The following is a 57671-nucleotide window of genomic DNA, read 5'->3' on the forward strand; positions in this document are numbered from 1 at the left end:
AATACCTAACAGATTGTTAAATTTGGCAATCATTCACACGCCAATACATTCTTACTGAGCCAACTGCATAGGCATGTATTTTTATGTTAATCGAGAATGGTTTTTACCTAATTGAGCTTGAGTAATAAACTCGTTATCGACTTGCAAGCCATAGACTTAACAATATGATATTATTACATAATTTAAGTGTTACTGAAAAATTAACTGCCGACTTTTACTCCAATGTTTAACGTTGCCATAGCAGTCAAACTTACTCAGATTTTTAACGTTAATGTTATCTTTTGACTTTTGAGGATCTATCTTTTTGGCGTTAATTCAGTTACAGATTGCAGATGATATATATATAATTAAGTACTTATTTCATGTTTTTAATGTCAACTCTACTTTCTAGATCTATTGAATAAACCTGAGCATATATTCTTTTAATAAGATTAATAAAATCCCCACTACTTTGATCATCACGTTTTTTATTAACCCATACATTAGATAAAGTAAGAATTAGCCTTTCCGCTTGGTTTAAATTATTCCTTTGAGATACTTTTATAAATAAAATTTGGCAGTTTATGACTAGGCATTTAAAAACTAATTCATCTTTTAGAGGACTTTCAGTATCTTGATTCTCTTTTGTTAACCATATTGGTTCACCCTCACAGTACACTAACGCGGCGATTAAGTTAGTTACCGTCTTGATATCAGTAGCACCATTAAATAATTGCATTATTTCTTCTGAACGCCGAAAGTTTAACAACAAGCTATAACCTAAATCAGCTTTGTGCCATTGTTGTACTAATGATTGAAGAAATGCCATTGATATTAACCTACCGATAAATTGCAATTTTTTTGGGTGTAAGTTCAAATGTTTGTTCAAGATACAACAGATAATCTCTCGCTAAAATGGAGAATCCTCTATAATAGTCTGTTTCAGCATGGGTATAGGCGAGCTCCAGACATCGGTAAGCCCAAGGCAGCAAATGTTGCTCTAGTAATTCATCTATCGCTTGTTGAATATTTGGATTTTGTGGTGCTTCAATCGCTTTGTTCAATAAGAATGACAGTACCGCAAATATTAACCCAATATGATCGACAGGTTCATTCATTTTCATGTCGATATTGATATTGTTAGCGGCATAAAACCGTTTTAAAGTAATGGTACTGTGGTCATTAAGCAACTGTGAAGAACTTGTATAGGCTGAGCCCCAAGGCGCGGCTAAAGGCGTACCAGGGCCATAGAATAGTACTCCATATTCGAGTTTCAGCTTAAGTAGCTCTTCTTCATTATCGGTCCATTGATCAATATAAGCTTTTAGGTGCGTTAATCCTTTATTGTCGGGATCTGTGACTAACAACTTAGGCCAGTTTTCAACAATATCTTGCTGTTTAAAGGTATTGATTAAGTCCGACTCGGGATAAACGGTCAGTACAGAATGCAATACATTGGCAATTGCCTGTAAATCTTGAAGCTTTTCAATGTTCATATCATTCACATTTGGTTATAAATTTAACTAGGAAAGAAGGGTGCAATAACATTATTACACCCTGTATTTACTAATTTATACTTCTCGAACGTTTAAGATCCGACCCATGCTCGAACCAACGGGTTGTGCTTTCCTAGAACCCTTAACAATTAAGTTCGGCGATGTAATCGATTCTGATGGTAATGGAGCAAAGTGGCCATCGCCGTTGCCATATTTAGCGCGAAGGTTTTCCATCGTATCAAAGTCCAGCGCTCGTAAAGGGCATGACTCAACACAAATCGGTTTTTTACCTTCTGCTAGCCTATCAGAACAACCGTCACATTTGGTCATGACTTTGCGTTCAATATCAATCTGAGGCGCATCGTACGGGCAAGCTCTTGAACAGCTTTCGCAGCCAATACATAACGACTCTTGAACCAGTACCAAACCATCTTCTTTTCTTTTATGCATGGCTCCTGTGGGACATGCTTTTACACACACAGGTTCATTACAATGGTTACAACCGATAGAGGCATAATAGGCAAATATATTTTGCTCATAACTCTCATCGCTATTTTGCTCCCACGTACCACCGCCATATTCATAGACTCTTCGCCATAGCATGCCGGGTAATGCGGATACACCTTGAGTGCTGACATCATCTTTATTACGCGTTATACCAACCATTCGATCTTTACAGGCTATGTGGCAAGTTTTACAGCCAGTACATTTACTGCTATCGAAATAGAATCCTAATTGAGTTTCTTGTGTCATTTTAATTTACCCCTCAAGCCTTGACTACCTGAACACGATTGGTGTGCTGTGGATTTCCCTTTGATACTGGGGACGGATGATATTTTGTCAGAGTGTTAATACAGCCTCCAATATCCACAACATGGCCAGATGGACCGACTTTCCCACTCGCATCTGGTTTATACCAAGCACCTTGCCCTAAAGCACATACTCCAGGAGTGACTCTGGGCGTGAGTTTTATCGGCATTTCAATTGTTCCTCTACCGTTATAAACATGAACCATATCACCATCAGATAATCCTCGAGCAGAGGCATCTTTGGGGTTCATCCATACCGCATCTTCGACCGCTTCGCGAAGCCACGGCACGTTATGATAGCTTGAGTGCGTTCTGCCTTTAGTGTGGTAGCCACATAATTGCAATGGGTATCCTGCATCAATAGCTTGTTGATCTTGATAGCCATCCCAAGTCACAACATATTGCGGTAATGGGGTAATTTCATCTCCAGTAGGCAGAGACCACGTTGCCGCTTTTCGTGCCAGTGATAATGAGAAAATCTCAAATTTTCCTGATATTGTTGGTCTTGGATTCGCAATGGGATCTTGAATATAGGATTGGAATGCGATAACTGGTGAAGACATATATTTACGGAAAACCCCCACTTTCTGGGCTTCTTGATATGTATCAGGCATATCGACATCGGCATTCATCGACTTAGTTTCTTGATAAAGCTTTTCACACCATTGTTCACCGGTAAGCCCTTCAGTGTATGCAGCACCATTACCCATAGCGTTAGCAATACCAGCACAGATTTCATACATAGATTGCGATTCGCCTAACGGCTTCAGTGAGGTACTCATAAAGGTTGCATAGGCCATTTGACCAGATGCATATGAATCGTTTGCATAATCTACTGATTCTAGCCAAGTGCTATCTGGCAGTAAGTAATCGGCAAATTTAGCTGACGATGTCATCCAGCAATCACTGACAATAATCAGTTCACACTTACTGTCATCTTGTAAGATTTGAGCGGTGCCATTACTGTCTGAGTGTTGATTCAGTAAAGCGTTACCCGCGCAGTTGATAATAGCCTTAATATTGGTACCCAGTTTAGCTGGATTGTTATCAACCCGCTCTTGGCTACCGCTAGATTTAAAGCGAACGCCATCTGACGTTCCGCTAAAGTCTTCACCGCGCACAACGGCATCAGACCATGTGAAAACAGGGATGGTAACATCTACTGGATTGCTACCTGCTTGCATACCTGCAACACCAAAGCTATAGCTTGAAGGCATTGCACCACTATTGACACCAGCACGACCTATTTTTCCGGTCATAATGGCTAACGTGTAAACGGCTCTAGTGGCTTGGTCGCCATTGGCATGTCGACTAATACCTGCACCTGCAGAAATATAGGGGGCTTCAGCGGCCATCATAGCGGTAGCTAACTGTTCAATTTTATACGCTGGGACTCCGCATACCACTGCAGCCCAATCTGGCGTTTTAGCGCCATCTTGCTCAAATATGCCTTGGCCCATAATGTAATCATGGTAATTTTGGTCTGGGTCGATAAATTCAGCATGTGAAGCAATGAACGGATCGGCGTTTAGCGTAACAGACGCCTTAGTATTGACTAGCGATGCTTTGTCATAACCCACAGCATATTTATCTAAAAATGGTTTCGCGTTTTGGTCAACCCAGCCACTATTAATCATTTGATAAATAACCGCTTCAATTAACGCGGCATCAGTACCAGGGCGGATCGCAAGCCACTCATCTTCATTGCCACGCATTGAATCTGTGTATCTTGGTTCTACCATCCAGACTTTAATATTGTTTTTATTATTTTCTAGAGACTTAACAAAATCATAGCCTTCACCGCTACCACTCATGCGTGTTTCGTTTGGATTAAAACCAAAGCCAACAAATAAATCAGAGTTAACGATTTCGCTTAATGAGCTGCCGCCAATGCTATCCCATTGATCGCCATAAGTCGCCATACACGCTGGATACACACCGGCCCATGAATAATCCCAATGATGGTCTAGAAAACCGCCATTTAAATTCAGTAATCGACCCCAGGTGGCGGTATTCGATGAGAAACCATAATAAGCGCCTGTACCGTAATGCATATAAATGGATTCAGGGCCGTAGTTATCTTTAATGGCTTGTAATTTTGAGCCTATTTCTGAATAAGCTTGTTCCCAACTGATAGGGACAAATTTTGCCTCGCCTCGTTTACCCACACGTTTCATTGGTGAACGTAGTCGGTCAGTTGCATAGGTTCTTTGACGAAGTGAACGACCACGTGGACATGCTCGAGCCTGATGGTTTACACCATATTCATCGGTTGTTTCATGGTCAGTTTCTATTCGAGTGATAACCCCGTCTTTACTGAATACTTTAATAGGGCAATTTGAACCACAGTTTACCAAGCATGCAGACCAGTTAAGTTGTTCAAGCGAACTTTCTGGTACTCCAGGCGGTATTACATTGATTTCTTTCGCACTATCTTCACACCCAGTGATAGTTGCTGCAGCGCCAATTGCTGCACTCATTTTTAAGAAATTTCTACGTTCCATTTCTATATCCTCGCGTAGTATTTACGATACGTTTAATGCAATTTGTAGCTAAATGACAACATCACTTGGTGTGCGTTATAGTCATGGTTTATATCTTGAAGTGTTATTAGTCCGGGTATACTGGCGATCTCAACAGATGCAGCATCGGTGTCGTAATAACGCTCGTATCGATAACTTAGTTTAAGTGCCATTTGTGGATTTAATGCATAATCAGCATATACACTGGCACTGTGGTTATAACTGTAATAATCACCATATGGGAGACTATTATCTACATTCACATTGGTATTACTCGTTGAATTAGCAAATAGATAATCCATACCTATTGTTAATTTATCTTGCATTAACCCTCTATAATTAAATCCAGCACCAACGTTAATAAATTCATCTTCTACATCTGTATACCAATATGAATTACTGACTTGACTGCCTGCTTGAGACGAATTAATCCATTGCTGACCGATAAAACCATAAGTATCAACATTTTTACTAATCTGAATACTTATATTGGCGTCATAGCCATAATCTTCTGAATCTAATAATCCAACTTCGGTATGTTTATATTCATCTTTGGCATATCGAGATGTCACATCAACACTCATCCAATCATTAGGTGTATGGGATAATTTTAATTCATAAGCATTACGAGTTCGGTCAGCTAAATAATATTTTCTGAGTAATGCATTTTCTTCGGATGCGGTTAAAATATCTGATTCAAATTTTGAACCATCTCTATTAGCATACTCAGATTTTAAATTGATATTGAACATTTCAAACTTACGTATGTTTAATTTCACCCATAATGTGTCATCTTGAGTTTGTTCACGTTCACTATAATTACGAGTAATTTCTTTACTGTCATAACCTGCCTGTAAACGATAACCGCTGGCGATTCTGTAACTCGCATTCACACCATAATTGTTACGTTCATAATCTAAAGGCGTATTTTGTCTAAACGCACCGGTTAAACTATTGAAGTTGTATTGGGCAAATTCTGCAGTCGAACTCTTATTATCACGCTTGTTATAATCGATTTTCCCACCCAAGCGAAGTCGATTACTTAGCATGGATGTCACCGCAAACCGGCCATCGATAGTATCGACTTGACCGTCCCAGCTTTGCAGTGGATTACCACTCATTTGAATTAAATTTTCATCTTGGATCATTCGTCCAGTCGCAACACGTCCACTCATCACGGTCTGATCAATGCGATAATTGCCAGAAAGTGATATTTGATGAGCTTGACTATCTGGAGCTGCAGCATAGACATCATTTAAATAAGGTAGGCTTAAGTCACTTATTTTATTATTGTAAATGCTTCCAGAATAACTCAGATCAGTGGTCCAGTTATCGCCATTAAGACCTATCCCCGCATCCCATTGCGAAGTAGTCGCGTTAACGGGTAAGCCGATATTGATAGGGCTAGGCGTCACGATACTGCTTGAACGGTGGCCGGTTTTATCTTCTTGGTTGTAACTGACAAAACTATTGTATTCGTCATTTTTATAGACAACCCCTACCCCCAGCTTCTCTCTTTCTAGTGCTAAGTTAAACGTATTGACATCAGCACTTGGGGTTAGCATGCCGTCGTTATGCCAAAGCTGACTATTCACATCGCCTGCTTTAATGGTTTTTATTGAAGCGTAATCTAAGACCAACTCATATAAACCTGAATCGCCGATTTGTAAACTGGCAAAGCTATTATCGAAACCCAACTGATGTGCGATTAATTGAGCTTGATATCCAGATTTATTTTGAAACAGAATATCACTGCTCACTGAACCAATAGCGCCATCCTCTGAAGTACCGAGTGCGTTACCTGCATGTATATCATCAATGTCGTTATAGCCAAGAGCAACATCTAGCTTGCCGCTATAAGCTGAATTTTCAACACAACGGTTACATTCATAGTTGCTACTATTTACATTATTGGTGTTGGCATTGTTCACCCCAAAATTAGCTGCGAAACTGGGCCCAGATATCGCCACTAATATCGATACAGTAATAAGATTGATTTTGAATGACATAATCTTGCTCTCCATTAGCGTTGCAGCAAGCTGCCTGAGGGATGATTTGAACCATGAATTTGACTATGGCAATTCAGGCAACTTTTACCGCCACCAAAAGCATCAATACCTGACTCAGCGACGACTCGACTAGCATGTCCATCATTAGCATGACATTGCTGACATAATTGCGGTGCACGATGCTTGACTAAGGATTCATTAACACTGCCGTGAGGGTTATGACAGGTAACGCAATTTTCAGTTACTGGCGCATGTTCCCATAAGAAAGGACCGCGTTTTTCAGCATGACAGCTATAACAAGTATCATTTACTGTGGGTTTAACTAACGCATTCTCACTCATTGAGCCATGAGGTGAATGGCAATCAACACATGTCATGCTGTTCCACTTCAAGGGATGTGAAGAGCGCTTATTCATATCGCCTTTTTGGCTGGTATGACAGCTGACACAGGTGTCATTGATAGTCAGTTTATCCATAACAGGATCTTTTGCCGCATGGATCTTATGGCAATCTACACAGGCAACTTCTTCAAGATTATGAGTACTATTATGCCAACTCATCTGCTGTGCATCGTTATGGCAACCTTCACATACGCTGTTTTGAGAACTTGCCGGCAGCTTACTTTGAGGACCAAAAGCAATCATGGGCTCCTTACCACCTCGGTTATGCTGGCCTTGAGGGCCATGACATGCTTCGCATTGCAAACCTGCCATTGGGGAATCCTCGGAAATAACTTTTCCATGGGTGCCCTTAAATAAGTCCATCACCTGTTCATTTTTTTTATGACACATAAGGCAGGAATCTGCCCCTTTAGAAGAATATTTCCCCTCATCAAACTTTTGTTGTAGCTGTATTTCTAATTGTTCTGTGGTTAAATCGTCCCAAGGTAACGCATGAGAACTTTGCATTACGAATAATCCGCAACCTATGAGTATGGCTAGTTGATAGATAGATCTCATTTTTAAATACCTCCCAAAATCTGAAATTTTTACTTTCATTTTATTACCTGTAAAATAATTACTTCTTTAAAATAAGTTTTTATATTTATTTTAGAAAATAAAATCATAAACTTATTTTATTGCATCACTATCGAAGCCAAACAATGTTAACCAGTCGGGGGCTCTACTTAATATTTTGTTAGCACCTTCAAATTCCTTGAGCTAATTTAACCAAATCATCCACCCAAAAACCTTTATACAGGTATAGATAATGGTAAATAACATGTGATTAACTTAACAAAAAATAAAACTAATGGTATTTGTTAATTATTAGCTGTGCTAATCACAACTTAGAAAAACATGTGACTAGCACCACACAATATCAATATGTATAGAATTTAAACTTGTTCTATGCGGTTTGGGTTTATACTGGTACATATGCGATTGGTAATTTATGTAATGATAATTAAACATTAAGGTGTATTTATATGGCTCGCGTTATGTCCTTAAGCCCTGAAATGAAAGGTAAATCTACTATATTCTTTCCTGATATAGTTAAACCCGACATAATGCGTTTCATTAAAGAAAAGGGTGAACTAATAACCTTAAGCAAAGGTGAGTTAATCCCAAAAAGCATCCTACTTAACAATTTTATCTATTTAAATACAGGCTTGATATTTTATATAAAACGAACAAACAACTATACCAAACCTAAATTTGTAAATGTCATTATCCCACATAGATTGACTGATTATCATTTACTATTAGAGAATAATTGTACTTGCTGTAAAAGCATTAAGGTCGCAAGAGACAGTCAGATAACGATTGTTGAAAAATCGTTGATAAAAAACCTAATAAAAGAAGATATTGAGCTTTTTACTCGTTTTATGTTTGATGCAAACTATTTTACTGAAAGACAAACTGCACTGGCTATTTTCTTATTAACCTCTTCACCAGAAGATAAACTCATTAAGTTTCTTTTTGATATTCTCGTTGCTTTTAAAACAGAATTTATATCAATGTGGCTTACCATTGATATAAAACTAACCCGAGAAGAGATTGCAGATATATTACATATTAGCATCATAAAGTTGGACTTAATGTTAGGAAGCTTAAAGAAGCAAGGCATGTTAAAAAAAGAAAAAGGACTATTTAGTATTAATACAGCATTATTTAGTGAACTTTCGCCATGCCCTTTAGGAAGAGAAGACGCGCAAGGATGTAAGTCTAATAACATGCTAAAGTTCAAAATGAAAAACATGATTGAAATCAATAATGTCTAGTGAAACTTTTACACGAGAACATCTATTAGAAATACGATAATAAATTCAATGGAATAACAATGAAACAATCAATAGTTCACATTGCTTTAGTCGTGAGAGATTATGATGAAGCTATCGATTTTTATGTCAATAAATTGAAATTTGAGTTAATCGAAGATACCTATCAAGCAGAACAGGACAAACGTTGGGTAGTTGTTTCCCCTCCAGGTTCAAGCGGAGTGTCGTTACTGTTAGCACGGGCATCGAAGCCGGAGCAGAATGATGTTATCGGTAACCAAACTGGCGGACGTGTTTTTCTTTTTTTGAACACCGATGATTTTTGGCGAGACTATCACCGCATGGTAGCAGACGGGATAAAGTTCGTTAGGCCGCCACAAGAACAAGATTATGGCACGGTGGCAGTATTTGAAGATCTCTATGGCAATCTTTGGGACTTACTGCAGTTAAATGATGATCATCCAATATCAATCAAAACCTCGTAAAAAGCATTAATTGGTGTATTACATTGGCTATTGTTTAGCCAGCTTTTAAGGCCGCACAATGGCATTAACAAGCTTTTGTGTAGCACTAAGACTAATGTTGAAATATGTATCGTTAACATATTACAAGACCTGCACTCAATCACCACTATTTATACATGTTAACTAAACTGCTGCACATTCAGCGCTAATGTCCTTTGAGTCGTCGACTCAATGCACTTTGACTGATCCCAAGCACCTGCGCAGCGGCAGTTTGATTGTTGGCTGTACGGCTCATCGCTTCATCCATTAAGGCTTGATTCATCTGCGCGAGTGTTGGCAACACCTTAGGGAAGATGATGAGATCTTGAGGGGCTTCAGTCAATAATTTGTGTTCATTAATCGCTTCCATAAAAGCAGAAGTGTTAAGCGCGATACCATCACTTCTACTTACCGCATCGAATACCATCCCTTTTAGCTCATGTAGATTACCGGGAAAGTCATAACCGGCTAAGCTAGGCGCTAAGTCTGCGGGTTGGATCGGTGCGGGTAAATTCATGTCAGCGGCTGCTAGGGCGATGAAATGATTAATCAACATAGCGATATCTAACTGGCGAGCCGCTAATGACGGTAATTTAATTTTATGGGCGCGTAAACGGTAGAGTAGATCGCTCCTAAACTCACCCGCTTGGTGAAGTTTACGTAAATCATCTTGAGTTGAGACCACAAACTTACATTTTACTGGGTAGGCGGTGTCGCTTCCTAAGGGGTAATATTGTTTGGTTTCTAAAAACTCTAATAGTCTAACTTGTGCGTTTAGCGGCAGGGCTCCTATCTCGTTAAGATAGATCACCCCGCTACCAACTTGATGCAGTAAGCCTGCAACCGCGTCTAATTCACCATTACTGTGATGATACAGTTGACCACACATTTTCTGCTCGAAGAACTCGCTACTAATGCCCGCGAGATTGAGACTGATGAACGGTTCGTTAGGGCTATAAAGTGTATGGCAAGATTTGGCAAATTCGCTTTTACCTGTGCCGCTAGCGCCAACAATTAATAAGGGCTCAGGACTGCATGAGACGGCTTCGAGATAGCGGAACTGATCCAATAGCTGTGGCTCGCAAGTTAAAATATTATTGAACGCTTGCGGGGTGTCTAAAGTACGACTTAGAAATTTCTCCTTAATATAGAGATAGTTTCTTTCCAGCCCGACGACTTCCAGTGCTCGGCGCACTGTATGCGCGAGGTCATCGACATTGTCGGTTTTAATAAAGTAGTCATAGGCGCCTTTTTTAATGCAACGTACTGCGGTGTCGACTTCGTTAACACCCGTCACAATAATGACTCGGGTGTTGGGGAAATCACTACGGATCATCGCTAATAACTCTTCGCCAGAGTGAAATGGCATGGTGAGATCGAGTAACACTAGCGCATAGTCGCCAACTTGTAATCTATTCTTCACTTGGCGACTATCAACGCAGCTGTCAATATCAGCTTCAGGAACCAGACGATTAAGGGTGACCGCTAACGTTCTTAACCAAGCGGCTTCATCGTCGACTAAAAGAATATTTCTGGCTAGTTTCATTTTCTAATCCTGTGATTCCAATGCAAAGGTTAGGCGAATTCGGGTGCCTTTACCTACACTCGACAGCATCTGCATTTCGCCTTGATGCTCTTTTATAATTTTGCTGCAGACCGATAATCCTAGCCCACTGCCCCCTTCGTTTCGCCTGGTGGTGAAAAAGGGCTCTGTTATACGCGTTAATGTGGCGCTATCCATCCCGCAGCCATTGTCGGTGATACTCAAAATAGCCTTATCACCTTCAACATGGGTCTCTATCACTATTGATCCCGATTGCTCAGAACAGGCATGACAAGCATTTTGAATGAGGTTAATTAATACTTGATGTAACTGCTGAGCATCACCCTCAATTTTGGGGCTTGGTTCACACAGCGTGGGAGTGATCTGATGGAATTTAGTTTGACTCGCGGTTAGGCGAAGTGCCACTTGCACCACATCATTTAGGCAAACTTGGGTATATTCATTGGCAATATGAGGCATGGCATAACGTTTAAGATCATTAACGATACGGCTGATACGTTTGGCGCCCTCTTCAATAGAGCCACAACTATACTGTAATTCTTCTATAGCAATGTCTGGGTTTAGCCCTGCAATAAGCCAGAAGGGGTTTTGTTTCTGATAATGCCTAGCTGCTGGTGTTAAGTCTTTCATTGCAGAAGTAAATAGTGCTACTGCATGTACGATAAGACCCGTTGGATTATTGATTTCGTGAGCAATACCGGCAGACAGTTCTCCTAGTGAGGCTAGGCGGCTGGCTTCTTCATTGGCTTGTCGCAGGTGATGCTGCTCGGTTGATTCTTCAAGCAGGATCACCACCTGATCTGCGGCAATAGGATGAATTTGTAATTGCCAACACTGCTGCTGATACCGCATATCGGCAGTAAACGACTTTTGGGTCGATAACACGTCTAATACTGCGCCTTTAAGCTTAAAAACATCGTTGTCGACATAGTAAAACTCATCTGAATCTAACAGGTGAATATTGTTATCGTTACTCCATAAATGCTGGAGGTCCTGGTTTACTATGGTCACGCCATTGGGGATCCCATCGAGAACAGACTGAAACTGTTTCGACAGTTCAAATATCTCAGCTTCAATGCGCCGGCGTTGAATTAATTCGGCATCGAGCGCCTTAGTGTGGCGGCGCAAACTGGCACTAATAAACCCGGTGTATACCATGCCTACTGCACAGACAAGCGCGACCAACATCGCGACTGAAAGCATTCGCTGTTCATTAGAGGTTAAATCCACTTTCTCTCGCCCAATACCAAACCATTTATTGACTAGTTTGTCGTATTCACCTGATAGTTTTAGTTGCCTAAGCGCCTCGTTGATTTTGTACATTAATAATGTTTTCTTAACATTACCAACAAAATTAAAGTCACCGTAGATCAGTGCATCACTTGAACTGCGAACCGATGGATACAAAGGAAGTAAACGCCGAGCAACAAAGCTTTCAGCAATAACCACGTCGACTTGGTTGCTAATCAGTTGTTGAAAGCCTGTCTCATAGAGATCGACATCCACGCGTTCGAAATTTTGCGGATAGCCTGACAGGTATACATCGACAAAAGCCCCCATTTTGATGGCAACACGCTTGCCAACGAGATCGGCCCAATTGTTTATTAACGCCTTGCCCTGCAAGGTATAGGCTCTAGCATGGGTGGCATAGATAGGATCGGATTGGCTTAACTTGCGGTCCAAATTGACGGGGCTAACCACAGCAATCACATCGATATCACTGTTAGGATTATGAACATCTTTTACTAATTGCTGAAAACTCTTACGCCGAACGATGATGCGCTTATTAGTGAGCTGACCGATTCGATTCATCAACTCGACATTAAAGCCTTGATCGACACCATTTTTACGCCATTCTAATGGCGCCGTTTTTGAGTGTACCCCAAAGACAATGCTTTCTTGAGCGAGCACAGGTAAGGAAAGGATGATAAGTAATAGCAATAAAAATCTCATGTTGCGATGATACACACCACCCGCAGCTTAAACTGTGCAGCATTACGCGAATTAGCAGATCGTTAAGTAGCTTTTTCGATGATATTTAGAGACTGTGATCTATCTCTACATAGGCTATGCAAAATCGCATATACCCCTTTATAACTATGCATCTTTGCATAGTTAATTTTTTTGCTTGTGATTGAGGAAACATTTCTGACCCCCCTGTTGATTATCTTATTGCTGGCCTTAGTGTCATAGGTGAAGATTAAATCGAGTAAAAGTAATCGCCGATAAAATCGAGATGAGTTTTGCCGATACTTTTGAAAGTGAACGCCACTTCAACCTTAATAAAATAATGAGAGTACTTCTATAGTTAATCGACTAAACGTCATTAAATGTAGAGGGGGGAGCAAAAATGAAAAAGATGAAACTTGCAGTCTGTCTAGCCACATTAATGGGCACAGCGGGTCTAATGGGCAATGCAGTTGCGGCTGATGACTTAGCCGAATTCCACGCTCAAAACCAAGAATGTGATAGCTGCCATACACCAGATGGTGAACTATCAAATGACAGCTTAACTTATGAAAATGCCCAATGTGTTTCTTGTCATGGAACACTAGCAGAAGTGGCTGAAACCACTAAGCATGAACATTACAATGCTCATGACTCGCATTTTCCTGGTGATGTATCATGTACCACATGTCACAGCGCTCACGAAAAATCGATGGTGTACTGCGACTCGTGCCACAGCTTCGATTTCAACATGCCATATGCTAAAAAATGGCAACGTGACGAACCGACTATTGCAGAATTGGCCAAAGATAAATCAGAACGTCAAGCAGCCCTTGCTAGCGCACCTCAAGATACCGTTGACGTCATTGTTGTCGGTTCTGGCGGCGCAGGCTTCTCTGCGGCAATCTCTGCATATGATAATGACGCTAAAGTCATTATTATTGAGAAAGAGCCTGTTATCGGTGGTAACGCTAAATTGGCCGCAGGTGGCATGAACGCTGCTTGGACTGATCAACAAAAAGCGAAAGACATTACTGATAGCCCTGAATTAATGTACAAAGACACCATGAAAGGTGGCCGTAACCTAAACGATCCTGCATTGGTTAAAATCTTAACTTCGCACTCTAAAGACTCTGTTAATTGGATGACCGCAATGGGCGCCGATTTAAATGATGTCGGTCGTATGGGCGGCGCATCTGCTAACCGTGCACACCGTCCAACTGGTGGTGCTGGTGTTGGTGCTCATATTGTTCAAGTGCTTTATGATAATGCCGTGAAACGCAATATCGACATACGCATGAACACTCGTGGTATCGAAATCCTTAAAGATGACAGTGGTAATGTCAAAGGTATCCTCGTTAAGGGTATGTACAAAGGCTACTACTGGGTGAAAGCGGATGCTGTAGTATTAGCAACCGGTGGTTTCGCTAAAAATAACGAACGTGTCGCTAAGCTTGATCCTAAGCTAAAAGGCTTTATCTCTACTAACCAACCTGGTGCGGTAGGTGATGGTCTTGATGTTGCCGAAAATGCGGGCGCAGCATTGAAAGACATGCAGTATATCCAAGCTCACCCAACCCTATCTGTTAAAGGTGGCGTAATGGTCACTGAAGCGGTTCGTGGTAATGGTGCTATTTTGGTTAACCGTGAAGGTAAGCGTTTCGTAAACGAAATCACTACACGTGATAAAGCGTCTGCGGCTATCTTGGGGCAAACCGGCAAATCAGCGTTTTTAATCTTCGAAGATTCTGTGCGTAAATCACTGTCTAAAATTGATAAGTATATTGGTTTAGGTGTTGCACCTTCTGCGGATACTTTAGTTAAGTTAGGCAAGATGGAAGGCATTGACGGTAAAGCGTTGACTGAAACCGTTGCGCGTTACAACAGCTTAGTCGCTAGCGGTAAAGACACTGATTTTGAGCGTCCAAACTTACCTCGTGCACTAAACGAAGGTAACTACTACGCGATCGAAGTAACACCTGGTGTTCACCACACCATGGGTGGTGTGATGATCGATACTAAAGCAGAAGTCATGGATGCTAAGAAGCAAGTTATTCCTGGCCTATATGGCGCTGGTGAAGTAACCGGTGGTGTTCATGGTGCAAACCGCTTAGGTGGTAACGCCATTTCAGACATCGTCACCTTTGGTCGTTTAGCGGGTGAAGAAGCAGCGAAATATTCTAAGAAGAACTAATCGATTTAGAATTAACTGACTCGCTAGTATCAGTAAGCCACAGTTCATTGCTGTGGCTTTTTTTATAGGCGAATTTCTATACACAAATTTTCACATAAATGCACTTATCTCCAGCGTACTCTCAGTGAGTTGATTGATTTAAGATGCGTATTTAACGATTGATGTCAGTTCCCCGCAAATCATTACTCATCCCGCTCATTAACCGAAGCGCGGTATAGGTCTATTATTTCATGGTGAGGAATGTGTATGTTTGTTATGTAGAGGGAAATGTATGAGTAATCAATCCTGTAAGTAGATTAAACATAAAGCTCACCGAACTTGAATGCCTCAAGGATTCTATTTGGGATATTTTTAACCGATGGAATACTGATGATATCGAATTGACTAAAATGAGCAAAACAACAACTAACACGTTCATGCCCGTGCGACGTGAAGTCGTATGAAGCGTTGTTCACCACGATAAGAGTGAACCATCTGTATCACCAGATGACCCTATGGCTCTGAATAAAGTAGCGAGCCAGACAATGTAACGAAGTCCATTGGACGGGAACAGAATCGTGAGAGGACGTTCTTCCTGATAACCACAATCGGGTGAGTGCTAGGGAGTCAGTATGATGAACATATGTGAATCCACGAAGTGCGACGTGAAGTCGTATTGATCGCTGTCCTCCGACCCAAAGAGAGGACCATCTGTATCACCAGATGACCCTATGGCTCTGAATAAAGAAGCGAGCCTGACAATGTAACGAAGTCTATTTTAAATAGACGGGAAAATAATCGTGAGAGGACGTTCCTCCTGATAACCACAAATTGGGTGAGTGCTAGGGAGTCAGTAAGATGAATGAAAGTGAATCCATATAATATGCGTAATTTCACAAGCAGCGGAAGTGGTTTACACGCTGTGGCCAAAAGGCAACGAGAGTAGGAAAGAAGTTTGCGTGTATTCTTTCGTGATCAACACGCTCTCCGCATTATAGTGGGCATCTAAACTGACATTACGCTTCATACGGAACACGGTAAGCCTGTATCGCTCCTAATGGGAAAGCTCTCTGCAAAGAGAGCCGATAGTGATGCAGGTAAAGGAGGCTGGAGAAAGCTAATGCTGCATTGTAATGATGCAGATACAGACTTATGTCTGGCACGAAAGTGAGCCCACTTCCAGCTGGTCTCCCGTTGCAAGAAAATTAAAAGAACTTTGTTAATGGAGAAACGCAAATGATGACTTCGATTGAAGTTAGTGCCTCTCCTTGCTTTGCTCAACGATAATCCAAAGATTGGAAAGTCATGGAGCAGAAAGTATCAAAGCTTCGAGTGAGTATTGCAAAGGTAACCCCTGTGGTTACCGGGTAACATAGTACGCCTTAGTGGAGGCTTGAGCCGTATGCAGTGAAAGTTGCACGTACGGTTCTTAGGAGAGCGGCACTTGGTAACAGGTGCCGCTTATCCGACCAAAGTGAGTGACGCGCTATTGCTAGTGACATCATTATATCTAATGATAAACACCGAATCAGTGACTGATTGATTTATAGCATATTGGCCAAAATAACTTGACCATTACAGACTGTTTAATTTGAATATTGACTAAGGGAAACAGAGGCAATGAACAGAGGGGGTAAAATACCTGTCCGAGGCTGGTCTATCTTATGGATAGCATGGTTAGCCTTTATGGTCGCTAATTTAACAAACTTTGCCTTTGGTGTGATCTTACCTGATATGAGATCTGATATTGGCTTTGATCTGCAGACCGCGGGGTATCTGAGTGCAATAGCCTGGATTGGTAAGGGACTTTTAACCATTCCAATTACTTGCCTGATCAGTAAAGGAAAACCGAAGATAGTTTTGCTTAGCATTTTTGTTCTTCTCGGCATTGGTATGTTTCTGCAAGGTTTTGCAACAAACACATTTATGCTGTTTGTTGGTCGACTGCTTGTGATGGGGGTAACGGCAGGAATTGTTTCTGTGTTGGTTGTGTTTAAGATCCAGTGGATCCCAACAGAAAAAATGGGTGCAGTGAACGGCATAGAAATGTTTACCGGTCCTGCAGGACAGCTTCTGGGAACTGCCGCATTTCCGATGTTTTTGGCTATGATGGCAGGCTGGCGTGAAGTCATGGTAGCTATGGGGGTCTTTGCTTTTTTGCTTGCGTTCGTTTGGATGTTTGTGGCGAAAGAGTGCAATCAACCTTGGCAATCAACCCATTATGAAAAAGTGCCTATACTCCAGCCTCTGAAAGAGGCATTGGCTTATAAAAATACCTGGCTTCTGGCTTTGGCCTGGCCTGCAACGTCGTTAACGTGGATTGCAATATACACATTCTGGGCCACCTACGCGGTTGAAAATATTGGATTATCAACCGCGGAAGCGGGCATGATCCTTGGTTTTATACCTATTGGCTCTGCTATTGCTTGCTTAGTTTCACCTGTAATTGCGCAAACATGGGGCTATGACAAGCCACTTATTGTTGCTTCCGGCGTAGTATTGCCTTTCTCGTACTATGGCTTGATGTTGTCCGACAATATTACAGTACTGTCCTTAGTCTCTTTTGTCACTGGGTATGCCGCATACAACTTTGTTCCTCTAGCGTTAACGACACTTTATAAGACAGGCATGTCTCCTCGCGCGGTATCAATGGGGACTGGGTTTATCTTTTCATTGAGTGGTTTAGGAGGTGCTGTTGGCGGCGCTCTGACAGGCTGGCTGGGCTCTCTCTATGGTCTCAAGACCGCCTTGTCGTTGACATGTTTCGCTCCAATTCTATTTGCTCTCTTTGCTTTATTCTTAACTGAAACAGGCTGGAAAGCAGGCGAAAAAAATAAATTACTGGAACAAAATCTCTGCCAATAAAAAATAAAAACCAACCATTTAGACATTAAAAGATATGGCGTTCTAATGCCCATTAATCCAAATTAAATGTTAACCATGATATCTATGGTTAACTCAATTTGACCACGATTTTAGGCAATAAGCGAAGCAGAATGCTTGCGTCGAGGACTTACTGCAATGCAAATCCTAAGTTACATTTCTGGTTAGCTTCTTTGTTTCGAGAGTGAACGTCGATCCATCCCTTTTTCAGTAAATACCATCCAGCAGGCTTAAGCTTTAGAGTTTTACCATACTTATCGTAGTGTGAATTATAGGATTTTGAGTATGAGATCTAATGCACTTTTGTCCATAAATGCCTTAGCATTAAAGTATATTCTATGCACAATACAATGTCAGAATGCGGACTCTATTTCATTTTATCTTTATGTTAAACCCCATTAATCAAACCTACAAAAAAGGAGCATTTTCATGCTCCCTTCCCGAGTAACAATCTACCGTTTAAATCATCTTGAGAATCGCTGACTAAATTCTTGAATGCGTTTCGCGTTGACACCCGCATCGCCAATACCAATCCGTGACACGCTGCGTAAATCAATACGACTGCCCTGCTCTAGTGCAGACACAACGATGACTACATCATCTGCAAAATTGAAAAAAGGCGTTGTAGCCGTACTTTCAAAGCGCAGTGCTTTTGGGTCTTGAGCGACAATGGTCCAGCCCATGGTTTTAGCGACAGTTAATGCCTTTTGATAAGCCGCTTCAACCGATAAATCTGACGTAATAGGTTGAATATTAGGGAAAGCTTGTCGTTGCTGCGCGGCGATATCTTCTCCACCATAAACCAAAGTATTTCTCGCTCCAATCCGGTTGTCAGTTAAAAACTCAAACTGCGGTGGTGATTGAGTATTGGTAGTAATATCGTGAATAGGCGGGTATTTAACAGGGTTGCCCAGCATTGCGATAATGCTTGGCGACAATATGCCCATACCAAGTAGTAACGCCACAACCGACTTAACTTTTCCCTTAGTACCACTGTTAGTACCAAGAGTGATGACTAATGCTACCAGTGCGACAACCACTACCACATATCCCAATAGGTTATTGTAATTACGACTGGCTATAAAGCCGACTATTGGCTCCCACAATCCCAATGACGGCGTATAAATAAAAAAACTAACCTTGATATATATTGTCCATTAACAGGAGTTATAGAATTCTGAATAAATTATTTTTCAACAAAGAATAAAAAGTCATAACATAATTGTGATGACTTTTAGTACATAATTAGCAAAAACTAAATGGCATATTTCATTGAAAACTGACCATAAAATGAATTTTTATCTTCATGTTCTAGCTCGTAATTTCCCACTTCAAAACCAACTGAAAGTTCTGGTGTTAAATTTTCAAACAAGTTAACAGCCCACTGACTAATTTCAGTATCGCTTTTATCACCTTTGATGTAACCATATATGAAAGTAGATCGCATGGTGTCAGTCCAGAAATGACGATATGCCACATTATAAGCAGTAGACTCTTCAACTTCTTCTCCTACCAGATCTTTTACTGCGGCAGTTCCTACATAACGACCCAGCTCACCGGTGTGGAATTGGAAACGGAGATCATCTTTACCAAATGTATTCACTTTACCCGCAAAACCACCACCAATAGTCGTTTCAGTATTTCCTTCTAATGTATTTAATTGACGGCCAAGAGCAGAAAATGAAACATTACCCCAGTCACCTTTAAAAGTATATTTAGCAATCACATCAGGCACATTATCATTTACAGTATCACCACCAAAACTTTCTGGATTTTCTAAGGAGAATTGGAATCCTCCATTGGTATATCGAATCTGTCCTTGGCGAACAAATGAAATACCCATTAATGTACTACCAAAATCAGCAGTTTCAGCAATAGCACTTGGATTCATGAATGTTGTCCAAGTTTGTCCTGCTAGAATATTTTTATAACTTATATATGCATGTCTAACTCTAGGATTATAAGAGTTTGAAACGATTTCATTTCCTGAACCACCAAAAAAGTCCATTTCAATAAAACCAGTGACATCACCGTGTTCATACTTTGTATTAAAACGTGTTTCGTTTGCGAAAACTTTAAACTGAGAAGCATTTTCATCTAACCCTACACCACCACCTTTCCAATTATCTTGATAGGCAACATCACCATCAACATAACGGGCATCAACTTTAATATAACCACCAAAAGTTATTTTATTATCATCGTTAATTTTAAATTCATATGCAGCAAAAGAAGATGAAGAGATACAGCTTAATGCTATTGCTAGAGCAATAGTATTTAATTTAGAGTTCATAATTTATTCCTATAGACGTAACTCTCCCTACGTAGGGGGAGTTACGTAATTTAATTAATACAATGAGTTAAATTATTAGATATTAAAATATTAATTTAATATTTTTAATAAAATAAATTACATAGCTTTTTTCATATGATCAGTTAATTGCTGATATCTTGCTTCAGCTTTATGTAAACGTTCTACTTGTGTGTCATCGAATTTACCAGGTTGTGGGAATTCAGATTTATGGCAACTAGAACAGGCATTTGGTAGCACATCAAAATCTGTACAGTAATGTACATTTTTTGGATGCTTCACACTGTCATAGCAAGAACCAAAGTCTTTGTTTATTTTTTCCCAAGATTTAGTCAATTTAGCTTCAGGATCTGCATCAGGAAGTGTAAATTGTTTGAGATAATTAAACTGTGCTAATGATTCTGTCGGAGTAATTGCTTTGAAAACATGCAGTCTGCCATCATAGCGGGTAGAGCGAAGAAAACTAATCATGCCATATGGCATATGACAATCAACACAGTTAACATCCGCTTGCATATGAGAATTCCCCTGATGTTTAGCTGTACCTTTGTCTTTATTATGACAACTTAGACATAAATCATTAGCAGGTAATCGGGTTTTCTGTGTATGTGGATCATGACAGGTTTTGCAATTCATACCGTTTTGAAAATGCTTGGTACTTTCTATTTGCATGGTATAAGACTTTCCTTGTTGGAAATAATCCGTACCAGCCCATTTTTTACGAACATTATCAACGTAAAACTCATCCAGTTTATCGCCAACATTATAGTGTTGACCTTGCCCTAGAGGATTTTTTTCATCGAATTTAATCGGAAGTTCGCTCCAAAAACCATTGTCATAATTAATCGGGTGCCCTGACTGATGACACTGATCGCACTCTTCACTTCCCGTCTTACTGTCTAAGTTTTCTGGATTTACAATATCTTTTTTATCACGACTTTTGGCATGTGCAGCCCCAGGGCCATGACATTTTTCACATCCAATAGCAAATTCAGTTGTTGTCCAAATATTAGTTTTATCTGCTGAACGCCCTAACTTACCTGCATCTGTCCATGTTTCAACATTAAACCCTGTTAAATGGCATTCTGCGCAACGATTCTCATAGTTGTGAAATTGTTCAAATGTAGCTAGCTTCTCATCTGATGAGATAGAACCATCATCATTAAACCAAAATAAGTCAAAAGCATTTCCCCAACGTTCCTGTTTTTCTTCATTATTCCAGTAGTTGAATGGTAAAATCATTAATGAATCTGATTCTTCTACATAGGTAAAAAACATCGTTTGAGAAGTATAACCAACCGCATCTATTTGATATGAAAGTTCACGATTAGGATCTTTTTTATCATGAATGGTGACCCAATATTTTTTCCCTTTCATAAACAAAGTAAATTTTCGGTCTTTATTACTGGTTGTAATAACTTTAGGCTCTTTTTCTGTACCCCACGGCGCACTGATGGAATTATTGTCTTTTGTATATAACTTTCTCATCACGTTTGCATGACGAGTTCCCTGCCATTCTTTATAAACATCTTGATGACATGTTTTACATTTTTGGGAGCCGACGAAATCGCCTCTTGGATTCACATCTTGATTCGCAAACGATGGGTTAAAGCTATTAAAGAATATTATTAGAAAAAACAACGGCATGTTTTTCCCAATGGATTTTAAAGCGTTCATATTTATCACCTCTCATAATTATTATTTTTTGAAAAGTTTAATTAACTATCATCACTTCATAAAAAAAAGACAAAGTCACCCTATAAGAAAGCATTATATTAATAATGAAAACTCACAATAATTAAACTTAAATAGTATATTTACCTAATGTAAAAAATTCAGTAAAACCTCCTTTTATGTAATATATGTTATCAACATAATGAATATAACCCATTCTTGACTGACTGGTCATTAATTAAGTGTTTTTATATACCCAATTAGTGATACACGTCGATTTTTTATTATTAATGGTGAAATATACCTATATGGGAGTGTGAGGTGACGTTAAATAATTATCATATAATTAAACCATACCTAATAAAGTGATTGATTTTATAATTGCGTTCTTATTTAGGCTGCACTAATTCTAATTATTTGACTTAGGGCACAACTAACTACCCCTAAAAATGATATATAATAGGAAGGTGTCTACATTGAAATAGAGCAATAATATACTATTGACGAGGTTATATGGCTGCTGGAAGAAAAAAGGAGTTTGACGAAGACAAAGTTCTTGTTTCTGCTATGAAGGTATTTTGGCAGAAAGGATACGTAGGGACTTCTATGAGTGATCTCACAGAGCAAATGGGTATCAAAAAACAAAGCCTTTACAGTGCTTTTGGTAATAAAGAGCAGCTTTTTATCAAAGCAACTGATTTATACCTTAGCAATAGAGAAGCACATAACTTCAGCCTCCTAAAGCAAGAAGACACCTCTTTGAGTGAAAGAGTGATGAACTGTATGATGTCTATTTTGGTACGCCAGTGCGATTCAAGTGAACACAAGGGCTGCTTTGTCACATTATGCCAGTCGGACTTGTATAGTGAAGACATGCCCGCAGAAGCTACTCAGAAGTTAGTAGATTCAGACAATGATATTATAAAAATGTGGCTAGACTTATTTTCAACCGATCCGGAATCTATAGCATTAGGCCTTGATAAACGCGCTGAAGAATGCGCTATATGCATTTTTACAACACTAAAAGGGACGGCTTGTATGTCTAGAATCAATATGACTTCAAATAACCTAACTTGTGTCATAACCAATTGTCTGAAAAATATAGGCTTACATTAGAATGCTTACACACAAGTATCCTTTTTAAAGTATTTTGACAGTATAATTTTTATTGTTCGCCTTTAACCTATCATCAAAAAACCTCTATTATTCAGTAAACCGCTGACTAAACTCTTGAATACGCTTTGCATTAACACCAGCATCGCCTTTACCAATCCGCGACACGCTGCGTAAATCAATGCGACTGCCCTGTTCAAATGTAGATACAACAACCACAACATCATCTGCAAAATTGAAAAAAGGCGTTGTTGCCGTACTTTCAAAGCGCAGTGCTTTTGGGTCTTGAGCGACAATGGTCCAGCCCATGGTTTTGGCGACACTTAGTGCCTTTTGATAAGCCGCTTCAACGGTTAAATCTGCCATAATAGGCTGAATATTTGGGAAGGCTTGCAACTGCTGTGCAGCGATGTCTGCGCCACCATAAACTAAAGTATTTCTAGCCCCCATTCGGCTATCGGTTAAAAAGACAAACTGCGGTGGTGTTTGAGTATTGGTGGTTATATCGTGGATCGGCGGGTATTTTACTGGCTCGATAACCAAAGCCATAATGCTCGGCGCCAGTATCCCTAAGCCGAGCAGTAACGCCACGGTCGACTTAACGACCCCTTTACCCTTAGTGCCACTGTCTTGCTTAGCACTACTTTTAGCACTAAAACCGGTGACTAATGCCACCAGCGCGATAACCACTACCACATAACCCAATAGGTTATGGTAATTACGGCTGGCCATAAAACCGACGATGGGTTCCCACAATCCCATTGACGATCCAAACACCATTAAAGCCGCTATCGCCACTGCGACCAATGCAACCACTAACGCGACCTTGCCTAAATTATCTTTTTGCATCACACCTATCCTTTAGAAGACTCTAGTTGAGCTAACTTAATCCAACTTATATTGACCTGAAATTATCGATATAAATTTCTAACAAAACATAAAAAATAATTTTGCCAAATAATCTGGCTGATTTTGTAGCTCTTTTACGATTAATACGCAGCGTTAGGATCAAGCCCTAAGCGCTGCATGGTACGAATTAAATTACTTCTATCCAGCTTTAAACACCTAGCAACGGCGGCTAAATTACCTCGTTCGGCCGCTAATACGGTCTGGATCACTTGCCGTTGGTACTCATCGGTTGAATCACGTAATCCTAGGGTTAACACCTGTGATAACTCGATAGTTGAATGATTGTCGCTGATGTTATCAACCTCGGCTATCGCTGGTGCGACAGAATGACTCGGGGAAAACTCGGAACCGAGATGAACACGACTGATACTAATAATGCTGGCATGACGACCTTGCTCGCTAGTGGCACGAAGCGCCGCACGGCTTAGTACGTGTTCTAACTCGCGCACATTGCCGGGCCAATGGTATTGGGTTAACTGATCAATCGCGGTTTGTTGCAGCCTGAGTTTAGTCACCCCAAGCTGATGTTGGTTTTTTTCAAGAAAATAGCCCGCCAGTAAAATAACGTCTTTACCGCGATCACGCAATGGCGGCACAGGTAATGGATACACGCTCAAACGATGATATAAGTCAGCTCTAAAACGGCCTTGTTTTACTTCGAGCTGCAAATTACGATTAGTCGCCGCCACGATCCTAACATCAACAACAATGGTATCGTCACTGCCGACGCGCTGGATCTCACCATTTTGTAAAGTACGCAGTAATTTAGCTTGTACCGCTAGTGGCAACTCACCCACTTCATCTAAAAATAACGTGCCACCATCTGCTAGTTCAAAACGGCCACGACGGTCACTTATGGCCCCAGAATAAGCCCCTTTTACATGGCCAAAGAGTTCACTTTCAACAATGCTTTCAGGCAATGCTGCACAGTTAATTTGCACTAAAGGTTGCTCACTGCGACGTGATTGTTGATGAATACTTTTAGCGACAAGCTCTTTTCCTACGCCAGTTTCACCAGTAATTAATACCGATAGATCACTGCTGGCAACGGTATTAATCTCTGATAATAAATCCCGGATCACGACACTGTTACCAATAATACTCGCCGGTCCCGTGGTCGCTAGCATGTATTGCGCCACTTGATGGTTGCGCTCAACTTGAACTTCTAACGCTTCAATATGTTCACTGGTCTTAATCGCAGCAGCCACTGCGGAAATATAAGCGCGAGTTTCTGTTGGGTTAAGCGCATCAAAGCTACCCGCTTTCATGGCGTCTAGCGTTAACACGCCCCAAGCTTTACCATCAATGTAAATGGTACTGCCCATGCAGTCATGGACATGCAATTGTTCACTGTCATCATCGACTAAACCGTCATAGGGATCAGGCAGTGTCGAGTCAGCATCAAAGCGGGTAATCTGTGGATTAGCTAAAATTTGCTGTAAACGCGGATGATGGTTAATCGAAAATTGTCTCGCTAACGCTTGTTGCTTTAATCCCACAACCGCCACAGGCACCAAATGATCGTGTTTAAGTTTTAACAAGGCCACCACATCACATGGAATAGCGCGTTGAATCGCCAAAATCAGTCGTAAGTAACGTTCAGATTTTACAAGATCACGATTTAAGTCTTCTACAATGTCTATAAAGGGAACAATATTCATAACAAGTCAAATTAACCTAGTTTAGGTTAATTTGACACATATATTGATCTAGGTCAAATTAACCTTTCTATAAATTACATCATATAAATCAGAGGGATAAAAGTTGGCATGTTCTGTGTATTGTTTTAGGTATAACAAGGTAATTGATTGAAGCTTATCGCTATTTTACTCCCTAAAAGGAATCATGAATGTTAGACACTGCAACTGTTCAAATCATTAAGGCCACCGTTCCTGCACTGCAAATGTACGCCAATGACATCACCAGCCATATGTATCCACTACTGTTTGCCCAGCATCCTGAAGTATTGCCTTTTTTCAATCAAACTAACCAAGGTAAAGGTACTCAACCTAAAGCGCTGGCGAATGCCGTGATTGCTTATGGTGCCAATATTGATGAGCTAGGAAATCTAAGCGAAGCGGTCAGTAAAATTGTCCAAAAACATGTGGCATTAGGCATTTTGCCTGATCAGTATGACGCTGTTGGCAGTTGTTTATTGCAGGCCATTAAAGCCGTACTCGGTGATGCAGCAACAGATGAAGTGATTGACGCTTGGGCCAAAGCTTACGGCCAATTAGCCAACATATTGATTGCCGCAGAGGAATCAATTTATAGCGCAAATGAGCAAAAATCCGGAGGTTGGCGCGGCGAACGAGAGTTTATTTTGGTCAAACGCGTGGATGAAAGCTCAGTAATCACCTCATTTTACTTTCAACCACAAGATGACAACGGTATTCCAAGTTTTGAGGCAGGACAATTCCTGACTCTGGTATTTGATGATATCGGCGGTATACCAATGCGTCGTAACTACAGCTTGTCTGACGCGGCCGGTAAAGATTACTTAAGAATTAGTGTCAAACGTGAACCTAATGGGGTGGTATCGAACCACTTACATAGCAATATTCAGTTAGGCGATAAGGTTAAGTTACGCGCGCCAAGTGGTGATTTCACTTTACGTAAAAACACTAAGCCGTTAATTTTACTCACTGGCGGTGTCGGCATTACCCCAGCCATTAGCATGCTCAATACTGAAGCAGGTTCAGGACGCGATATTCGTTTTATTCATGCCGCCATTAACAGTGATGCGCATGCCTTTAAACATCATGTTGATCAACTTGCTTCGACCCATGACAACATTAAGCCACTGTATGTTTACAACCAACCAGAACAAGATTGCCAACCTCATGCGACTGGGTTTATTGATGCCTCAATGATTTCAGAGCAACTGCCTGCAGACCGCGATGTAGAATTCTATCTGCTTGGCCCTACCGGTTTTATGAAAGCAGCATTAGCTATCGCAATGCAATTAGGGGTACCAGAAAGCCAAATCCATTATGAGTTTTTCGGTCCATCTGAAGCATTAACCGCTTAATCGCGCATAAAGCAAAAGAAAACATAAAAAAGCCCTGACCATTCAGTCAGGGCTTTTTAGTCATCTTTAAGACGGGTGCTACAACGGGAGTTTACATAAAAAACATATCATTCCAACCGTCATCAAAACCTAGATTGGAGTTCAGTGCAGCTTGTGCCACTGGATGCTGGGTTGAAGCACTTTGTGATTGGAAATGACCCTGTGGTGTAGTCGATGTAACCATATTGTCACTGCGACGGGTATCCTACTAGTAGAATTACCTGCCAATACTGTAGGTTATTTGATTGATATATTGAGTGTTAAAATAGATGAGTTCTATCCGTTTATTGTCCCCGCCCCTATCTCTTATCCCGAATCCTATCTCTTATCCCGAATCCTATCTCTTATCCCGAATCCTATCTCATATCCCGAATCGTATTTATTATTCAGCATCCCGTCTCTTAACCCGAGTTGAGATTAAATAAACTGGATAGCACACATGGTCAAATCATCCTGAAATTCTGAATAACCGCAAAACAGTTTCATTTGCTGCTCAAGATATTCCAGCATCGCCTCGGGTTGATCGGGTGCAGCACTAATGGCTTTTTCTAAGCGATCGAAACCGAATAACTCTTTTTGAGCATTTTGCGTTTCAATGACCACATCGGTATACACAAACAAAATATCACCTACATCAACGCTGACACTATAGGTATCCCAGTTTTGTTCACGCAGCACGCCAATGGGAATGCCGCCTTGATCTAGGGCTACGAGTCTATTGGCTTTTTTCAAATACGCGTGGGGATGACCGGCATTGGCATAAATAAGTTCTTTTTCTTTGAAATTATAACGTAACACTGTGGCGGTTAAAAAACTGCCGCGAGGCTTTTTAGTAAAAAAATGTTGATTGATATAATTGAGTACCTCAGAAGAACTACTGTTCAAATCTTTCGGTTCGAAGGTGCGTAGAATGGCATCTATCATGGCAGTTTCTACCGCGGCGGCAGGGCCGTGACCCGATACATCGGCCATAATCATTCCTACATCGCCTTGGATTTCTGGATGATTTTTACCCAGATCGACAATGTCTAAATAATCACCTCCCGCACCTTTCATTGCTTTATAGGTATAGGCCATTTTGACAGAACTGAGTTCGATACCTTTGTCTGGCAACATTAACTGTTGCAGGCGCGAAATCTCATCTATCTCATCACGGATCCACACTTGGGCGGCGTTAAGTTGTGAAGATGCTTCTGAAAATTGAAAACTTTTTAACTGGTACAGCAGCTTGAAATACAAGGCGCTAACATGATGCGACTCAACGCCGGCAGGTAAATCGAGCAAAATGATACAATCAAATAAGCTCGATTCTTTACCAAAGGGCAGCGCCCAACATGTCTTGCCATCATCATTTAATGGCAATATTTCAGCAAGGCTATGCTGCAACGACATGGCTGTAAACTGCGTATAGAGTCTGTTGTAGTGATCATCACACAGGGATGAAAAATTACAGCTAATTTGGCCATTTTTCTTAATTAAGTAATAATTAAACTCACCTAATGTGACGGCCAAATTGGTTTTAAACCATAATGTTTCATCAATGATATTGTTGGCTAACGCTCTATCAATATTCAAGGGTAACCTTACTTTTGGGCTAATTTAGCAGCAAGGGCTTCATTTAACCCACTGACACCACTTTGTTTCAACGTTCTTCGATAGTCATTGCTAAATGTACGGATCATCGACAAGCCCTCAGCAACAAAATCATAAATTTTCCATTCATTATTACGTTGATAAAGTCGATACGAAACTGGAATATCATTCTCTTTGGTATGAATTTCAGTATCAACCGTCGCATAGACTTTTTTCTTAATGGTTTCACTGGTGTAATCGACCGTTTGGTTATCATACTCTTCTAACAATATAATATAGGTATCGACTAAAACGCCTTTTAATAACAGCATAAATTGGCGCTTTTCGGTATCGTTTGCCTGTCTCCAATACTTACCTAACACGCGTTGGGCAGAGGCTTGGATGTCAACATGCTTTTCAATCACATCACTGAGTGATTGTTTTTTCTGTTCCGCTGACAATGCACTATCAGATGCAATACCTATGATATCTGCCACACCTAATTTAACGCGATCCGTTGGTTCTTGTGCCGCAAAAACTACAGATGGCATCACTAACAACATGACTAAAAAAATTATTGATTTCATTATTTATCCTGACTAAACATATACTTGCTAATTAACTCTTCGATGCTGATTGATGATTCAGTATCAATAAACTCTTCACCATCGCTCATATTGATCTCTGAGCCACCGCTGGCAATTTTAAGAAATCTGTCGCCAATAATACCGGATGTACGAATAGCGGCCACGGAATCATCGGGTACGGTAATCGTATTATCTAATGACACCTTAACGACAGATTCATACGCTTTAGGGTCGTAATTTATTGATTGAATTAATCCAACACGTACACCAGACATTTCAACAAAGGCACCTTCTTTCAAACCTGAAGAATTTTCAAATTTAGCGACTAAGGTATATTGACCACTATTAGAAATAGATGCCCCGCCAATGGTAATAGACATAAAGACCAAGGCCCCGCTCCCGATTAACACAAATAGGCCGACGAGAAAATTGACGTAATTGTTTTTCATTGTTACCTCTAGTTATAGCGCTAATGAGCTAACGATATAGTCACTAAACAACATAATAATTGCACTCATTACCACCGCCTGAGTGGTGCCATTGCTGACCCCCTCTGCGCCCATATTCTTTTGATCCCGGTGTAAATAATAGCCGTAATACAAGGGTATCCACATAATGAATAAACCAAATACCAACGACTTTATTTGGCCGACTAACACATCTTTAAAGCTAATCGTATCCATCACACCTTGAATATACGCACCAGGACTTTCTCCTTGAATGTGTATGCCGACAATATAACCACCGCCAATACCCACCAGGTCAAACACGGCCGTTAGGATAGGCACACAAATCAATGCAGCCAGCAGTCTTGGCAACATTACATAGCGGTAACTGTTAATCGCCATGCAATCAAGCGCATCAAATTGTTGCTCATTACGCATAATGCCAATTTCTGAACAGGTCGCAGACCCTACCCGTGCAATCACCATTAACGCGGTCATCACCGGGCCCAATTCTTTAATCAGGCTCAAGGCTACTGCCGACCCTAATAAATCTACCGAGCCGAATCGCACTAAGGTATCGTAAAACTGCAGTGCCACGACCATACCGGTAAATAATGCTGCCACAATAATGACGATTAACGATCGATTACCAATAAAATATATTTGCTTAATCACTTGCTTAAATGACACCCGCCCAGTGAATAGGCTGCTAACAATGCGCAGTAAAAATAACGTCGCTAAGCCTAAACTATCAATGTTTTTTCGGGTTGCCGCGCCCAATTTACTAACCGAATCAAATAAGGTCGACATCAATTTTTTTCCTTATCTAACAATCGATTAAGGTAAACCTCACCATCATCTCTGTGAGTATTAGGTTGACGGTTGATCATGTGTTGAATGCGTTCATCTGGCGAATTTTTAATCTCATCAACGGTGCCGTTAGCCACCACTTCTCCGGCAAATAATACCACCACGCGATCGGCAATTTTAAACACACTTTCAAGCTCATGAGTCACCACCACTATGGTCATGTTCATCGCATCTCTTAGGGTTAAAATAAGCTCATCCAATTCTACCGCGGTGGTGGGATCAAGCCCTGCAGAAGGTTCATCAAAAAACAGTAACTTAGGGTCCATAATCACGGCCCGAGCTAATCCGGCTCGCTTGAGCATGCCGCCAGACAGCTCAGAGGGCATAAGATGACCAGTGCCAGCCATATTCATTAATTCAAGCTTCATCCGCACCATAATATCAATGGTTTGAGTATCTAAAGCGGTATTTTGCTCTAAGGGTAGCCTGACATTATCGGCCACCGTCAATGAACTGAGCAGTGCGCCGCCTTGGAACGCCACGCCCATTTTTTGACGTAAGTTGCGTAATGGCTTATTTTTGGCCGTAAAAATATTCACACCATCAATCATGATAGTGCCTGAAGTCGGGGTTTTAAGCCCAAGCATATGGTTGAACAAGGTGCTTTTTCCTGAGCCAGATCCGCCCATCACCACCAGAATTTCTCCGGGTTTGACCTCTAAATTGACATCTTTGAGTACATGGGTGTCGCCATATTGGGCAAACAAATGTTCTACGGTAATGATTGGTTTAACCATTGTTACTCACAGCTGCTACTGAATCTACTAAGTTAAATACTGTGTTTAACCGAGTTAATTGCAGTACTTGAAGAGGGGAACCGTTGGCACCAGCTATATGAAACTCAGTGTCGTTTTCTCTGGCTTCATTGAACGCCTCAACCAGTGACGCCATACCTGAGCTGTCGATATATTGCAGATGGGTAAAGTCGACAATGATGTTATTTTTACTCTTAATTAATTTTATAATGTCGAGTTTGATACTGCGCGAATTGTTCAGATCCACTTCACCATAAAGCTTAATCACTTGGTAATTGTTCTGTGTTTCAATTTCAATATTCATTTTATATCACTTAAATTTAACCGTCAGTTCTAACCAATTGCCTTTACCTTTATGCGGGATAAGTCGTACTTTCTCTGCCACATAATGGATCAGGCAAAGGCCTAATCCACCGGGTTTACATAAATCATTTTCTGTCGGTGTTAATTGCTTGTCAGTAATCTGCGAACACACATCTTTAATCACAAATAGCGCATGATCATCATGACTGCTAATCACTAGTTCTAAACAGCCTTTGCTCGACATGTGGTAACCATGACGAATAACATTGGCGCAAGCCTCATCAACGGCTAATACGATTTCATTGACTTTACCTTCGCTAAAAGGAAAGTCGCGGCAAGCATCTATCACAAATCCGCGAATATTTTTTAATTCACTCGTACAAGAGGAAAACGTTTTGATGTTTGACATTGGCTAGTCCGTTATCTCGAAATGAGTTTTGTCGTCTACTTTTTTGTCATCTATTGGTTTGTCGTCTATCGGTTTATCGTCTACTGCTTGGTTATTTAATGGTTTGGTCTCTAACGTTTTAATATCTAAAGGTTGTTCATCTACTAATTCGTTATCAAGTGGTTCGTCACCTAATAGTTCGTCATCAAGCTCCATGTCAAACTCTAAGTCAAACTCATCAGTCTCAATCTCATCGGTCTGGCCATCATTGACCAAGTGCGCATCCCGTTGCAGATAGACATCTTTAACATAGCCATAAGGATCTAACGACCCATCTAATATGGGTTCATATTGCTGAAATTCAATCCTACTGTCTAAACCTTCTACTACAAATTTACCGGCTCTTTGCTCAAATGAAAGAATAGATAAAGGATAGACAAAAATATCAACAAAATCACCGACGGTATTGCGTGCCGTGCTGGCGCCATAAACAGGCCACATAATATAAGGCCCATTACCGATCCCCCATGCACCAAATGTTTGCGCAAAGGTCTCTTCTTTCTTAGGTAATCCCATGCCAGTGGCGGGGTCAAAAATACCGACAAGACCAATTGTTGTGTTCAATACAAATCGTAACACTGTGCTGCCACTGTCGGTCACTTTACCTTGTAGAAGATTGTTCACGGCGTAGAGTGGTTCGCTTAAATTCGATAGCAGGTTCGTCACACCATTTCGGATAGAATGAGGAACATATTCATAACCTTCGGCGGCGGGTTTTAGCAGATGTTTATCCATTATCTGGTAATTGAAATACCAACTTTTTCGATTAACCGATTCTAGTGGATCACCCGGTGTGGAGGTGCTAGCACATCCACTTAAAAACAGTAGCGTGAACATAATAACTAATAGTCGACCCATTACTGCCACCCATTCCTCCGGCTTTTATTCAAAAGTATCTGCTCTCTATATTGGTATTGAGCACAACATTTACTATCGTTTACGATACTCAAGATTGGAAATATAACATTAAAACCACTGAAACCATTAATACAAGTTTGATTGATCGTTCAAAAATAACTTATGTCGTGATCGAATCAGCTAAATGACCCACCTTATCCATTAAGGTATGGCTTAACATGCTCGTTGATCGTTTGTTGATGACTAGTTGGTTGATGACGGGTTGTTGATGATGGGTTGTTGATAACCGATTGTTAATAACTTAACGCGCATAAGTGCTGCAGATCATTACAAGCCATTATTAATCATTTGTTTAATTTTATCAGCCTTAACGAAATGATCTAATTGATGAGTCTGGATCCACCATGTCGCCGCTTCCATCAGTAGCTCAGGATTATCATTTTTATTGGCAAAAAAAGCATAAAATGACAACCCCACATTATCGCCTTTACTGGCAATTTTTTTATCACAAACGTCGATAATTTTAGCTCTTAATTTATCTCTCATCATTTATCTCTCATCATTTATCTCGGATAGTTTGTCTCGGATAGTTTGTCTCGGATAGTGTATAGCCATCAGCAGATGGTGTTTATAGGATATTGCCATCGCAAAAAAATATCTGCTGATATTTTAAAAAGTGGTATATCACGGTCAATTCTTCGTTAGCGTCGCGCCCAAAAAGCTACCGCCGCAGTTATGACAGCTATAAAATCGACATTAACTTATGGAACATAATTGCAGTCATACTCAAGGCTATTGATTGTGTTTGATTTTAGCACTCTGCTTAATTATCCATTCAGCCTGCTTGATCACCTGCAGGCAGTTCTCCCGAGGTGAGCCAATTGCAGATATAGCGGTTACGCCCTCGAGTAGTATTATCAATATTGAAACCAAATCGTCATCAGAAATACCGTCATGCTGTAAGCGTTGAGTAAGGTCAACTCGCATTCGCTGCTTGTGCTCCAAGACGAAATTCTCGATACGTGAGTGCTTACCCTTATATTCTGCTAAAGCGTGCATGTAAAAGCAGCCATGACTAGCCTCTTTCTCTAACCAGTTCAGCAATGAATAAAACGGGATCAGTGCATGGAAGTGAGATGTATTTAAGCGCGCTAATCTAGCAAAATCTTGAAAGTAGCGAGACTCACGTTCACCCATAATGCATAGAACTAAGTCTTCCTTGGACGGGAAGTGCTTATAGAGCGTTCTCTGCGTTGTCCCTGCTTTTGAAGCTATCCTTGCAACACCTGTGCGATGAAAACCCTCTTCATAAAATAACTTTTCAGCGGTGTGCATTATATCATTTTTTTTTGACAATTTTCGCCTCTACATGCAAGTATAGTGACCACTATACAACGAATACCATTCTATAGGAAAGATGTGCTAATGATGAATAAAACAATGAAAGCCGTTGTGACCATGGGCAGTGGCGGAATGGAGCAACTGGTCTATAAAGATGTCCCCATTCCAGAACTGCAAGCAAATGAAGTTCTCGTTCGTGTGCTCGCAGCGGGTGTGAACAACACCGAAATTAATACCCGTTTAGGCTGGTATTCTGCCAAGGTGAGTGAGTCAACCAATAATATGGCCGACAACGTGGATCAACAAGCGTTAGCTGATGGAGGCTGGAATGCGGCAACACCATTTCCGCTGATCCAGGGAACAGATTGTTGTGGTGAGGTCTTAAAAACAGCAGAGAACCACGATCAACATCTTGTTGGCAAGAGAGTGTTAATTCGACCTTGTATCCGGGTAAATGGATTTGATTCGTTGGACAATATCTGGATGGCATCTGACTTTGATGGTGCATTCGCCCAATACGTGAAAGTGCGGGCTACAGAAGTTTTCCCTATTGATTCAACATGGCAAAATGATGAATTGGCGAGCATACCGTGTGCTTACGGCACCGCAGAAAACATGCTTCATAGAGCACAGGTTATCCAAGGTGAGCGAGTGTTAATTATGGGAGCCTCTGGCGGCGTAGGTTCAGCGGCTGTTCAGTTAGCGAAACGTCGAGGCGCGCACATCATTGCGGTCGCATCATTAAAAAACCATGCCCAGCTGAAAAAAATGGGCGCAGATAGTGTCTTTGATCGTGAGGCAAATCTCGTTAAGGAGTTGGGTGAATCATCAATAGATGTCGTTATTGATAATGTGGCCGGTGATAAGTTCGGCCGTGCTCTGCAAATATTAAAACGCGGTGGACGCTTGGTGACTTCAGGAGCTATAGCTGGACCGATTGTGTCATTAGACCTTCGCCAACTCTATTTAAAAGATATTGGGTTGATCGGTACAACGGCATGGGATGAACCCGTGTTCCCCAACCTAATAAGGTACATTGAAAACAATGAAATAAAACCTTTGGTCGCAAGAACATATGCTTTGGAAAATATTGTAGAAGCTCAAACTGAGTTTTTGAAAAAACAGCATTTTGGCAAATTCGTCCTACTGCCAAGCTAATTTATCGCTAGTGTTAACCCGCTATTGCTAACCCGCTAGTGTTAAACAAGAATGCAACGCACTTCTCGCTGGTACTATACGGCTGTGTATTTGCTGATTAAGATGGTTAATCGCAGGGCCAATTACCGACTAATACCGATAGCTAATCAATCAGCCTGCTACACAGCAATCCGGCCGCGCTACTCAAGAGATCCTTAACAGCATCTATGCTTAACGCCAGCATATAGATCACGGTATTGGTCTTGTTTAGGCTGATATTTGATATAATCATTCTAAGAAAATTGTACCTGATAGCCTACCCAAAGATGTTGATTGTCTTAAGCAATGCTTGCTTAAGACGCTTGCGGCTAAAGCGAATGGGCTAACACCATTCGATAACATTTAACCCTGCTTAGAGCTATTATCCTACCCAAACTGCGATCTCAACAGCCTCTTTCCCTGGTGCATTAATCTAGGCAAGACGTCGTTCGCCAGACGCTGACTATTGATTTTATATCGCTGCTGTTTTAGTGAACAGTCACCAGTGTGATCTGGCAAACATTTTTAGCTTTTTTATGAATAAACCTCCACATTCTTAATATAGATCAATTAAGCCTATTCTCATTCTTTTAGTATGACCGCGAAAATAAGCACTACATATATATGTAGTGATTATTCATTTTTATACAACAAAAATGCAACCTCTACAACATGTTGCAGAAAATAGTCGTTTCGATGGGAGATTTAATGAGTAAGCAACAACTTGATTTGAATCGCAGGTCTTTACTAAAAGCCATCACTATTGGTGGTACAGCAAGTGTCGCGATTGCCGCAACTGGCATGAATATTGCTAATGCAACAGAAAAAAGTGCTAGCACTTCTCGCACTAAAGGCTATCAAGAAACAACTCACATTCGCAATTATTACGATAGCTTACGCGGCTAGTTTAGGAGAATTTAAGCGATGAAATTAACTCGCAAATCAATCACGGCTCCTACCAATGAAGCTTCAAACAAGCTTGGTATTAATCGTCGTCAATTTATGAAGCAAATGAGTGTTGCCACCGGCGGTATTGCGGCAGCATCAATGATGGGCACTGGCATGATCCGTCGTGCTGAAGCCAAAGATGTGCCCCACAATGCACCCACTGAAATCAAACGTACTGTATGTAGTGCGTGTGCCGTAGGGTGTGGTGTATATGCCGAAGTACAAAATGGCGTGTGGACTGGTCAAGAGCCTGCATTCGATCACCCATTTAACAATGGTGGACATTGCGCTAAAGGTGCGGCATTACGCGAACATGGTCACGGTGAAAAACGCCTTAAATACCCAATGAAATTGGTCGGCGGCAAGTGGAAAAAAATATCTTGGGAGCAAGCTTTTAACGAAGTAGGCGACAAGATGACGGATATTCGTAAAGAGTCAGGTCCTGATTCGATCTACTTTATGGGTAGCGCTAAGTTTTCGAACGAAGGCTGCTACATGTATCGCAAATTTGCCGCCATGTGGGGCACGAACAACATCGACCATTGTGCTCGTATTTGTCACTCTACCACGGTAGCCGGTGTTGCTAACACTTGGGGTTACGGTGCGCAAACTAACTCTTTTAATGATATTCAAAATGCCAATGCAATCTTCTTTATCGGTGCTAACCCTGCAGAGGCGCATCCGGTTGCAATGCAACATATCATGATCGCAAAAGAGAAAAACAACGCTAAATTAATCGTTGTCGATCCTCGCTTTACCCGTACTGCTGCACACGCAGACCTACATTGTGGCCTACGTCCTGGTACTGACATTCCGTTTATCTACGGGATGTTATGGCACATCTTTGAAAATGGTTGGGAAGATAAAACCTTTATTAAAGAACGTGTTTTCGAAATGGAATCCATTCGTGCAGAAGCCAAGAAGTTCCCACCTAAAGAAGTGGCCAGTGTCACAGGTTGTAGCGAAGAAGAAGTTTACCAAGCCGCTAAACTAATGGCTGATAACCGTCCAGGTACCGTTATTTGGTGTATGGGTGGTACTCAGCATCACGTGGGTAATGCTAACACACGTGCTTATTGTATTTTACAGCTTGCGCTTGGCAACATGGGTGTCTCAGGTGGTGGTACTAACATCTTCCGTGGTCACGATAATGTACAAGGCGCGACTGACTTAGGTTTATTATTCGATAATCTACCGGGTTACTACGGTTTAACCTCTGGCGCATGGGAACATTGGACCAATGTCTGGAGCCTAGATTTAGATTGGGTTAAATCACGCTTTGATCAAAACAAATATTTAGGCCGTGTACCAATGAATACCCCGGGTATTCCATGTTCTCGCTGGCACGATGGTGTGTTAGAAACGCCTGAGCATTTAGCTCAGAAAGACCGTGTGCGTATGGGCTTCTTCTGGGGACAATCGGTTAACACTGAAACTCGTCAGGCTGATGTACGTGATGCACTAGACAAGATGGACACTGTGGTAGTGGTTGATCCATTCCCAACCATGGCAGCAGTTATGCACCGTCGTCAAGATGGCGTGTACTTGTTACCTGCAACGACTCAATTTGAAACAGAGGGTTCAGTCTCTAACTCTGGTCGTAGCCAACAATGGCGTGAAAAAGTGATCGAGCCATTATTTGAATCGAAAACTGACCTTGAAATCATGTACCGCTTATCGCAAAAGCTGGGCTTTGATAAAGAGTACACCAAGCGTATCGCTAAAGATTCAAGCGACATGTTGGTGATAGAAGACATTACTCGCGAAATTAACCGTGGTATGTGGACTATTGGTATGACGGGCCAAAGCCCTGAGCGTATTAAGCAACACACCCAAAACTGGGGCTTATTCAGCAATAAGACCCTAGAAGCTGCCGGTGGCGAAGTAAAAGGTGAAACCTACGGTTTACCTTGGCCATGTTGGGGAACACCAGAACAGAAACATCCAGGTACTCAAATTTTGTATGACACAAGTAAACATGTGTCAAAGGGTGGTGGTAACTTCCGCGCCCGTTACGGTGTTGAATACCAAGGAAAAAATCTATTAGCAGAAGATAGCTTCTCTAAAGGTGCAGAAATCCAAGACGGTTACCCTGAGTTCACTTCAGGCATGCTTAAACAGCTTGGCTGGTGGGATGATTTAACGGCTGAAGAGAAACAATATGCTGAAGGCAAAAACTGGAAAACCGATATTTCTGGCGGTATTCAGCGTGTCGCGGTGAAGCATGGTTGTAGCCCTTATGGTAACGCTAAAGCGCGTTGTATCGTGTGGAATTTCCCCGATCAAGTGCCTATCCACCGTGAACCCTTGTATACCCCGCGTCGTGACTTAGTCGCTAAATATCCCACTTACGATGATATGCAAGTTCACCGTTTACCGACCTTATATAAATCAATTCAACAGCATGATAGTTCTATTAAATATCCTTTAATACTGACTTCTGGCCGTTTAGTTGAGTATGAGGGCGGTGGTGAAGAGTCGCGTTCTAACCCTTGGTTGGCAGAATTACAGCAAGAAATGTTTGTTGAAATTAACCCAGCGGATGCAGCGGATCGCGGACTACGCGATGGTGACTCAATATGGTTAGAAGGCGCTGAAGGTGGACGCATTAAGATTAAGGCCATGGTAACGCCACGCGTTAAGCCTGGTGTGACTTGGATGCCTTATCACTTTGCCGGTGTCATGCATGGCGAAAGTTTAGCGGCTAACTACCCAGAAGGCACAGTGCCTTACGTTATTGGTGAATCTGCTAACACGGCATTGACTTATGGTTATGACCCTGTAACTCAAATGCAGGAAACCAAGGCATCGCTTTGTCAGATTGAAAAAGCGTAATTGCAGTTAAGCGAGGAGAATTGCCAATATGGCTACAATGAAATTTTTATGTGATACCAAGCGCTGCATCGAATGTAACGGTTGTGTCACAGCTTGTAAAAACGAAAACGACTCTGCTTTAGAGTGGGGTATTCAACGTCGTCGCGTGGTGACACTGAACGACGGTGTTCCTGGTGAAGTGTCTATCTCAGTCGCATGTATGCATTGTACCGATGCACCTTGTATGGCGGTGTGTCCGGCAGATTGTTTCTACCGTACCGAAGACGGCATCGTGCTACACAACAAAGATACGTGTATCGGTTGTGGTTATTGCTTCTATGCCTGCCCATTTGGTGCGCCGCAGTTCCCGCAAAAGAGTACTTATGGTGGCCGCGGCAAAATGGATAAATGTACCTTCTGTGCCGGTGGCCCAGAAGAAGATCATTCAGAAGCTGAGCATCTAAAATACGGTTCAAACCGTATCGCAGAAGGTAAATTACCCATGTGTGCCGAGTTATGTGCGACTAAGGCATTACTTGCGGGCGACGCTGGCATAGTATCTGACATTTATCGTCAGCGCATGGCAGCACGTGGTAATCCCAATGCAATTTGGGGTTACGATCCTAAAACAGGCGAAATAATCTAATCAGAGCATGGGCTGCGACCTTGTTCGCAGCCATTTTAAGGAGTGACAATGTTAACGTTAATGTTAAACAAATCATTGCGCAGGATATTTGCTCTGTTGGTTCTGTGTATGGGATTGGGGTTGGCTACAGTGCCTGTGTATGCCGCCGATGAACAATCAAGCCAGCAACAAGCAAAGTCGATGACCAGTGATGCCGATCTCTGGCGTGCAATAAAAGCCGGTGAATCAGGCTACAGCACATATAAAGGTGTAGATGCTGATATTCTAATAAATGTCGCGGGTAATGAAGGCAAAATATTACGAAATACTTATCTAAAACCGTTACTAGGCCTAGCTTTTGTCGGGGTTTTTGTAGCCTTTTTAGTCTTTTACTTTGTTAATGGTCCATCTACACTGAGTAAAGGCTTTTCCGGCAAAATGGTCTTTCGTTGGAGCAAAGCGGATCTTTGGTTGCATTGGATTATGGCCGTATCGTGCCTAATCATGATGTTAACTGGTTTGGTCATTATGCTTGGACGCCATTTCTTAGCCCCGTATGTCGGCGACGATATTTGGGCAGGAATAATCGCCTTTAGCAAGTTTAGCCACGATTGGTCTAGCCCCATTTTTATGGTGTCTTGGCTGTTGTGTATCATCAAGTGGATGCCACTGCAAACCGTTAAGCTGTATGATTTAAAATGGTTTTTAGTGGTCGGTGGCTACATTAACTTTGGCCCGTTTAAAGGCAAACACCCAGACAGTGGGTTTGCTAACGCGGGTGAAAAAATGTGGTTCTGGAGCTTAGCTATTTTCGGTCTTTGCATCAGTGTTTCGGGGATAATGTTAGTCTTCCCTATGCTCGATTTACCACGTGAGCTGTCAATGCTCGCACTCCTTGTGCATGGCGTAAGTGCGGTGATTATTGTCGCGTTTACCATAGTGCATATTTGGATGGCGACCGTACTCAGTGAAGGCGGTATGGAGTGTATGGTGTCGGGCTATTGCGACGAAAACTGGGCTTCGCAGCACCACAACCTTTGGTACGACGAAATTAAAGCCAATGGCACGTTAAAATACAAAGAGTAAACCTGTAATACTAGTGTTAACACACGCGTTTATTGCAGAAATAAAACACCTTGTCAGGTTACTGGCAAGGTGTTTTTTATGACAAGACCTAATGGTTTTACTTCAAATAGAGAGTGAATATAAGATGAATTTAATCAATTGCTTAAAATGTTTTCATTGGTCGATCGGTTCAATAAACTATATTAATTGGAAGTTAGCCTGTTGCTAGAGCACAAACATGTTACTTGGGCGTAACTCATCTTCTGACTTGGTGACATCTGTGAATAACCATATTCGATCTAGCATCTTAGCTTTACTAAGAGCAACGATAACCCTTTTTAGGTACAAAAAAAGTTTACAGAAGTTATAACACTTAACTGTAAACTTTTAATTTAAACTATTGTTGTTATTGATTTAAATTATCAAACTTAACAAATATTAGTCTCTGGTAAACGTCAGAACGGAATATCGTCATCCCAGCCTTCATCCAAATCTGGAGTGAAGTTTTGTTGTGGTTGTGGTGCTGGGCGCTGTGCTGGGGCATTTTGTGGTTGGAAATTACCCTGTGGTGCAGCGGCTGGCTTTGGTGCATACGCTGGAGCGGCTTGTTGCGCTGGTGCCGGTTGTTGCTGGTAACCACCTTGCTGGCCAGCATCTGGTTGAGCTTGGTAAGCAGGTGCAGTTTGATTATATTGTGCTTGTGGCGGACGAGCTTGAGGTGCTGGCGCGGGACGAGACTGTTGTTGTCCCATCTTTTGTCCAGGGTTTTGCCCCGAGTTCTGTCCTTGCCCCTGATATTGACCTTGACCACCACTGGCGTTATCACCACCCGAGTTACGGCTGTCTAACATTTGCATTTCCATGGCGTTGATTTCAGTTTTATAGCGGTCTTGACCGGTAGTCTGATCTTGCCATTTATTGGTTTGCAATTTGCCTTCTAAATAAACTTTAGAGCCTTTCTTTAAGTACTCGCCTGCAATTTCCGCAAGACGACGATACATTACAATGTTGTGCCACTCGGTCCGCTCTTGCGTTTGACCTTGCTGGTCTTTCCACGACTCACTTGTCGCTACGGTAAAGTTAGCTACGGCATTGCCATTTGGCATGTAACGAACCTCAGGGTCTTTACCTAAGTTACCTACCAAAATGACTTTATTCACACCACGACTGGCCATCGAAATCTCCTGAGATTTTTATCTGTTTACTTATCTGAATACTAAGCTTAGCGATCAATACGATCTAATCCACAGAGCCTAACACAGCTCGCGCTTCGCTTAAATTGAATTTATCATCGACCTTTAAATAAGCCGCTTTCTCTTCGAGTACCACAATGGCTTCAACGACGCCAATTAACTGCGACAATTTGCTGGCCATATTTTGTGCATCGGATTTATCTTTTACTGTAGCTTCAAGGGTATAGCTTTTCAATAGTACAGGTTTTTGCATGCCTATGGTCAAGAATAACCACACACACATCAGTCCTAGTGCGACAAAAAACACCCCGGATGCGCCGACGAGTTGATAGGCTCCGCCGCCTAACATGCCGCCGCAAAAGGCACCTAAAAACTGGCTGGTCGAATACACGCCCATGGCCGAACCTTTATCACCGACAGGACAAAACTTAGCAATTAAACTCGGTAGTGATGCTTCAAGGTAGTTAAAGCCGGTGAAAAATAATACTACGGCGCCACTGAGCACCCAAATATTATCAGCATAAAACCCCATCATGCCAAGTGACACCATCATGATCATCAACGACAATTGGAACATGGTTTTGGTGTTGTTGCGTTTAACCCCAATGATGATCAGCGGCACCATTAAGAAAAAGGCCCCAACAAACGCGGGAAAGTACAGCATCCAATGTTTTTCTTTGACTAAACCAGCATCAACCAAATCTAATGGTAAGGCGACAAACACCGCGGTGAGCACTAAATGCAGAATAAAAATGCCTGCATCTAAGCGAAATAATTGTGGGTCTAACAACATACGCTTGAGTTTTGTCGGGGTTGCTACCGTATCGCCTCTAGGCGCTTGGCTAATTGGATTGGGCACAAAAAACTGCACGATTAACATACCCAATACGGCTAATACTGCGGTTAACAAAAACAACCCTGTTAAGCCTAAATACTGCGCCACAATCGGTCCGACTAATAATGACAAGGCGAATGAAAAACCAATACACATGCCAATGACGGCCATCACTTTAGTGCGTTGTTCGTCTCGGGTTAAATCGGCGGCAAGGGCTAACACGGCTGCAGCAATGGCTCCCATACCTTGTACTGCACGGCCAAATACCACGCCATAAATGTGGTCCGACGATGCGGCGATTAAACTACCAATCGCAAACAAGACTAAACCACCGAGAATAATCGGCTTACGTCCGTATTTGTCGGACAAAATACCCATAGGGATCTGTAAAAAAGCCTGGGTTAATCCATAAGCACCAATGGCAATACCTACCCACAGCGGTGAAAAGCCTTCTAAATGCTGACCATACAGCGCGAAGACAGGCATAATCATAAACAATCCCATCATTCGTAAACCAAACACTCCGGCTAACGAAAATGCGACCTTTTTCTCCAAACCTGACAGTCCATTACTGGCCATGCGGTGCCCTTTGATAAGTGATTCAACAATATTATGAGCTGCGCATATTATCACAGCGACATAAATTAGCTCAAAAGGAAATCACAGTTTTTGATATAAGATGTTTTATGGGTGCACGTTAAACCTTAGGTCTGTTCGATGCGTATCTTAAAACCACCATAGACAAAATTGATATGAAGTCCGCCAATAAACTATGCGATACTGATTGCTGTTTTGTTTTACACAAGTCATAGAGCGAGTCGATGGATAAAATTGAAATACGCGGTGCCCGAACCCACAATCTTAAGAACATCAATCTAACCATACCCCGTGACAAACTTATTGTGATAACAGGGTTATCCGGTTCAGGAAAATCATCATTAGCCTTCGATACCTTGTATGCAGAAGGTCAACGTCGTTATGTCGAATCGCTGTCGGCCTATGCGCGTCAATTCTTGAGCATAATGGAAAAGCCCGATGTTGATCATATTGAAGGCTTAAGTCCTGCCATTTCAATTGAACAAAAATCAACCTCACACAATCCGCGCTCCACCGTCGGTACCATTACCGAAATCTATGACTATTTACGTTTATTATTTGCCCGTGTGGGTGAGCCTCGTTGCCCAACGCATAACCAGCCTTTATCGGCGCAAACGGTCAGCCAAATGGTTGATAGAGTATTAGCCTTACCAGCAGACAGCCGCCAAATGCTGCTTGCACCGGTGGTAAACGATCGTAAAGGCGAGCACGTTAAGCTGCTTGAAAGCTTATCGGCACAAGGCTATATCCGTGCTCGTATTGACGGTGAAGTGTGTGACTTAACCGATCCTCCAACATTAGATTTACACATCAAACACACCATTGAGGTGGTTGTCGATCGTTTCAAAGTTCGCGAAGACATGAAACAGCGCTTAGCGGAGTCGTTTGAAACGACTTTAGAACTGTCTGGTGGTATCGCTAAAATTGCCAGTATGGAAGATAACAATATTGAAGAGCTGATATTCTCGGCTAATTTTGCCTGTCCACATTGTGGCTATTCGATGGCAGAACTTGAGCCACGAATTTTCTCATTTAACAATCCGGCTGGCGCGTGCCAAACCTGTGACGGTTTAGGCGTGCAGCAATTTTTTGATCCAGAACGCGTCATTACCAATACCGAATTGTCGCTGGCTGGCGGGGCTATTCGCGGTTGGGACAGACGTAACTTTTATTATTTCCAAATGCTCAGTTCACTGGCCGAGCACTATAAATTTGACGTCGAACAGCCATTTGAAGCCCTTAGCGACAAAATCAAAAAAATAGTCCTGTATGGGTCTGGCAAACAAAGCATCGCCTTTAAATACATTAATGACCGCGGCGACGTAGTGGTGCGTAATCATCCGTTTGAAGGCATTTTAAATAATATGGACCGCCGCTACCGCGAAACCGAAAGTAACTCGGTACGCGACGAACTGTCTAAGTTTATTAATATGCAACCTTGTAACAGCTGTGGCGGCTCGCGCTTACGTGAAGAAGCCCGCAACGTGTTTATTGGCGAACTCAATTTACCCCAGCTAACAATGTGGTCGATTGGCGAAACCAAACAATACTTCGATACGGTCGTGTTTGAAGGTCAACGGGCCAAAATTGCCGAAAAAATCTTAAATGAGATCAGTCAACGCCTCGGTTTTTTGGTCAATGTAGGCCTTAACTACCTAAGTTTGTCACGCTCAGCCGACAGCTTATCGGGTGGCGAGGCACAACGTATTCGTTTAGCCAGCCAGATTGGTGCTGGTTTAATGGGCGTGATGTACGTGCTTGATGAGCCGTCAATTGGTTTACATCAACGCGACAATGAACGCTTATTACAAACATTAATCCACCTGCGCGATTTAGGTAACACTGTCATTGTGGTCGAACACGATGAAGATGCTATTCGTCTTGCTGATCACATTATTGATATCGGCCCTGGTGCTGGTGTTCATGGCGGTGAAGTCATTTGCGACGGTACCCTAGAAGATATTGTTAACTGTGAAGCGTCTGTCACGGGTCAATATATTTCCGGTAAAAAGCAAATACACATTAGTGACGAGCGCACCCCAATCGATCCGAAAAAGGTAATTGAGTTATTTGGCGCATCGGGTAATAACCTAAGAGATGTTGATTTAACCATTCCAGTGGGATTATTTACCTGTGTTACTGGGGTATCTGGCTCAGGTAAATCGACACTGATTAACGACACCTTCTTTAAAATAGCTCATCATATGCTCAATGGTGCCACCGTTGACGAACCCGCGCCCTACAAAAGCATTAAAGGCATGGATCATTGCGACAAAGTAGTCGATATCGATCAAAGCCCGATTGGCCGCACGCCACGATCTAATCCTGCCACTTATACGGGTATTTTCACCCCAATACGTGAGCTATTTGCTGGCACACAAGAATCGCGCACCCGGGGTTATCTGGTAGGTCGATTTTCGTTTAACGTCAAAGGCGGTCGCTGTGAAGCCTGCCAAGGTGATGGCTTAATTAAAGTTGAGATGCATTTTTTACCAGACGTATACGTGCCTTGTGATGCTTGTAAAGGTAAGCGCTATAACCGCGAAACCTTAGAAGTAAAATACAAAGGCAAGAACATTCACGAAGTGCTGCAAATGACGGTTGAAGATGCTCGTGGCTATTTTACTGCTATTCCATCAATAGCACGTAAACTGCAAACCTTAATGGATGTAGGCTTGTCGTACATTCGTTTAGGCCAAAGTGCAACCACCTTGTCTGGCGGTGAAGCCCAACGGGTTAAATTAGCTAAAGAGTTGTCTAAACGCGACACGGGTAAAACCTTGTATATTTTGGATGAACCGACTACCGGCCTGCACTTTGCCGACATTCAACTATTGTTAGAAGTATTGCATCGCTTAAAATCTCACGGCAACACTGTGGTGGTGATTGAGCATAATTTAGATGTGATTAAAACGGCAGACTGGATTATCGATTTAGGCCCTGAAGGTGGTGCTGGCGGCGGAATGATTTTAGCCACCGGCAGCCCAGAAGATATCGCAGAGCATCCAGAGTCGCATACGGCCAGATTCTTAAAGCCCAAGCTTGCGTTACACAACAAACGGGTAAAGGCGAAAAAAGCCCAATCCGAGGCTTAGATCAACGACCAAGCCTTAAGCGAATAAGAGGAGATAACACACCATGTTTACTGCTCAAATTCGCCTTAAGGTGACCGGTTTTAGCCTATTATGCAGCTTATTAATTGGCTGTAGCCAAACACCGCGCCAATGCTCACCTAATATCACTACCACCTGGCCCGATGCCAATCAACAAGTCACCCAAGACATATCCATCTTAACCTCTGCGAAATTTCAAGGCCGCAAGACTGCCACACACGGTGCGCGTCTCACTCAAGACTACTTAATAAAGCGGTTTACTGAGATGGGATTACAACCTTGGCAGCCAACATTTGCAGTACCGTTTAGCTATCAGCATCAATTTTCGACCGTCTCTGGGGTTAATATCATCGCCACCATTGCGGCAAAAACCCACTCCACTCGATGGCGAGTGATCACCGCGCATTATGATCATTTAGGTCAAACGGCACGCAACATGTATCCGGGAGCAGATGATAACGCCTCAGGTATTGCCGGAATGATGGCCATTGCCGCCCAATGGCAACGCAATCCGCCGTTAGATGATGTCAATGTAATGATTGTTGCCACCGATGCTGAGGAACCCGGTTTGTATGGCAGCGATGCCTTGGTGGCGTTGTTACAACAACAACCACAGATGGACATTGAATTAAGCATTAACTTAGACATGATAGGTCACCCAGACCGCCGCAGGGCAATCTACATGGAAGGTCAACACAATCTGGCTGATTTTGCACTTATCGAGCCAGGGTTGATGCAGCAAAATCAATTGTGTATCCGTACTCATCACACGAGGTTGTTAAGTGGGCGGATGAGAAAAAGTGATTGGCTAAGGGCATCAGACCATTATGCATTCCATAAGGCAGGTTACTCTTGGGTGTATTTTGGCGTACCACCCCATGCACAATACCACACGCCAGACGACACAATAAGCACCTTAGACATCGACTTTGTTGTGGCAGTAGCTGAAACAGTGTATCAAATGCTCAGTATAGATAAACTGACTAAGGCCCCATAAATCACCTAATTCACAGTAACAATTGTTCATATTTCAACCAATTAACAAATACTAAAAATCAAGAATCAGGCCAATATTAACCTCGAATAGGCAAATTAATGTTTATTTTCAGTTTTTACGTGGTCAACACGCATAGTTGCTGCTATAATACGCCCCCTTATATCGGCGCGGGAAATCGACACGGGGTTGATTTTCTGTCTGTGAAACTTTAGCACGAGCTTCCGAACTTCGTGCGCATCCACAAGGCTACAACTCAATGTCATCTGAAAAAACTTTCCGCGAACTCGGCCTGTCTGAGTCTTTGTTGCGTTCGCTTGACGACTTAGGTTATGAAAACCCAACGCCAATTCAAGCGGCGAGTATCGACCCGCTTATGGCTGGTAAAGATATTATCGGTCAAGCACAAACCGGTACCGGTAAAACAGGTGCGTTTGCCCTGCCTTTACTAAACAAAATCGACATGAAAATCAATGCCCCACAGATTTTAGTGTTAGCACCAACCCGTGAATTAGCGGTTCAAGTTGCCGAAGCATTTGGTAGCTACGCTAAACACATGAAAGGCTTCCACGTACTACCGATTTACGGTGGTCAAAGCATGCAACAACAGTTAAACGCCCTTAAGCGTGGACCACAAGTGATTGTCGGTACACCAGGTCGTGTAATGGATCACATGCGCCGTGGCACATTAAAGCTAGATGGCCTAAAAGCCTTAGTATTAGATGAAGCCGACGAAATGCTAAAAATGGGCTTTATCGACGATATCGAATGGGTATTAGAGCACAAGCCAGCTGATAGCCAACTTGCCTTATTCTCGGCCACTATGCCTGAGCAAATTAAGCGTGTTGCTGCTAAGCACTTAAACAATCCAGTGAACATCAGCATAGCCTCAAGCCAGGCAACTGTTGAGTCTATCGATCAGCGTTATGTGCAAGTATCACAGCACAACAAACTAGAAGCGTTAGTACGTGTATTAGAAGTTGAAAATACTGAAGGTATCATCATCTTCGTTCGTACTCGTAACAGCTGTGTTGAATTAGCTGAAAAATTAGAAGCCCGTGGTTATGCTTCATCACCATTACATGGTGACATGAATCAACAAGCTCGTGAGCGTGCTGTTGAGCAGCTTAAGCGCGGCAAGTTAGACATTTTAATCGCGACAGATGTTGCGGCACGTGGCCTAGACGTTGAACGTATTGGACACGTAGTAAACTACGATATTCCTTATGATTCAGAAGCATATGTTCACCGCATCGGTCGTACCGGTCGTGCTGGTCGTGCTGGTATGGCGATTTTGTTTGTGACCAATCGTGAAATGCGCATGTTACGCACTATCGAACGCGCCACTAACAGCCGTATTTCGCCAATGAAAGTACCTAGCCCAGAGTCAGTTGCAGAGCGTCGTTTATCTCGTTTAGGTGAGCAAATCCAAGAGACCATTAATGGTGACTTAGATTTCATGAAAAATGCCGTTGCTGAATTATGCCAACAGCTTGAAGTTGATACTGATTTATTGGCTGCTGCTTTGTTGAAACAAGTACAGCAAGAGCGCCCTCTACAATTACCGACAATTACAGAGCGTCAGCGTGATTCACGTGACGAGCGCGGAAACGATCGTAATGACCGTAATAGCAGCGACCGTCCACGTCGTGAACGCAGTGACCGTGGCGAACGTAGTAGCCGTCCAGCACCAAATAGTTTTGGTGATGCAGAAGGCTTAAAAGATAATCCAGACGTGAAAATGAATCGTTATGTTATCGATGTTGGTCGTGAAAATGGCGTAGGTGTAGGTAACATCGTTGGCGCGATTGCTAACGAAGCGAACATCGATAGCCGTTTCATTGGTCAAATTCAATTATTTGATCAAGTCACAACCGTTGATTTACCTGACGGAATGCCTAAAGACATCCTTTCACACCTTAGAAAAGTGCGTGTTTGTGGTCGTCCTTTAAACATTCGTGAAGCCGGTGATGAAGTCTTTGCTGATACGACTCGCGGCGCAGGTGCTCCACGTCGTCCGCGCACAGATCGTGCTCGCAGTGATCGCCCACGTAAGCCTCGTGACAACGGCTAATCATTCTGTTGAATGACATAAAAAATGGAGCCTAAGGGCTCCATTTTTGTTTTCTATTCTAATGACAAAATAAGTCTAAACATCATTAGCATCCATTAACTTGGCGATTATCTTTTTAATATCACTATTCTTAGGTTCTAGGTTCTAGGTCGCTATGCGGCTAGATGCTATAGCAAGAGCCTAGATCGCTTCGCTGCTAGGACGCTGCGCGGCTAGATGCTATAAAATCTTAGCAGCGAAGCTGTCCCTATTCCTGAGATAACAAGCGGTGACGAGAGAGATTAATAGATGACAAGCCAAGAGCCTAGGTGCTAGACCGCTTTATCCGTGAGCGCAGCGTTCGCTTGTTATCATTTCCTAGCAGGACGCAGTCCGCCCTAGCAGCGAAGCGACTCTAGCAGTATTGTGCTTTAATGCCCCTAAGCGCCATTGAATTAACAAGGTCACCACTAATGCCACGACAAACCGAAACCAAGTCAGGGTTACTGGGGTAATAAAACCACCTGATAGCTTTAACGCAATAGGTAAAATGCCCCAGAAAAATACCGCAATAGACACAAATATCAGCCCTAAACGGTTATTAATACTTACTTGTTCGCTGTTCAATTTTTGTTATTCCAAGCACTATTTAGGAAGTGAATTTTGCCTGATTAACCTGACAAAGTCTTTATCAAGATATTGCTAAACTAGTCGATGATTGTTCGCATAACAAAAAAGCCTATTTCAACTCACCCTTTCCCGTGGCAAACCCGCTTAATGCAGGTAACATAGCCGCCATAAAAACCCTATACGCCCTTCAACCTAAGGAACATTCGCATGAGTCTTGCTGATTCCGTTCTTGCCGTGAACAATGATTTACCTATCCGTACCGACAAGCCTGTCCACAGTGGCAAAGTTCGCAGTGTTTACTGGTTAACCGATACTGATAGCCGCCGCTTAATTCGCGACAAAGGTTACGATGTACCTGAAGATACGCCACTAGCGATTATGGTGATCAGTGACAGAATTTCTGCTTTTGATTGTATTTTTCATGGCGAAGGTAACTTGCAAGGCATCCCAGGCAAAGGCGCGGCACTCAATGCCATTTCAAACCATTGGTTTAGTTTATTTGCCGAAAATGGCTTAGCTGATAGCCATATCTTAGATATCCCACACCCTTTTGTGTGGATAGTGCAAAAAGCCCGTCCAATTAAAGTGGAAGCCATTTGTCGTCAGTACATTACCGGCTCTATGTGGCGGGCTTATTCAAAAGGTGAACGAGTATTTTGCGGCATCACCCTGCCTGAAGGCTTAAACAAAGATCAAAAACTGTCTGAACTGCTAATCACTCCGTCAACCAAAGGTATTTTAACCGGCATTCCAGGTGTACCAGCACAGGATGACGTCAATATTAGTCGTAGCGACATTGAAGCCAACTACCAAGCATTTGGCTTTGAAAAACCACAAGATATCGACCTATATGAAGTCCTGCTCAAGCAAGGCTTTAAAGTGATTTCTGCTGCACTAGCCAAGCTTGACCAAGTGTTTGTTGATACCAAGTTTGAGTTTGGTTATGTCAACGATAAAGACGGCAACGCTAAACTGATTTACATGGATGAAGTCGGCACTCCTGATTCATCACGTATTTGGGATGGCGCAGCTTATCGCGAAGGTAAGATTGTTGAAAACTCAAAAGAAGGTTTCCGTCAGTTTTTATTAAATCACTTTGACGATGCCGACATTTTGTTAAACAAAGACAGAATGCCAGAACGTGAAGCCCTTGCTCGAGATAACGAGCTACCGTTAGCAGCAATGATGAACGTATCTCGTACTTATATTGGTGTTGCAGAAAAAGTCACCGGAGCCACGATTTCACTCCCAGCTAACCCTAAAGCAGACATTATTAAAGTATTACGTGAACAATATGATTTAATTGTATAAATAACGTTTCCCCAATTACAAATAAGGCGCCTATGGCGCCTTATTTGTACTGGCATCGTCGTAAACAGCGGCTGAAATCAATACAAAATCGTCGTCAGCAAGCCTTAAGCGTTGAATCGCCAATGCTTTAAACCGTATTGGCTGTCCTTATCAAAATGGGTAGGTATCCGTTTGACGTTACCCCCTAGCCAAGAGTCGTTTTATCATAAAAAAAGGATGACAGTTGTCATCCTTTTTTCTGCATCATCAATGAACGATGATACTTCTTTATCACCTCATCATTAACTGCGACGGCGTAAGCCTAGTGCACCTAATAACATCAACGCAAAGTAACCTAAACTACCACCATCGCTGTCTTTCACAGGTTCAGGTGTTGGCGTAGGTAATACCACTACTGGTTCTGGATAGCTCAATGCAATGATCACAGGGTCGTGATCTGAGGCAGAAAATGCATTCTCTGATTTAACCAAATCACCAGTGTACTTGCTGCCATATTCAAACAGGTTAGATTCAACCGAGTTGATGTGCCAGTCGTCAATATCGACTAACTTAGCCGCTAAACTCGCATTACCCAAAGCATGGTCTAAGTTACCTAACTCACCGTTATAACTATATGAGTAAGTCGTTGCACCATGTGCTTGAGTGTTTAAGTTAATTAACCCATAACCTTTATCAATCACACTACCTTCGCGCTCGTACACTTTACCGTTTAAGGTTGTCCAAGAAGCGGTGCGAATAATATGATCAGTTGTTGACGCATCATAGTCAGTCAATACTGCAACCGGATCTTCTTTGCCATAGGCATTTAAGTCACCAATAACCAGTACATCACCTTCAACATCTCTTAGTGACTCACCTAATACTTTGGCAGCGGACACTCGGAACGCATTACACTTGCCTTGCATGTCTGCGGGTTCTGAATCTTCGTTAAACTCAGCCCAGTCTTCAATACAACCTGAACCTTTCGATTTCAGGTGATTAACAACAATAGTCAGTTTTTCATCATTAATGCTAAAGCTTTGCACTAAGCTGTGACGTTGGAACTTATCATAGCCTGGGCTTTGCTCAACCACGCTGTCTTTCTCGCGGGTTTGAGCACCTTCGGCAGCATGTTGCTCTGGCGTTGCGATAACGTTTGCTGCACCGTCTAAGCTGATACGCGCGGGGCGATATAGCATACCAACGGTAATTGCATCACCACCGATGAATTTGCCGTCATATTTATCAGCCTCTTCAACTTCAACAAAGCGATAGGCTTGATCATCCGCTAATTCGGCATTAAGGGCATCAACCAAGTTTTGGATTGCACTAAGCTCACCAAAGCCATTGTTAGCAATTTCCATTAAACCAACAACATCGGCATTCATGGCCACTAGCGCAGTCACAATTTTAGTGCGCTGCAATACCATTTCAGCTTCTACTTTCGCACCGCGATTGCTGTTTGATGGATTAACATCACCACCAACCGAGTCATTGAAGAAGTTCAATACATTAAAGCTCGCTACCCGAATATCACCCATATCTGCTACTGTTGGCGCATAGGTACGGTCATTCGCGCGGATAAAATCACCGGCCGTAATGGTGTTGGTCGCTAAAATACGGTATGCGCTGTAGCTATAACCAATCACACCTTCAAGGTTTGTTAGTTGGTCGCCAACACGGATATAGCCGGTTTCAGCGTTAAAATCTGGGAAGTAAGGTACTTCGCCGCTTTTAGCCTTATAGTCAGATTCTACAAATAACTGATTAACAGCATTGGCTTCACCTAATGCAACAGACTCAGCTGAATTTGGCTCAAACACTTGAGTCGGCTTCATTAATGGGGCTTTATGAGACAACACCATATTGTTACGATATGAATCATAATCGAAACTAAAGTTGCGGGTGATTTTCATCTCACTACCGGCATCTAATGTCACTTTCATGCCTTCGACACGCTCTAATGCTTGCGCTAGGGTTTCACCATCGGCAACATAAAATGCACTGGCCGCAGGTACTTCGCCTAATGCGCCCACTTCAAATTTTTGATCGGCTTTAAGGTCTATCTGAGTTGAGCCGTAAAACTCGTTTACTTTACCTTGCACACACACTTCAGCACCGGGCTGAATCGTGTCTGGCGCGGCTTGGTCTAGAAAGACAAAAATGCCGTCAGAGGTATAAGGCGAGTTGTCGCCTTGCATGTCTTGAATAAAGAAACCCTTATATAAACTGTCACTTCTCGCAGTAACAATCCCTTTTACGGTCACTTCGTTAGCCGATGAAAAACTACCATCAACAATCAATGGGCTAGAATCTCCAGCGCCTTGGACATCATAAATATTGGTGAGTGTGGCGCCATTACAGGTAAATGCGACGGTATCTGGAATGGTGGCTGCGTCAAGCGAGCCTAAACCACTAAAGGTGTCTATATTTAATGTAACCCATTGGGTTGCATCATAAGTGGTGCTGGCTGTTAAGGCGTCTAATTTACGTTGGAATGTAGTATTGCTGCCCCAACCGTCTGGCGTTGGAATGTCACCAATCACATCAACTAGCACACCGTCTTTTAATAAGCCGACAGCATCGCCACCATTAAAATTGACATCGCCCGTCATAGTGTCGGTTGAGGCTGGTAAGGTAATCGCTGCATTTGTATTCAAAATAACTTTGACACCTTTAGCGGCAATTGAGTCAGTTAACACCACCATATCCAGTGCAACGGTGTCTCCATCTTTATAACGTACTAATTTATAACCAGTTAAATCAATTTCAACATCACTGTTGTTGTAAAGCTCAATCGCTTTATTGTATGAACTACCTTCAACGTATTCACTAATCAATACATCTGCATTTGCCATCATTGGCAATGCTGCAGCAACTGCGAGTGAAACCGCCGTTAGTTTAGTCAGTCCTTTCATTTTTTAACCCCATATTTTGTAATCAAAATGCTATTTTTTTGTAATATTCGGCTGGATTGTGTCAAATTTTGATTACATAAAAAACAACATAGATCACATTAACGAGGCAAATAAATAGCTATCTCATTGATTAACTTTAATATTTTATGCTTGCAAAAGAACAAGGATAACTTGAGAGGGAAATAACCAATTAAAAACAGTAGCTAACACAAAAACAACCCCCATTTTAATATGCTCACGTTAAAATAAACTTTGTAACACTTGTTTAAATAAAAAAGAAAAAACTTACAACATACTGTTGCGTGCCGTATATTCCTCTCATCTAATCATCTAATCATTTTGAAAATGTCAGACATTATCAGATTGTCGCGATGACATTTCCACCAACAGTAAGTGACTTAGTACGTTAAATAGACATTGTACAAAAAATCCAATAAATAACTTAAGCTATTCGATTTATTGTCGATATTGATCATGTATTGATGATGATTGAATGTCATGTTCATCACACACAAAATACGATTAAGCTGTCTATTTAATATTAAAATATGACAAGCTTATCTAGTCTTTGAATTTATTGTCTTTACCGGTTTAGGTACCAAAACCATGAAACAAGTTGATTTTAGAAATATCGATAAACTCTTTATCAAAATGTCCATTAACGATAAGTTTTGGACTGTCTTCGGACTGTTCCTGATCATTTTATCCAGTGTATCGATTAGTGGTTACTTAAATAAAATTGAACATATTGAACAGCAATCATTACATGTTTTAGAACAAAAAATGGCCGCTACCGTTCAAGCACTAGATGCTACCAGCCAGCTTGCACAAGCTTCAAACTTAGGCTTGCAGGTGTCTGGTCGTTCGCAAATTAGTTCACGCCAACAAGATACCGTTACTGCGGTTTATGCATTAGATGGCCAATATTATACGCTGAGTGAATCAGTCTATGGTCAAGAAGCCAATGCTAAGCAAGCTGCATTAATGTCACTATTGCTCTCATTGTTATGGATCTTGCCCTTTGCTATCGTGCTTTACTGGAATGCCACTTTTATTGGTGGAGCGCTGTGGGTGTTATGGGATACCACGGAAAAAATTGCCAAAGGAGATCTCACCTCTCGTTTAGGCTTCCATCCTGGTCGTGATGAATTCGGCACCATTGGTTGTGCGCTAGATAAAGCCATGGACACATTAACCGAGCTTGTTGTTACAGTGAAAAAAAGTGCCGAAACATTGGAAACGACTTCCAGCTCGTTTGCCAGTGAAACGGCTCAAAGTGCTGAACAAATTGATCAACAATATGCATCACTTGACTCGGTTGCTACGGCAATGGAAGAAATGACCGCATCCGCCGCTGAAGTGTCTAATATTGCACGCAATTCAACCCAAAAAGTTGAACAAGATTCGGAGTATACACGTCAGAGTTATGACCGGGCAAAGCGTGCCATTAATGAAATTAAACAGTTATCGACCTACATTGAACAAACGTCAAACTCGGTCCATACCCTAAAAATTAATGCGACCAATATTAATGATGTGATCACCACCATTAATGCTATTTCTGATCAAACCAACTTGCTGGCATTAAACGCTGCCATTGAAGCGGCACGCGCGGGTGAAATGGGACGAGGGTTTGCCGTTGTTGCCGATGAAGTAAGAACCCTTGCAGGTCGTACTCAAGCAGCGACTGTTGAAATTCATAAAATGATTGAACTCCTGCAAAGTGAAACACTCAATATCGACAGTATCACTCAAGATACGGTTAAGCAGGCACAAACCAGCAGCGATTTGATCACTAATATTGGTACTGATATTAATGCGATTTCAGAATCATCACGTTCAATTATGGACATGAGTTTCCAAATTTCTACATCGTCAGAAGAACAAAGTGCAGTGGCAAATGACATTGCCAAAGAACTGACGGATATAAGACAGAAATCAAATGTTATTAGGGGTTTATCACAACAGTCTTCAAGCGGTGTTAAAGCGTTATCAAAAGCATCCGCTGATTTAGGTAAAATTTTAAGCCAATACCGCACTAATTAGCCTTAGGCTAACTAACTTACTCGTTTGTATGTCCATTTGAATATAAGCGCTAAATGAAAAGCCGATATCGATGATATCGGCTTTTTTGATGTTTTATCGACAGTGGCTTAACTCACTCTCAATTAACTTAACATTACTGTAATGACGTAAGTCTATGACCTAAAGTACTGGTACTGTCTGGAGTCAGCACGAAAGTATAGTTACTGTCGCCATCAAAGCTGATTGCATCAGACTGATAAACTAACGTTTGCGTGCCATTATCGGCCTCGTAAACAATGTTAATCTCATAATAATCTTCAGGCAGTGTTAGGCTTAGTTGCTCGACAAAATCTAAATCCGTTAAGCTGTATTCGGCGGTTTCGATAGTTTCTGAAGCGCGGACAAAATACACGGTTAGATCATCATAATCGTAAGCCAAATTGACCACATCGACTTTATATTCAAAAGCTCGAGGTCGTAAGTCTTGCTCGATCACCATACCTTTGACAGAACTGTCTTCTTGTTGATAAATCAGTAAGGACTTCACTTCATCTTGGTTAAACGTTACTAGCAAGTTATCGAACAACTTGGCTTTGCTAGTCGCATCTTTAGCAGTGATACCATAATCATTAAACGATGTTGATTGGTAACCCGTTACTGTGAAGGGTGAAATACCATACAAGTATTGTGTCTCTTGCTTACTGGCCACATCAACGTCAATACTTTGAGTTTCTAAACCATTAAACACGCGATAATCGGCCGTTGCCTCTAATGCGGCGTAAGTAACAGGCGTTGTAGTTGAGTCAATGCTGTCGATAGTGACGTTAATATAACCTGCACCAAAACTGTTACGAATCATCAGTTTATAGGCAGTTTCCGAGGTTAAACTCATGCTGCCTGTTGTGTAAATCACATTTTTAGTGCCGGTTTCGGTCAGATACACAATATAATCATCAGTATCGAATATCTGTTCGCTGGTGTAACTGCTATACGGCACATTACCGAGCATCACCGCTTCGTCAATGGTTTGGGTAT

The 57671-nt window shown here is 41.9% G+C and carries 44 protein-coding genes and 1 pseudogene (1 of these 45 running past the window's edge); 16 read left to right on the top strand and 29 right to left on the bottom strand.

Annotation, left to right across the window (positions count from 1 at the left end; translation table 11 throughout):
* Positions 1 to 355 precede the first annotated feature (355 nt).
* The 6 genes from AAEZ00_RS07795 to AAEZ00_RS07820 all read right to left on the bottom strand — a co-directional run bounded on the left by AAEZ00_RS07795 (position 356) and on the right by AAEZ00_RS07820 (position 7723).
* The gene (locus AAEZ00_RS07795) at positions 356 to 808 is read right to left on the bottom strand and encodes a hypothetical protein (protein WP_351088507.1); all 453 of its coding nucleotides are present in this window, start codon (positions 806 to 808) and stop codon (positions 356 to 358) included.
* 10 nt (positions 809 to 818) lie between these two features.
* A complete protein-coding gene (locus AAEZ00_RS07800; protein WP_351074621.1) occupies positions 819 to 1475 on the bottom strand; it encodes a TorD/DmsD family molecular chaperone in 657 nt (218 codons plus the stop codon).
* A gap of 75 nt (positions 1476 to 1550) precedes the next feature.
* Positions 1551 to 2228 carry a DMSO/selenate family reductase complex B subunit gene (locus AAEZ00_RS07805; RefSeq protein ID WP_101033871.1) on the bottom strand — a complete coding sequence of 226 codons (678 nt, stop codon included), beginning with the start codon at positions 2226 to 2228 and terminating at the stop codon, positions 1551 to 1553.
* 13 nt (positions 2229 to 2241) lie between these two features.
* Positions 2242 to 4788, bottom strand: a complete 2547-nt coding sequence (locus AAEZ00_RS07810) for a DMSO/selenate family reductase complex A subunit (RefSeq protein ID WP_351088508.1) — start codon at positions 4786 to 4788, stop codon at positions 2242 to 2244.
* Positions 4789 to 4820: 32 nt separating this feature from the next.
* Positions 4821 to 6815, bottom strand: a complete 1995-nt coding sequence (locus AAEZ00_RS07815; protein ID WP_124012655.1) for an MtrB/PioB family decaheme-associated outer membrane protein — start codon at positions 6813 to 6815, stop codon at positions 4821 to 4823.
* Positions 6816 to 6829: 14 nt separating this feature from the next.
* Positions 6830 to 7723, bottom strand: a complete 894-nt coding sequence (locus AAEZ00_RS07820) for a DmsE family decaheme c-type cytochrome (RefSeq protein WP_269801262.1) — start codon at positions 7721 to 7723, stop codon at positions 6830 to 6832.
* Positions 7724 to 8241: 518 nt separating this feature from the next.
* Between AAEZ00_RS07820 and AAEZ00_RS07825 the strand changes: the two genes are divergently transcribed.
* Positions 8242 to 9036 carry a Crp/Fnr family transcriptional regulator gene (locus AAEZ00_RS07825; RefSeq protein ID WP_351088509.1) on the top strand — a complete coding sequence of 265 codons (795 nt, stop codon included), beginning with the start codon at positions 8242 to 8244 and terminating at the stop codon, positions 9034 to 9036.
* 59 nt (positions 9037 to 9095) lie between these two features.
* Positions 9096 to 9518: a VOC family protein gene (locus AAEZ00_RS07830; RefSeq protein WP_124012657.1), complete on the top strand. Its 423-nt coding sequence runs from the start codon at positions 9096 to 9098 to the stop codon at positions 9516 to 9518.
* A gap of 184 nt (positions 9519 to 9702) precedes the next feature.
* Here the strand turns inward: AAEZ00_RS07830 and AAEZ00_RS07835 are convergent, their stop codons facing one another.
* Positions 9703 to 11082, bottom strand: coding sequence for a sigma-54-dependent transcriptional regulator (locus tag AAEZ00_RS07835; RefSeq protein WP_351088510.1), 1380 nt, complete (start codon positions 11080 to 11082; stop codon positions 9703 to 9705).
* Between the two features lie 3 nt (positions 11083 to 11085).
* Complete coding sequence (locus tag AAEZ00_RS07840; RefSeq protein WP_351088511.1) at positions 11086 to 13053, bottom strand: ATP-binding protein; 1968 nt, start codon at positions 13051 to 13053, stop codon at positions 11086 to 11088.
* Between the two features lie 397 nt (positions 13054 to 13450).
* On the opposite strand from AAEZ00_RS07840, the gene AAEZ00_RS07845 reads away from it, so the two are divergent.
* Positions 13451 to 15241, top strand: coding sequence for a flavocytochrome c (locus AAEZ00_RS07845; RefSeq protein WP_124012660.1), 1791 nt, complete (start codon positions 13451 to 13453; stop codon positions 15239 to 15241).
* A 1599-nt stretch (positions 15242 to 16840) separates the two neighbouring features.
* Positions 16841 to 18085, top strand: a complete 1245-nt coding sequence (locus AAEZ00_RS07850; RefSeq protein ID WP_101033862.1) for an MFS transporter — start codon at positions 16841 to 16843, stop codon at positions 18083 to 18085.
* Between the two features lie 482 nt (positions 18086 to 18567).
* Here the strand turns inward: AAEZ00_RS07850 and AAEZ00_RS07855 are convergent, their stop codons facing one another.
* The 3 genes from AAEZ00_RS07855 to AAEZ00_RS07865 form a co-directional block, all read right to left on the bottom strand.
* Complete coding sequence (locus tag AAEZ00_RS07855; protein ID WP_351088512.1) at positions 18568 to 19143, bottom strand: DUF1499 domain-containing protein; 576 nt, start codon at positions 19141 to 19143, stop codon at positions 18568 to 18570.
* Positions 19144 to 19358: 215 nt separating this feature from the next.
* Positions 19359 to 20396, bottom strand: coding sequence for a DcaP family trimeric outer membrane transporter (locus AAEZ00_RS07860; protein ID WP_351088513.1), 1038 nt, complete (start codon positions 20394 to 20396; stop codon positions 19359 to 19361).
* Between the two features lie 117 nt (positions 20397 to 20513).
* Positions 20514 to 22091 (bottom strand): multiheme c-type cytochrome, encoded by a 1578-nt coding sequence (locus tag AAEZ00_RS07865; RefSeq protein WP_351088514.1) that lies wholly within the window; start codon positions 22089 to 22091, stop codon positions 20514 to 20516.
* Between the two features lie 510 nt (positions 22092 to 22601).
* On the opposite strand from AAEZ00_RS07865, the gene AAEZ00_RS07870 reads away from it, so the two are divergent.
* On the top strand, positions 22602 to 23204 hold the full coding sequence (locus tag AAEZ00_RS07870; RefSeq protein ID WP_351088515.1) for a TetR/AcrR family transcriptional regulator: 603 nt from the start codon (positions 22602 to 22604) through the stop codon (positions 23202 to 23204).
* An 87-nt stretch (positions 23205 to 23291) separates the two neighbouring features.
* Here the strand turns inward: AAEZ00_RS07870 and AAEZ00_RS07875 are convergent, their stop codons facing one another.
* Entirely contained in the window at positions 23292 to 24050 is a 759-nt protein-coding gene (locus tag AAEZ00_RS07875) for a DUF1499 domain-containing protein (RefSeq protein WP_351088516.1), read from the bottom strand.
* Positions 24051 to 24190: 140 nt separating this feature from the next.
* Positions 24191 to 25771 carry a nitric oxide reductase transcriptional regulator NorR gene (gene norR / locus AAEZ00_RS07880; protein WP_351088517.1) on the bottom strand — a complete coding sequence of 527 codons (1581 nt, stop codon included), beginning with the start codon at positions 25769 to 25771 and terminating at the stop codon, positions 24191 to 24193.
* Between the two features lie 188 nt (positions 25772 to 25959).
* Here norR and hmpA point away from each other — a divergent pair, with 188 nt between their 5' ends.
* Positions 25960 to 27141 (top strand): NO-inducible flavohemoprotein, encoded by a 1182-nt coding sequence (hmpA, locus tag AAEZ00_RS07885; protein ID WP_351088518.1) that lies wholly within the window; start codon positions 25960 to 25962, stop codon positions 27139 to 27141.
* Positions 27142 to 27232: 91 nt separating this feature from the next.
* On the opposite strand, the gene AAEZ00_RS07890 is transcribed toward hmpA, so the two are convergent.
* From AAEZ00_RS07890 to AAEZ00_RS07940, 11 genes are all read right to left on the bottom strand, one after another.
* On the bottom strand, positions 27233 to 27364 hold the full coding sequence (locus AAEZ00_RS07890) for a hypothetical protein (RefSeq protein WP_351088519.1): 132 nt from the start codon (positions 27362 to 27364) through the stop codon (positions 27233 to 27235).
* Positions 27365 to 27597: 233 nt separating this feature from the next.
* Entirely contained in the window at positions 27598 to 28755 is a 1158-nt protein-coding gene (locus AAEZ00_RS07895; RefSeq protein ID WP_351088520.1) for a PP2C family protein-serine/threonine phosphatase, read from the bottom strand.
* 8 nt (positions 28756 to 28763) lie between these two features.
* Positions 28764 to 29339 carry an MlaC/ttg2D family ABC transporter substrate-binding protein gene (locus tag AAEZ00_RS07900; protein ID WP_351088521.1) on the bottom strand — a complete coding sequence of 192 codons (576 nt, stop codon included), beginning with the start codon at positions 29337 to 29339 and terminating at the stop codon, positions 28764 to 28766.
* Positions 29339 to 29788, bottom strand: coding sequence for an outer membrane lipid asymmetry maintenance protein MlaD (gene mlaD, locus AAEZ00_RS07905; RefSeq protein WP_351088522.1), 450 nt, complete (start codon positions 29786 to 29788; stop codon positions 29339 to 29341). Before mlaD ends, AAEZ00_RS07900 begins: the two co-directional genes overlap by 1 nt.
* Positions 29789 to 29800: 12 nt before the next feature.
* Positions 29801 to 30595 (bottom strand): MlaE family ABC transporter permease, encoded by a 795-nt coding sequence (locus AAEZ00_RS07910; RefSeq protein ID WP_351088523.1) that lies wholly within the window; start codon positions 30593 to 30595, stop codon positions 29801 to 29803.
* On the bottom strand, positions 30595 to 31392 hold the full coding sequence (locus AAEZ00_RS07915) for an ABC transporter ATP-binding protein (RefSeq protein ID WP_351088524.1): 798 nt from the start codon (positions 31390 to 31392) through the stop codon (positions 30595 to 30597). Before AAEZ00_RS07915 ends, AAEZ00_RS07910 begins: the two co-directional genes overlap by 1 nt.
* A complete protein-coding gene (locus tag AAEZ00_RS07920; RefSeq protein WP_101033853.1) occupies positions 31385 to 31714 on the bottom strand; it encodes an STAS domain-containing protein in 330 nt (109 codons plus the stop codon). Before AAEZ00_RS07920 ends, AAEZ00_RS07915 begins: the two co-directional genes overlap by 8 nt.
* Positions 31715 to 31720: 6 nt before the next feature.
* A complete protein-coding gene (locus tag AAEZ00_RS07925) occupies positions 31721 to 32122 on the bottom strand; it encodes an ATP-binding protein (protein WP_101033852.1) in 402 nt (133 codons plus the stop codon).
* Between the two features lie 3 nt (positions 32123 to 32125).
* Positions 32126 to 33019 (bottom strand): MlaA family lipoprotein, encoded by an 894-nt coding sequence (locus AAEZ00_RS07930; RefSeq protein WP_101033851.1) that lies wholly within the window; start codon positions 33017 to 33019, stop codon positions 32126 to 32128.
* Between the two features lie 327 nt (positions 33020 to 33346).
* Positions 33347 to 33565 carry a DUF6500 family protein gene (locus AAEZ00_RS07935; RefSeq protein WP_335689381.1) on the bottom strand — a complete coding sequence of 73 codons (219 nt, stop codon included), beginning with the start codon at positions 33563 to 33565 and terminating at the stop codon, positions 33347 to 33349.
* A gap of 246 nt (positions 33566 to 33811) precedes the next feature.
* Complete coding sequence (locus AAEZ00_RS07940; RefSeq protein ID WP_124014082.1) at positions 33812 to 34375, bottom strand: TetR/AcrR family transcriptional regulator; 564 nt, start codon at positions 34373 to 34375, stop codon at positions 33812 to 33814.
* 69 nt (positions 34376 to 34444) lie between these two features.
* On the opposite strand from AAEZ00_RS07940, the gene AAEZ00_RS07945 reads away from it, so the two are divergent.
* The 5 genes from AAEZ00_RS07945 (at position 34445) to AAEZ00_RS07965 (ending at position 41009) form a co-directional block, all read left to right on the top strand.
* A complete protein-coding gene (locus tag AAEZ00_RS07945; RefSeq protein WP_206191884.1) occupies positions 34445 to 35518 on the top strand; it encodes an alcohol dehydrogenase family protein in 1074 nt (357 codons plus the stop codon).
* 726 nt (positions 35519 to 36244) lie between these two features.
* Positions 36245 to 36442, top strand: coding sequence for a twin-arginine translocation signal domain-containing protein (locus AAEZ00_RS07950; RefSeq protein WP_101033849.1), 198 nt, complete (start codon positions 36245 to 36247; stop codon positions 36440 to 36442).
* Positions 36443 to 36460: 18 nt separating this feature from the next.
* Complete coding sequence (locus AAEZ00_RS07955) at positions 36461 to 39319, top strand: molybdopterin-dependent oxidoreductase (RefSeq protein ID WP_124014081.1); 2859 nt, start codon at positions 36461 to 36463, stop codon at positions 39317 to 39319.
* 28 nt (positions 39320 to 39347) lie between these two features.
* Positions 39348 to 39944, top strand: coding sequence for a formate dehydrogenase FDH3 subunit beta (fdh3B, locus tag AAEZ00_RS07960; protein ID WP_101033847.1), 597 nt, complete (start codon positions 39348 to 39350; stop codon positions 39942 to 39944).
* Between the two features lie 48 nt (positions 39945 to 39992).
* The gene (locus tag AAEZ00_RS07965; RefSeq protein WP_351088525.1) at positions 39993 to 41009 is read left to right on the top strand and encodes a formate dehydrogenase subunit gamma; all 1017 of its coding nucleotides are present in this window, start codon (positions 39993 to 39995) and stop codon (positions 41007 to 41009) included.
* Between the two features lie 434 nt (positions 41010 to 41443).
* Here the strand turns inward: AAEZ00_RS07965 and AAEZ00_RS07970 are convergent, their stop codons facing one another.
* Positions 41444 to 42163, bottom strand: coding sequence for a single-stranded DNA-binding protein (locus AAEZ00_RS07970; RefSeq protein ID WP_351088526.1), 720 nt, complete (start codon positions 42161 to 42163; stop codon positions 41444 to 41446).
* Between the two features lie 64 nt (positions 42164 to 42227).
* Positions 42228 to 43595, bottom strand: coding sequence for an MFS transporter (locus AAEZ00_RS07975; RefSeq protein WP_101033832.1), 1368 nt, complete (start codon positions 43593 to 43595; stop codon positions 42228 to 42230).
* A 242-nt stretch (positions 43596 to 43837) separates the two neighbouring features.
* Here AAEZ00_RS07975 and uvrA point away from each other — a divergent pair, with 242 nt between their 5' ends.
* From uvrA to AAEZ00_RS07990, 3 genes are all read left to right on the top strand, one after another.
* The gene (gene uvrA, locus AAEZ00_RS07980) at positions 43838 to 46708 is read left to right on the top strand and encodes an excinuclease ABC subunit UvrA (protein ID WP_124013467.1); all 2871 of its coding nucleotides are present in this window, start codon (positions 43838 to 43840) and stop codon (positions 46706 to 46708) included.
* A gap of 43 nt (positions 46709 to 46751) precedes the next feature.
* Entirely contained in the window at positions 46752 to 47723 is a 972-nt protein-coding gene (locus AAEZ00_RS07985) for a M20/M25/M40 family metallo-hydrolase (protein ID WP_351074656.1), read from the top strand.
* A 256-nt stretch (positions 47724 to 47979) separates the two neighbouring features.
* Entirely contained in the window at positions 47980 to 49794 is a 1815-nt protein-coding gene (locus AAEZ00_RS07990; protein ID WP_101033829.1) for a DEAD/DEAH box helicase, read from the top strand.
* 396 nt (positions 49795 to 50190) lie between these two features.
* On the opposite strand, the pseudogene AAEZ00_RS07995 reads toward AAEZ00_RS07990, so the two are convergent.
* A pseudogene (locus tag AAEZ00_RS07995) lies at positions 50191 to 50400 on the bottom strand (EamA family transporter); the annotation flags it as partial.
* A 210-nt stretch (positions 50401 to 50610) separates the two neighbouring features.
* Here AAEZ00_RS07995 and AAEZ00_RS08000 point away from each other — a divergent pair.
* Positions 50611 to 51714: a phosphoribosylaminoimidazolesuccinocarboxamide synthase gene (locus AAEZ00_RS08000; protein ID WP_124013465.1), complete on the top strand. Its 1104-nt coding sequence runs from the start codon at positions 50611 to 50613 to the stop codon at positions 51712 to 51714.
* A gap of 281 nt (positions 51715 to 51995) precedes the next feature.
* Here the strand turns inward: AAEZ00_RS08000 and exeM are convergent, their stop codons facing one another.
* The gene (exeM, locus tag AAEZ00_RS08005; protein WP_351088527.1) at positions 51996 to 54611 is read right to left on the bottom strand and encodes an extracellular exonuclease ExeM; all 2616 of its coding nucleotides are present in this window, start codon (positions 54609 to 54611) and stop codon (positions 51996 to 51998) included.
* A 606-nt stretch (positions 54612 to 55217) separates the two neighbouring features.
* On the opposite strand from exeM, the gene AAEZ00_RS08010 reads away from it, so the two are divergent.
* On the top strand, positions 55218 to 56657 hold the full coding sequence (locus tag AAEZ00_RS08010; protein WP_124013463.1) for a methyl-accepting chemotaxis protein: 1440 nt from the start codon (positions 55218 to 55220) through the stop codon (positions 56655 to 56657).
* A gap of 133 nt (positions 56658 to 56790) precedes the next feature.
* On the opposite strand, the gene AAEZ00_RS08015 is transcribed toward AAEZ00_RS08010, so the two are convergent.
* Positions 56791 to 57671 carry the 3' portion of a hypothetical protein gene (locus AAEZ00_RS08015; protein WP_351088528.1) on the bottom strand. 487 nt of this gene lie beyond the right edge of the window, so only the last 881 of its 1368 coding nucleotides appear in the window; the start codon falls outside the window, past its right edge; its stop codon occupies positions 56791 to 56793.

This window comes from Shewanella sp. S1-49-MNA-CIBAN-0167, assembly GCF_040310145.1.
GTDB lineage: Bacteria > Pseudomonadota > Gammaproteobacteria > Enterobacterales > Shewanellaceae > Shewanella > Shewanella psychromarinicola.

What these genes read in the sequence shown, in the direction of transcription:
- AAEZ00_RS07890 (WP_351088519.1), bottom strand. Translation starts at nt 27,364, where the DNA reads ATGGTTACATCGACTACACCACAGGGTCATTTCCAATCACAAAGTGCT.
- AAEZ00_RS07900 (WP_351088521.1), bottom strand. Translation starts at nt 29,339, where the DNA reads ATGAAATCAATAATTTTTTTAGTCATGTTGTTAGTGATGCCATCTGTA.
- AAEZ00_RS07930 (WP_101033851.1), bottom strand. Translation starts at nt 33,019, where the DNA reads ATGGGTCGACTATTAGTTATTATGTTCACGCTACTGTTTTTAAGTGGA.
- AAEZ00_RS07865 (WP_351088514.1), bottom strand. Translation starts at nt 22,091, where the DNA reads ATGAACGCTTTAAAATCCATTGGGAAAAACATGCCGTTGTTTTTTCTA.
- AAEZ00_RS07815 (WP_124012655.1), bottom strand. Translation starts at nt 6,815, where the DNA reads ATGTCATTCAAAATCAATCTTATTACTGTATCGATATTAGTGGCGATA.
- AAEZ00_RS07825 (WP_351088509.1), top strand. Translation starts at nt 8,242, where the DNA reads ATGGCTCGCGTTATGTCCTTAAGCCCTGAAATGAAAGGTAAATCTACT.
- AAEZ00_RS07805 (WP_101033871.1), bottom strand. Translation starts at nt 2,228, where the DNA reads ATGACACAAGAAACTCAATTAGGATTCTATTTCGATAGCAGTAAATGT.
- AAEZ00_RS07915 (WP_351088524.1), bottom strand. Translation starts at nt 31,392, where the DNA reads ATGGTTAAACCAATCATTACCGTAGAACATTTGTTTGCCCAATATGGC.
- hmpA (WP_351088518.1), top strand. Translation starts at nt 25,960, where the DNA reads ATGTTAGACACTGCAACTGTTCAAATCATTAAGGCCACCGTTCCTGCA.
- mlaD (WP_351088522.1), bottom strand. Translation starts at nt 29,788, where the DNA reads ATGAAAAACAATTACGTCAATTTTCTCGTCGGCCTATTTGTGTTAATC.
- AAEZ00_RS07800 (WP_351074621.1), bottom strand. Translation starts at nt 1,475, where the DNA reads ATGAACATTGAAAAGCTTCAAGATTTACAGGCAATTGCCAATGTATTG.
- AAEZ00_RS07950 (WP_101033849.1), top strand. Translation starts at nt 36,245, where the DNA reads ATGAGTAAGCAACAACTTGATTTGAATCGCAGGTCTTTACTAAAAGCC.
- AAEZ00_RS07870 (WP_351088515.1), top strand. Translation starts at nt 22,602, where the DNA reads ATGGCTGCTGGAAGAAAAAAGGAGTTTGACGAAGACAAAGTTCTTGTT.
- AAEZ00_RS07970 (WP_351088526.1), bottom strand. Translation starts at nt 42,163, where the DNA reads ATGGCCAGTCGTGGTGTGAATAAAGTCATTTTGGTAGGTAACTTAGGT.
- fdh3B (WP_101033847.1), top strand. Translation starts at nt 39,348, where the DNA reads ATGGCTACAATGAAATTTTTATGTGATACCAAGCGCTGCATCGAATGT.
- AAEZ00_RS07810 (WP_351088508.1), bottom strand. Translation starts at nt 4,788, where the DNA reads ATGGAACGTAGAAATTTCTTAAAAATGAGTGCAGCAATTGGCGCTGCA.
- AAEZ00_RS08000 (WP_124013465.1), top strand. Translation starts at nt 50,611, where the DNA reads ATGAGTCTTGCTGATTCCGTTCTTGCCGTGAACAATGATTTACCTATC.
- AAEZ00_RS07975 (WP_101033832.1), bottom strand. Translation starts at nt 43,595, where the DNA reads ATGGCCAGTAATGGACTGTCAGGTTTGGAGAAAAAGGTCGCATTTTCG.
- AAEZ00_RS07830 (WP_124012657.1), top strand. Translation starts at nt 9,096, where the DNA reads ATGAAACAATCAATAGTTCACATTGCTTTAGTCGTGAGAGATTATGAT.
- AAEZ00_RS07845 (WP_124012660.1), top strand. Translation starts at nt 13,451, where the DNA reads ATGAAAAAGATGAAACTTGCAGTCTGTCTAGCCACATTAATGGGCACA.
- AAEZ00_RS07965 (WP_351088525.1), top strand. Translation starts at nt 39,993, where the DNA reads ATGTTAACGTTAATGTTAAACAAATCATTGCGCAGGATATTTGCTCTG.
- exeM (WP_351088527.1), bottom strand. Translation starts at nt 54,611, where the DNA reads ATGAAAGGACTGACTAAACTAACGGCGGTTTCACTCGCAGTTGCTGCA.
- AAEZ00_RS07795 (WP_351088507.1), bottom strand. Translation starts at nt 808, where the DNA reads ATGGCATTTCTTCAATCATTAGTACAACAATGGCACAAAGCTGATTTA.
- AAEZ00_RS07920 (WP_101033853.1), bottom strand. Translation starts at nt 31,714, where the DNA reads ATGAATATTGAAATTGAAACACAGAACAATTACCAAGTGATTAAGCTT.
- AAEZ00_RS07910 (WP_351088523.1), bottom strand. Translation starts at nt 30,595, where the DNA reads ATGTCGACCTTATTTGATTCGGTTAGTAAATTGGGCGCGGCAACCCGA.
- AAEZ00_RS07850 (WP_101033862.1), top strand. Translation starts at nt 16,841, where the DNA reads ATGAACAGAGGGGGTAAAATACCTGTCCGAGGCTGGTCTATCTTATGG.
- AAEZ00_RS07955 (WP_124014081.1), top strand. Translation starts at nt 36,461, where the DNA reads ATGAAATTAACTCGCAAATCAATCACGGCTCCTACCAATGAAGCTTCA.
- AAEZ00_RS08010 (WP_124013463.1), top strand. Translation starts at nt 55,218, where the DNA reads ATGAAACAAGTTGATTTTAGAAATATCGATAAACTCTTTATCAAAATG.
- AAEZ00_RS07835 (WP_351088510.1), bottom strand. Translation starts at nt 11,082, where the DNA reads ATGAAACTAGCCAGAAATATTCTTTTAGTCGACGATGAAGCCGCTTGG.
- AAEZ00_RS07990 (WP_101033829.1), top strand. Translation starts at nt 47,980, where the DNA reads ATGTCATCTGAAAAAACTTTCCGCGAACTCGGCCTGTCTGAGTCTTTG.
- AAEZ00_RS07985 (WP_351074656.1), top strand. Translation starts at nt 46,752, where the DNA reads ATGTTTACTGCTCAAATTCGCCTTAAGGTGACCGGTTTTAGCCTATTA.
- AAEZ00_RS07925 (WP_101033852.1), bottom strand. Translation starts at nt 32,122, where the DNA reads ATGTCAAACATCAAAACGTTTTCCTCTTGTACGAGTGAATTAAAAAAT.
- AAEZ00_RS07875 (WP_351088516.1), bottom strand. Translation starts at nt 24,050, where the DNA reads ATGCAAAAAGATAATTTAGGCAAGGTCGCGTTAGTGGTTGCATTGGTC.
- AAEZ00_RS07820 (WP_269801262.1), bottom strand. Translation starts at nt 7,723, where the DNA reads ATGCAAAGTTCTCATGCGTTACCTTGGGACGATTTAACCACAGAACAA.
- AAEZ00_RS07840 (WP_351088511.1), bottom strand. Translation starts at nt 13,053, where the DNA reads ATGAGATTTTTATTGCTATTACTTATCATCCTTTCCTTACCTGTGCTC.
- norR (WP_351088517.1), bottom strand. Translation starts at nt 25,771, where the DNA reads ATGAATATTGTTCCCTTTATAGACATTGTAGAAGACTTAAATCGTGAT.
- AAEZ00_RS07935 (WP_335689381.1), bottom strand. Translation starts at nt 33,565, where the DNA reads ATGAGAGATAAATTAAGAGCTAAAATTATCGACGTTTGTGATAAAAAA.
- AAEZ00_RS07945 (WP_206191884.1), top strand. Translation starts at nt 34,445, where the DNA reads ATGATGAATAAAACAATGAAAGCCGTTGTGACCATGGGCAGTGGCGGA.
- AAEZ00_RS07860 (WP_351088513.1), bottom strand. Translation starts at nt 20,396, where the DNA reads ATGAACTCTAAATTAAATACTATTGCTCTAGCAATAGCATTAAGCTGT.
- uvrA (WP_124013467.1), top strand. Translation starts at nt 43,838, where the DNA reads ATGGATAAAATTGAAATACGCGGTGCCCGAACCCACAATCTTAAGAAC.